This is a genomic window from Geodermatophilus sp. SYSU D00766, from assembly GCF_054049915.1.
The window spans coordinates 284,539-340,904 of the sequence record NZ_JBJGYI010000001.1; the positions used below are offsets into that span (position 1 = coordinate 284,539).

General features: G+C 77.1%; 52 protein-coding genes (2 of these 52 only partly in view). 27 read left to right on the plus strand and 25 right to left on the minus strand.

Features of this window, described 5'->3' with window-relative positions; all coding sequences use genetic code 11:
• The 6 genes from paaA to ACI8AD_RS01280 form a co-directional block, all read left to right on the plus strand.
• Positions 1-320, plus strand: the 3' end of a protein-coding gene (paaA, locus tag ACI8AD_RS01255) for a 1,2-phenylacetyl-CoA epoxidase subunit PaaA (protein WP_456868743.1). 667 nt of this gene lie to the left of the window's left edge; the window shows 320 of its 987 coding nt (coding positions 668-987); the start codon falls outside the window, past its left edge; its stop codon occupies positions 318-320.
• A complete protein-coding gene (gene paaB / locus ACI8AD_RS01260; RefSeq protein ID WP_456868744.1) occupies positions 317-685 on the plus strand; it encodes a 1,2-phenylacetyl-CoA epoxidase subunit PaaB in 369 nt (122 codons plus the stop codon). Before paaA ends, paaB begins: the two co-directional genes overlap by 4 nt.
• Positions 686-786: 101 nt before the next feature.
• A complete protein-coding gene (gene paaC / locus ACI8AD_RS01265) occupies positions 787-1,698 on the plus strand; it encodes a 1,2-phenylacetyl-CoA epoxidase subunit PaaC (protein ID WP_456868745.1) in 912 nt (303 codons plus the stop codon).
• 5 nt (positions 1,699-1,703) lie between these two features.
• Entirely contained in the window at positions 1,704-2,198 is a 495-nt protein-coding gene (gene paaD / locus ACI8AD_RS01270) for a 1,2-phenylacetyl-CoA epoxidase subunit PaaD (RefSeq protein ID WP_456868746.1), read from the plus strand.
• 1 nt (position 2,199) lies between these two features.
• Positions 2,200-3,276 carry a 1,2-phenylacetyl-CoA epoxidase subunit PaaE gene (gene paaE / locus ACI8AD_RS01275; RefSeq protein WP_456868747.1) on the plus strand — a complete coding sequence of 359 codons (1,077 nt, stop codon included), beginning with the start codon at positions 2,200-2,202 and terminating at the stop codon, positions 3,274-3,276.
• A complete protein-coding gene (locus tag ACI8AD_RS01280) occupies positions 3,273-3,677 on the plus strand; it encodes a thioesterase family protein (protein ID WP_456868748.1) in 405 nt (134 codons plus the stop codon). Before paaE ends, ACI8AD_RS01280 begins: the two co-directional genes overlap by 4 nt.
• 18 nt (positions 3,678-3,695) lie before the next feature.
• Here ACI8AD_RS01280 and ACI8AD_RS01285 read toward each other — a convergent pair whose 3' ends face one another.
• Entirely contained in the window at positions 3,696-4,529 is an 834-nt protein-coding gene (locus tag ACI8AD_RS01285) for a DivIVA domain-containing protein (protein ID WP_456868749.1), read from the minus strand.
• Positions 4,526-5,653 carry a globin domain-containing protein gene (locus ACI8AD_RS01290; RefSeq protein ID WP_456868750.1) on the minus strand — a complete coding sequence of 376 codons (1,128 nt, stop codon included), beginning with the start codon at positions 5,651-5,653 and terminating at the stop codon, positions 4,526-4,528. The genes ACI8AD_RS01285 and ACI8AD_RS01290 overlap by 4 nt, the downstream gene beginning before the upstream one ends.
• A gap of 189 nt (positions 5,654-5,842) precedes the next feature.
• Between ACI8AD_RS01290 and ACI8AD_RS01295 the strand changes: the two genes are divergently transcribed.
• Positions 5,843-7,090 carry a globin domain-containing protein gene (locus ACI8AD_RS01295; protein WP_456868751.1) on the plus strand — a complete coding sequence of 416 codons (1,248 nt, stop codon included), beginning with the start codon at positions 5,843-5,845 and terminating at the stop codon, positions 7,088-7,090.
• 6 nt (positions 7,091-7,096) lie between these two features.
• On the opposite strand, the gene ACI8AD_RS01300 is transcribed toward ACI8AD_RS01295, so the two are convergent.
• Positions 7,097-8,392, minus strand: a complete 1,296-nt coding sequence (locus tag ACI8AD_RS01300; RefSeq protein ID WP_456868752.1) for an FAD-binding oxidoreductase — start codon at positions 8,390-8,392, stop codon at positions 7,097-7,099.
• Between the two features lie 197 nt (positions 8,393-8,589).
• Between ACI8AD_RS01300 and ACI8AD_RS01305 the strand changes: the two genes are divergently transcribed.
• On the plus strand, positions 8,590-11,511 hold the full coding sequence (locus ACI8AD_RS01305) for a BTAD domain-containing putative transcriptional regulator (RefSeq protein ID WP_456868753.1): 2,922 nt from the start codon (positions 8,590-8,592) through the stop codon (positions 11,509-11,511).
• Here the strand turns inward: ACI8AD_RS01305 and mug are convergent.
• Together mug and ACI8AD_RS01315 are read right to left on the minus strand one after the other, a co-directional pair.
• Positions 11,490-12,023, minus strand: a complete 534-nt coding sequence (mug, locus tag ACI8AD_RS01310; protein ID WP_456868864.1) for a G/U mismatch-specific DNA glycosylase — start codon at positions 12,021-12,023, stop codon at positions 11,490-11,492. The two genes, ACI8AD_RS01305 and mug, sit on opposite strands and share 22 nt — an antisense overlap.
• Positions 12,020-12,400: a hypothetical protein gene (locus ACI8AD_RS01315; protein ID WP_456868870.1), complete on the minus strand. Its 381-nt coding sequence runs from the start codon at positions 12,398-12,400 to the stop codon at positions 12,020-12,022. Before ACI8AD_RS01315 ends, mug begins: the two co-directional genes overlap by 4 nt.
• Before the next feature lie 207 nt (positions 12,401-12,607).
• Here ACI8AD_RS01315 and ACI8AD_RS01320 point away from each other — a divergent pair, with 207 nt between their 5' ends.
• Positions 12,608-13,297, plus strand: a complete 690-nt coding sequence (locus tag ACI8AD_RS01320) for an alpha/beta fold hydrolase (RefSeq protein WP_456868754.1) — start codon at positions 12,608-12,610, stop codon at positions 13,295-13,297.
• 9 nt (positions 13,298-13,306) lie between these two features.
• Here the strand turns inward: ACI8AD_RS01320 and ACI8AD_RS01325 are convergent, their stop codons facing one another.
• Positions 13,307-14,050, minus strand: coding sequence for an alpha/beta hydrolase (locus ACI8AD_RS01325; RefSeq protein WP_456868755.1), 744 nt, complete (start codon positions 14,048-14,050; stop codon positions 13,307-13,309).
• Between the two features lie 63 nt (positions 14,051-14,113).
• Here ACI8AD_RS01325 and ACI8AD_RS01330 point away from each other — a divergent pair, with 63 nt between their 5' ends.
• Positions 14,114-15,310, plus strand: a complete 1,197-nt coding sequence (locus ACI8AD_RS01330) for an MFS transporter (protein ID WP_456868756.1) — start codon at positions 14,114-14,116, stop codon at positions 15,308-15,310.
• Positions 15,311-15,423: 113 nt separating this feature from the next.
• On the opposite strand, the gene ACI8AD_RS01335 is transcribed toward ACI8AD_RS01330, so the two are convergent.
• Complete coding sequence (locus tag ACI8AD_RS01335) at positions 15,424-16,608, minus strand: FAD-dependent oxidoreductase (RefSeq protein ID WP_456868757.1); 1,185 nt, start codon at positions 16,606-16,608, stop codon at positions 15,424-15,426.
• Between the two features lie 129 nt (positions 16,609-16,737).
• Between ACI8AD_RS01335 and ACI8AD_RS01340 the strand changes: the two genes are divergently transcribed.
• The gene (locus tag ACI8AD_RS01340) at positions 16,738-17,481 is read left to right on the plus strand and encodes a dienelactone hydrolase family protein (RefSeq protein WP_456868758.1); all 744 of its coding nucleotides are present in this window, start codon (positions 16,738-16,740) and stop codon (positions 17,479-17,481) included.
• A 5-nt stretch (positions 17,482-17,486) separates the two neighbouring features.
• On the opposite strand, the gene ACI8AD_RS01345 is transcribed toward ACI8AD_RS01340, so the two are convergent.
• Positions 17,487-17,966 (minus strand): VOC family protein, encoded by a 480-nt coding sequence (locus tag ACI8AD_RS01345; protein ID WP_456868759.1) that lies wholly within the window; start codon positions 17,964-17,966, stop codon positions 17,487-17,489.
• A 172-nt stretch (positions 17,967-18,138) separates the two neighbouring features.
• Between ACI8AD_RS01345 and ACI8AD_RS01350 the strand changes: the two genes are divergently transcribed.
• On the plus strand, positions 18,139-20,901 hold the full coding sequence (locus ACI8AD_RS01350) for an AAA family ATPase (protein ID WP_456868760.1): 2,763 nt from the start codon (positions 18,139-18,141) through the stop codon (positions 20,899-20,901).
• 22 nt (positions 20,902-20,923) lie between these two features.
• Here the strand turns inward: ACI8AD_RS01350 and ACI8AD_RS01355 are convergent, their stop codons facing one another.
• Complete coding sequence (locus ACI8AD_RS01355; RefSeq protein WP_456868761.1) at positions 20,924-21,202, minus strand: PspC domain-containing protein; 279 nt, start codon at positions 21,200-21,202, stop codon at positions 20,924-20,926.
• Between the two features lie 141 nt (positions 21,203-21,343).
• Here ACI8AD_RS01355 and ACI8AD_RS01360 point away from each other — a divergent pair, with 141 nt between their 5' ends.
• Positions 21,344-22,318 (plus strand): YihY/virulence factor BrkB family protein, encoded by a 975-nt coding sequence (locus ACI8AD_RS01360; protein WP_456868762.1) that lies wholly within the window; start codon positions 21,344-21,346, stop codon positions 22,316-22,318.
• Between the two features lie 174 nt (positions 22,319-22,492).
• Here ACI8AD_RS01360 and ACI8AD_RS01365 read toward each other — a convergent pair whose 3' ends face one another.
• Complete coding sequence (locus ACI8AD_RS01365) at positions 22,493-23,521, minus strand: LLM class flavin-dependent oxidoreductase (protein WP_456868763.1); 1,029 nt, start codon at positions 23,519-23,521, stop codon at positions 22,493-22,495.
• Positions 23,522-23,662: 141 nt separating this feature from the next.
• A complete protein-coding gene (locus tag ACI8AD_RS01370; RefSeq protein WP_176449906.1) occupies positions 23,663-23,818 on the minus strand; it encodes a hypothetical protein in 156 nt (51 codons plus the stop codon).
• 213 nt (positions 23,819-24,031) lie between these two features.
• Between ACI8AD_RS01370 and ACI8AD_RS01375 the strand changes: the two genes are divergently transcribed.
• Genes ACI8AD_RS01375 through ACI8AD_RS01385 form a run of 3 tightly spaced genes read left to right on the plus strand, consistent with a single transcriptional unit; the run spans position 24,032 to position 27,232 of the window.
• Complete coding sequence (locus ACI8AD_RS01375; RefSeq protein ID WP_456868764.1) at positions 24,032-25,684, plus strand: glycoside hydrolase family 13 protein; 1,653 nt, start codon at positions 24,032-24,034, stop codon at positions 25,682-25,684.
• 4 nt (positions 25,685-25,688) lie between these two features.
• Positions 25,689-26,072 carry a YchJ family protein gene (locus ACI8AD_RS01380; protein WP_456868765.1) on the plus strand — a complete coding sequence of 128 codons (384 nt, stop codon included), beginning with the start codon at positions 25,689-25,691 and terminating at the stop codon, positions 26,070-26,072.
• Positions 26,069-27,232, plus strand: coding sequence for a lycopene cyclase family protein (locus ACI8AD_RS01385; RefSeq protein WP_456868766.1), 1,164 nt, complete (start codon positions 26,069-26,071; stop codon positions 27,230-27,232). The genes ACI8AD_RS01380 and ACI8AD_RS01385 overlap by 4 nt, the downstream gene beginning before the upstream one ends.
• Here ACI8AD_RS01385 and ACI8AD_RS01390 read toward each other — a convergent pair.
• The gene (locus tag ACI8AD_RS01390; RefSeq protein ID WP_456868767.1) at positions 27,198-28,742 is read right to left on the minus strand and encodes an APC family permease; all 1,545 of its coding nucleotides are present in this window, start codon (positions 28,740-28,742) and stop codon (positions 27,198-27,200) included. The genes ACI8AD_RS01385 and ACI8AD_RS01390 overlap by 35 nt on opposite strands.
• Positions 28,743-28,861: 119 nt before the next feature.
• Here ACI8AD_RS01390 and ACI8AD_RS01395 point away from each other — a divergent pair, with 119 nt between their 5' ends.
• A complete protein-coding gene (locus tag ACI8AD_RS01395) occupies positions 28,862-31,183 on the plus strand; it encodes an ATP-binding protein (RefSeq protein WP_456868768.1) in 2,322 nt (773 codons plus the stop codon).
• Here the strand turns inward: ACI8AD_RS01395 and ACI8AD_RS01400 are convergent.
• On the minus strand, positions 31,158-31,829 hold the full coding sequence (locus tag ACI8AD_RS01400; protein WP_456868769.1) for a hemerythrin domain-containing protein: 672 nt from the start codon (positions 31,827-31,829) through the stop codon (positions 31,158-31,160). The genes ACI8AD_RS01395 and ACI8AD_RS01400 overlap by 26 nt on opposite strands.
• Before the next feature lie 151 nt (positions 31,830-31,980).
• Between ACI8AD_RS01400 and ACI8AD_RS01405 the strand changes: the two genes are divergently transcribed.
• Positions 31,981-33,489: a DUF222 domain-containing protein gene (locus tag ACI8AD_RS01405; RefSeq protein WP_456868770.1), complete on the plus strand. Its 1,509-nt coding sequence runs from the start codon at positions 31,981-31,983 to the stop codon at positions 33,487-33,489.
• Between the two features lie 210 nt (positions 33,490-33,699).
• Here ACI8AD_RS01405 and ACI8AD_RS01410 read toward each other — a convergent pair whose 3' ends face one another.
• The 5 genes from ACI8AD_RS01410 to ACI8AD_RS01430 form a co-directional block, all read right to left on the minus strand.
• Entirely contained in the window at positions 33,700-34,104 is a 405-nt protein-coding gene (locus ACI8AD_RS01410; RefSeq protein ID WP_456868771.1) for a hypothetical protein, read from the minus strand.
• 148 nt (positions 34,105-34,252) lie between these two features.
• Complete coding sequence (locus tag ACI8AD_RS01415; protein WP_456868772.1) at positions 34,253-35,452, minus strand: low temperature requirement protein A; 1,200 nt, start codon at positions 35,450-35,452, stop codon at positions 34,253-34,255.
• Between the two features lie 23 nt (positions 35,453-35,475).
• Positions 35,476-37,263 carry a potassium channel family protein gene (locus tag ACI8AD_RS01420; RefSeq protein ID WP_456868773.1) on the minus strand — a complete coding sequence of 596 codons (1,788 nt, stop codon included), beginning with the start codon at positions 37,261-37,263 and terminating at the stop codon, positions 35,476-35,478.
• A 5-nt stretch (positions 37,264-37,268) separates the two neighbouring features.
• Positions 37,269-37,655 (minus strand): DUF6394 family protein, encoded by a 387-nt coding sequence (locus tag ACI8AD_RS01425; RefSeq protein ID WP_089403525.1) that lies wholly within the window; start codon positions 37,653-37,655, stop codon positions 37,269-37,271.
• A gap of 143 nt (positions 37,656-37,798) precedes the next feature.
• The gene (locus ACI8AD_RS01430; RefSeq protein ID WP_456868774.1) at positions 37,799-39,622 is read right to left on the minus strand and encodes a flavin-containing monooxygenase; all 1,824 of its coding nucleotides are present in this window, start codon (positions 39,620-39,622) and stop codon (positions 37,799-37,801) included.
• Positions 39,623-39,725: 103 nt separating this feature from the next.
• Here ACI8AD_RS01430 and ACI8AD_RS01435 point away from each other — a divergent pair, with 103 nt between their 5' ends.
• The 5 genes from ACI8AD_RS01435 (at position 39,726) to ACI8AD_RS01455 (ending at position 45,189) form a co-directional block, all read left to right on the plus strand.
• Positions 39,726-40,925: a transcriptional regulator gene (locus ACI8AD_RS01435; protein WP_456868775.1), complete on the plus strand. Its 1,200-nt coding sequence runs from the start codon at positions 39,726-39,728 to the stop codon at positions 40,923-40,925.
• Positions 40,926-40,964: 39 nt separating this feature from the next.
• Positions 40,965-41,279: a DUF2795 domain-containing protein gene (locus ACI8AD_RS01440; protein ID WP_456868776.1), complete on the plus strand. Its 315-nt coding sequence runs from the start codon at positions 40,965-40,967 to the stop codon at positions 41,277-41,279.
• A gap of 93 nt (positions 41,280-41,372) precedes the next feature.
• Positions 41,373-42,905 carry an ATP-dependent DNA ligase gene (locus ACI8AD_RS01445; protein ID WP_456868777.1) on the plus strand — a complete coding sequence of 511 codons (1,533 nt, stop codon included), beginning with the start codon at positions 41,373-41,375 and terminating at the stop codon, positions 42,903-42,905.
• A 76-nt stretch (positions 42,906-42,981) separates the two neighbouring features.
• Positions 42,982-44,583 carry a diguanylate cyclase gene (locus ACI8AD_RS01450; RefSeq protein WP_456868778.1) on the plus strand — a complete coding sequence of 534 codons (1,602 nt, stop codon included), beginning with the start codon at positions 42,982-42,984 and terminating at the stop codon, positions 44,581-44,583.
• A gap of 18 nt (positions 44,584-44,601) precedes the next feature.
• The gene (locus tag ACI8AD_RS01455) at positions 44,602-45,189 is read left to right on the plus strand and encodes a peroxidase-related enzyme (RefSeq protein ID WP_456868779.1); all 588 of its coding nucleotides are present in this window, start codon (positions 44,602-44,604) and stop codon (positions 45,187-45,189) included.
• Positions 45,190-45,221: 32 nt separating this feature from the next.
• Here ACI8AD_RS01455 and ACI8AD_RS01460 read toward each other — a convergent pair whose 3' ends face one another.
• The gene (locus tag ACI8AD_RS01460) at positions 45,222-46,343 is read right to left on the minus strand and encodes an alpha/beta hydrolase fold domain-containing protein (protein ID WP_456868780.1); all 1,122 of its coding nucleotides are present in this window, start codon (positions 46,341-46,343) and stop codon (positions 45,222-45,224) included.
• Positions 46,344-46,511: 168 nt separating this feature from the next.
• On the opposite strand from ACI8AD_RS01460, the gene ACI8AD_RS01465 reads away from it, so the two are divergent.
• Together ACI8AD_RS01465 and ACI8AD_RS01470 are read left to right on the plus strand one after the other, a co-directional pair.
• Complete coding sequence (locus ACI8AD_RS01465) at positions 46,512-47,969, plus strand: M1 family metallopeptidase (protein ID WP_456868781.1); 1,458 nt, start codon at positions 46,512-46,514, stop codon at positions 47,967-47,969.
• 32 nt (positions 47,970-48,001) lie between these two features.
• Positions 48,002-49,018: an LLM class flavin-dependent oxidoreductase gene (locus ACI8AD_RS01470; protein WP_456868782.1), complete on the plus strand. Its 1,017-nt coding sequence runs from the start codon at positions 48,002-48,004 to the stop codon at positions 49,016-49,018.
• On the opposite strand, the gene ACI8AD_RS01475 is transcribed toward ACI8AD_RS01470, so the two are convergent.
• Positions 49,004-49,927 carry a diacylglycerol/lipid kinase family protein gene (locus ACI8AD_RS01475; RefSeq protein WP_456868783.1) on the minus strand — a complete coding sequence of 308 codons (924 nt, stop codon included), beginning with the start codon at positions 49,925-49,927 and terminating at the stop codon, positions 49,004-49,006. The two genes, ACI8AD_RS01470 and ACI8AD_RS01475, sit on opposite strands and share 15 nt — an antisense overlap.
• A gap of 58 nt (positions 49,928-49,985) precedes the next feature.
• Here ACI8AD_RS01475 and ACI8AD_RS01480 point away from each other — a divergent pair, with 58 nt between their 5' ends.
• Positions 49,986-51,140: a MalY/PatB family protein gene (locus tag ACI8AD_RS01480; RefSeq protein ID WP_456868784.1), complete on the plus strand. Its 1,155-nt coding sequence runs from the start codon at positions 49,986-49,988 to the stop codon at positions 51,138-51,140.
• Here the strand turns inward: ACI8AD_RS01480 and ACI8AD_RS01485 are convergent.
• From ACI8AD_RS01485 to ACI8AD_RS01495, 3 genes are all read right to left on the minus strand, one after another.
• Positions 51,137-51,610 carry a DUF3237 domain-containing protein gene (locus tag ACI8AD_RS01485; RefSeq protein ID WP_456868785.1) on the minus strand — a complete coding sequence of 158 codons (474 nt, stop codon included), beginning with the start codon at positions 51,608-51,610 and terminating at the stop codon, positions 51,137-51,139. The two genes, ACI8AD_RS01480 and ACI8AD_RS01485, sit on opposite strands and share 4 nt — an antisense overlap.
• 150 nt (positions 51,611-51,760) lie before the next feature.
• Positions 51,761-53,137: an FAD-dependent oxidoreductase gene (locus ACI8AD_RS01490; protein WP_456868786.1), complete on the minus strand. Its 1,377-nt coding sequence runs from the start codon at positions 53,135-53,137 to the stop codon at positions 51,761-51,763.
• Positions 53,138-53,163: 26 nt separating this feature from the next.
• Positions 53,164-53,604, minus strand: a complete 441-nt coding sequence (locus tag ACI8AD_RS01495; RefSeq protein ID WP_456868787.1) for a flavodoxin family protein — start codon at positions 53,602-53,604, stop codon at positions 53,164-53,166.
• 57 nt (positions 53,605-53,661) lie between these two features.
• On the opposite strand from ACI8AD_RS01495, the gene ACI8AD_RS01500 reads away from it, so the two are divergent.
• Positions 53,662-54,231: a hypothetical protein gene (locus ACI8AD_RS01500; protein WP_456868788.1), complete on the plus strand. Its 570-nt coding sequence runs from the start codon at positions 53,662-53,664 to the stop codon at positions 54,229-54,231.
• A 66-nt stretch (positions 54,232-54,297) separates the two neighbouring features.
• On the opposite strand, the gene ACI8AD_RS01505 is transcribed toward ACI8AD_RS01500, so the two are convergent.
• Both ACI8AD_RS01505 and ACI8AD_RS01510 read right to left on the minus strand, forming a co-directional pair.
• On the minus strand, positions 54,298-54,993 hold the full coding sequence (locus ACI8AD_RS01505) for a hypothetical protein (protein WP_456868789.1): 696 nt from the start codon (positions 54,991-54,993) through the stop codon (positions 54,298-54,300).
• A gap of 83 nt (positions 54,994-55,076) precedes the next feature.
• Positions 55,077-56,366, minus strand: the 3' portion of a protein-coding gene (locus ACI8AD_RS01510; protein WP_456868790.1) for a vanadium-dependent haloperoxidase. It continues 84 nt past the right edge of the window; the window shows 1,290 of its 1,374 coding nt (coding positions 85-1,374); the start codon falls outside the window, past its right edge; the stop codon is at positions 55,077-55,079.

The window sequence follows — 56,366 nt, forward strand, 5'->3', positions numbered from 1 at the left end:
AGTCGATGGCCTGGGGCATCAAGCGGCACAGCAACGACGAGCTGCGCCAGCGCTTCGTCGACATGACCGTGCCGCAGGCGCGGTTCCTCGGCGTGACGCTGCCCGACCCGGACCTGGTGTGGGACGAGGCGGCCGGGAGGCACCGCTTCGGCGCCATCGACTGGGCGGAGTTCAAGCGGGTCATCAGCGGCGAGGGCCCGATGAACGCCGTCCGCGTCGCCCGCCGCCGGGCCGCCCGCGACGACAACGCCTGGGTGACCGAGGCCGCGGCCGCGTACGCCGCCAAGCACGCCGGGGAGCACGCCGGGAGCGCCGCGTGAGCACCGACGTCACCGCCGAGGGCGGGCACGGCGCCGTCCCGACCGGGCCGGAGGTGCCCGTCGAGCCGCAGGCGTCGACCGCCCGGCGCGACTGGCCGCTGTACGAGGTGTTCGTGCGCGGCAAGCGGGGCCTCAACCACGTGCACGTGGGCTCGCTGCACGCCCCCGACGACGAGATGGCGGTGCACGCCGCCCGCGACGTCTACACCCGCCGCAACGAGGGCGTGAGCATCTGGGTGGTGCGGGCGGCCGACATCACCGCCTCCAGCCCCGACGAGAAGGACCCGATGTTCGCCCCCAGCGGCGACAAGGTCTACCGGCACCCGACGTTCTACGACATCCCCGAGGACGTCCCCCACATGTGAGAAGGACCCCCTCTCCCCCCGCCGCCCTCGTACCTCGGGCGGCGGGGCCCTGAGAGGGGGCCGACCGGCTGGGCGCGTCCACCACGGAAGGAACGGTTGAGATGGGGCACGAGGAGACCGTCTACGACGCGCTGGACCACGCGCACGGCGGCGAGGGGCACTGGGCGTTCGGCACCGGCTTCGACGAGCCGCTGGCCGGCGTCGACACCACCGTCCCCGACGGCGTCGACCGCACCGACCTCGGCACCTACTGCCTGATGCTCGGCGACGACGCCCTAGTCCTCGCCCAGCGCCTCACCGAGTGGGTGACCGCCGCGCCCGAGCTCGAGGAGGAGGTGGCGATCGCCAACGTCGCGCTCGACCTGCTCGGGCAGGCCCGGCTGCTGCTGGCCCGTGCCGGGTCGGTGGGCGTGCTGGGCCGCTCCCGCGAGCGGGCGTCCGCGTCGATCCCGGACGAGGACGCGCTGGCCTACTTCCGCGACCCCGACGAGTTCCGCTGCACCGCGCTGGCCGCCGCGGACAACGGCGACTTCGGGCAGACGATGGTCCGCCTGCTGGTGGCCGCCACCGTCCGGCTGGCGGTGTTCGCCCGGCTGCGGGACTCCCGCGACCCGGTGCTCGCCGCGATCGCCGCCAAGGGCGTGCACGAGCTCACCTACCACCGCGACCATGCCGCCCGCTGGGTGCTGCGCCTCGGCGACGGGACGGCGGAGTCCTCCCGCCGGGCGCAGGACGGCGTCGACGCGGTGTGGCCGCTGCTGGCCGACGTGTTCACCGCCACCGACGTGGAGCGGCGGCTGGTCGCCGCCGGCGTCGCCGTCGACCCCGCCGACGTCCGCGCCGAGGTGCGCGACGTGCTCACCACCGTGCTGGAGCGCGCGACGCTGCCGGTGCCCCCGTGGCCGGCCGACGCGCCGCCGCGCGGCCGGCTCGGCGAGCACGGCCCCGAGGTGGCCGCGCTGCTGGAGACCCTGCAGGGCCTGGCCCGCCAGCACCCGGCGGCCACCTGGTGACGGCGGTGAGCACCGACCCGCGGGCGGTCGCCGAGACCGTCACCGACCCCGAGCTGCCCACGCTCACGCTCGCCGACCTCGGCGTGCTGCGCGACGTGCGGGTGCACGAGGGCACCGTCGTCGTCGACATCACGCCCACCTACAGCGGCTGCCCGGCGATGGGCGTCATGCGCGCGGACCTGCTGCACGCGCTGCACTCGGCCGGCTTCGACGACGTCGAGGTCCGCACCGTGCTCTCCCCCGCGTGGAGCACCGACTGGATCACCGACGTCGGCCGCCGCAAGCTCGCCGCCGCCGGCATCGCCCCGCCCGGCCCGGCGCCGCACCGCCCCGCCGGCCCCGTGCCGCTGCAGCTGGGCCCTCCCCGGCGGACGGCGTCCTGCCCGCTGTGCGGCTCCCCCGACACCGAGGAGCTCAGCGAGTTCGGGTCGACGGCGTGCAAGGCGCTGCGCCGCTGCCGGAGCTGCCGCGAGCCGTTCGAGCACGTCAAGGAGATCTGAGTTGAGCGCACCCACCCGCCGCCGGCCGCAGTTCCACCCCCTGCGGGTCGCCCGCGTGGAGCAGCTCACCGACGACGCCGTCGCCGTCACCTTCGACGTCCCGCCCGAGCTGGCCGAGGACTACGCCTTCCGGCCCGGGCAGGCGCTCACCCTGCGCCGGGTCGACGGCGACCGCGACGAGCGCCGCTCCTACTCCATCTGCGCGCCGGTGGGCGCCCCGCCGCGGGTCGGCGTGCGCGAGGTCCCCGGCGGCTTCTTCTCCTCCTACCTGGTGCACGAGGTGCGGCCCGGTGACGCGATCGAGGTGCTGCCGCCGTCGGGCACCTTCACCGCCGACCTCTCGCAGCCGGCCGACCACGTCTTCGTCGTCGCGGGCTCCGGCATCACCCCCGCGCTGAGCCTGGCGAGCTCGGTGCTGCGCGACGGCGAGTCGACCGTCACCGTCTTCTACGGCAACCGGCGCACCAACACCGTCATGTTCGCCGACGAGCTGGCCGACCTGAAGGACCGCTACGGCACCCGGCTGCAGCTGGTGCACGTGCTCTCCCGCGAGCCCCGCGACGCCGAGCTGACCACCGGCCGGCTCGACGCCGAGCGGCTGCGCACGCTGGTGGACACGTTCGTCGACGCCGGGCAGGTCGACCACTGGTGGCTGTGCGGCCCGCACGGCATGGTCACCGACGCCCGCGAGCTGCTCACCGGCCTCGGCGTCCCGCCCGAGCGGGTGCACCAGGAGCTGTTCTACGTCGACGACGTCCCGCCGCAGCCGGTGCGCGGCGACGACGAGACCGTCGAGGGCCCCAGCAGCCAGGTCACCGTCGTCCTCGACGGCCGCTCGACCACCCTCGCCCTCCCCCGCGACGTCCCGGTGCTCGACTCCGCGCAGCGGGTCCGCTCCGACCTGCCCTTCGCCTGCAGGGGCGGCGTCTGCGGCACCTGCCGCGCACGGGTCACCGACGGCGAGGTGGAGATGCGGCGCAACTACGCGCTGGAGGCGGCCGAGGTCGAGGCCGGCTACGTGCTGACCTGCCAGACCCTGCCGCTGTCCGACGCGGTCACCGTCGACTTCGACGCGTGACCCCGGTCGACGCCGGCGAGAGCGCCGTCCTCGACGTCGTCGTCACCGCGGCGATGACCGTGGACTTCGACGAGCTCGGCCCGGTGCACCCGGTCTACGCCACCTACGCGATGGCCAAGCACTTCGAGGAGGCCGGCCGCAAGCTGCTGCTGGCCCACCTCGAGCCGGGCGAGGCCGGCGTCGGGACGGCGGTGTCGGTGGAGCACCTGGCGCCGGCGTGGGTGGGCGACCGGGTCCGGGTCACCGCGACCTGCACGCAGGTGCAGGGCAACCGGCTGACCTGCGCGCTGACCGCCGTCGACGCGCACGGCCGGCTGCTCGGGCGCGGGACGACCGGGCAGGCGGTGCTGCCCGAGGACGTGCTCGCCGCCCGGCTGGCCCGCCCGCACCCGGCGGCGTGACGGGGCCGGGCCGCCGGCTCACTGCCGGCGGCCGGCCTCCTGCCCGCGCAGCGACTCGTCGCTGAGCAGCACCGCTGCCGCCTCCACCGTCCGGGGCTCGGCCGTGCCGGACGACGGAGGGCCCGACCCCTCGCCACCGGACGCCGCCGGGTCGGACGCCGCGATCGCCGCGGCCGGTGCCGGGTCGGCCCGCAGCGGCTCGGCCTGCGGGCGCGGCGCCACCGGCACGGCCTGCGGGGAGGCGGCGCCCCACTCGCGCTCGACGTCGGCGAGCAGCGCCTCGAGGTAGGCGCGCAGCTGCGTGCGGCACGCCTGCCCGAAGGCCTGCAGGTACCGCACCTGCTCCTGCAGCTCCTCCTCGGTGCGGGTGTCGACGCCGGCGGGCTGGGCCGCGGCGGCCGCGGTGCCCTGGGCGGCGGCGATCCGGGAGGCGGCCTCGTGGGCGGCCTGGATCATCGCGCCGACCTTCTCCCGCGCCTCCCGCACCTGCTCCTCGTAGTGCTCGCGCGCCTCGGCGGTCATCACCCGGCTGATCGCCTCGGCCTCGGCGACGTACTGGTCGGCGGTCTGCTGCGCGGCCGCGAGGATGCCCACGGCCTGCGCCGAGGGGGCCTCCGCCCGCGGGGCGTCGTCGTCGAGGCGGGCCTGCAGGGCGTGCACCCGGTCGCGCAGCTCCGCCTTCTCCGCGTGCAGCCGGGACAGCTCCTCCCCCACGCGCTCGAGGAAGCGGTCCACCTCGACGTCGTCGTAGCCCGGGCGGAACACCGAGGACCGGCCGAACCGGACGTCGCGGACGTCGGCCGGGCTCAGTCGCCGGCCGACGGGGCCGGCGGGCTCGGGGGTCGTGCTCATGTCGTCACCTCTCCGTGCACATCGGGTCCGGGGCGGCTGGGTGCGAACACCTCGGTGCGGATGCGCTCCTCGGGCAGCCCCTGCTGCCGCAGCCTGTCGACGGTGTCGTCGACCATCGCCGGCGGGCCGGCGACGTAGGCCTCCCTGCTCCCCCACGGCCCCGAGCGGGCGACCACCGCACCGACGTCGCCGTGGGCGAACTGCGTGTGCTCGTCCTCGGAGACGGCGACGGTGACGGTGAGCCACGGGTTGTCCTGCGCCAGCCGGGTGAGGTCCTCGCGGTCGTAGAGGTCCTCCTCGAGGCGGACGCCCACGAACAGGTCCACCCGCCGCTGCGCGCCGCCGTTGCGCGCGACGTGGTCGACGATCGCCTTGAGCGGCGCCAGCCCCGTCCCGCCGGCCACCAGCAGCAGGTCGCGGTCGGAGTCGGGGTCGAAGCGCATGTGGTCCACCGGGGGCCCCAGGCGCAGCACGTCGCCGACGTGGACCTGCCGCACCAGCGCGGTGCTGACCGGGCCGCCCGGCTGGGCCCGCGCGTGGATCTCCAGCTCGCCGTCGGGCCGGCAGGCGTTGGCCGGCGAGTAGTAGCGCCACAGCCGGGGCCGCAGCTCCGTCTCCAGCGAGATCGACTCCCCGGGGCGGTAGGGCAGCGGGACCTTCGACCGCAGGCGCAGGACGGCGGTGTCGACGGTGCGCCGCTCGTGGGCGACCACCTCCGCGTCCCACCACGGCGGCTGGTCGGACATGTCCTCGGCGGCCTGCACCATCACCTGGGCGACCAGCTCGTAGGCCGCCGTCCAGTCCGCGGCCAGCGCCTCGTCCCACTCCTCGTCGAAGTGCTCGAGGGTGGCGAGCAGGCTCGCGCCCACCGCGGGGTAGTGCTCGGCCACCGTGCCGAACTTGCGGTGGTCGCGGCCGAGCTGCTGCAGGATCGGCACGAGGGCGTCGAGGTCGTCGACCCGGGCCACCACCTCGCCGAGCGCGGCGAAGAGCCGGTCGCGCTGGTGGGCCATCGAGACCGGGAACAGCTGCCGGGTCTCGGGGTGGGCGAGGAACAGGTGCGCGTAGAACCACAGCGGCGCCTCGTCCCCCGCGGCCGCGGCCTTCGCGAAGTTGGCGCGCATCGCCGGAATGTCCACGCGGGCCCCCCGTGAGCCTGGCCTCGGCCGGCCGGGTGGCCGGACCGTCGTCCGGGCACTGTAACGACGATCACAACGGACGGCCAGAGTCGTACCGGTACGGCAGCAGTCGCCGTGCGCAGTCCCTCCTGGCAGGGTCGGGAGCCGCGTCCGTCGACCGTCCGAGGAGGACCGATGCTGTCCGACCGTTCCCGACCCGTCATCGAGGCGACGCTGCCGGTGGTCGCCGAGCACGTCGGCGAGATCGCCCAGCGGTTCTACGCGCACCTGTTCGGCGCCCACCCGGAGCTGTTCGACGGCGTCTTCAACCGCGGCAACCAGGCCACCGGCGAGCAGCAGGTGGCCCTCGCCGGGTCGGTCGCCGTCTTCGCGAGCACGCTGGTGCAGACGCCCGAGCAGGTACCCGAGCGCCTGCTTTCGCGCATCGCGCACAAGCACGCCTCGCTCGGCATCACCCCCGCGCAGTACGACGTCGTCCACGAGCACCTGTTCTGGGCCATCGCCGACGTCCTCGGCGACGCGGTGACGCCGGAGGTCGCCGCCGCGTGGGACGAGGTCTACTGGCTGATGGCCTACGCCCTGATCAACCAGGAGCGCGGCCTCTACAGCGCCCGCGGCGTGCGCCCGGAGACGGTCTGGCGCGAGTGGGAGGTGACCGAGAAGGTCCAGGAGACCGCCGACGTCGTCACCTTCCGGGTCCGGCGGGTCGACGACCGGCTGGTCAGGACCTCGCTGCCCGGCCAGTACGTGACGGTGCAGGTGCCGATGCCCGACGGCGTGCGCCAGCCGCGGCAGTACAGCCTCACCCGGGCCGACGACGGCGAGCACCGCCAGTTCTCGGTCAAGCGCGTGCACGGGGACGGCAGGCCCGACGGCGAGGTGTCCACCCACCTCTGCGACCGGGTCGGCGTCGGCGACCGGCTGACGATGTCGCTGCCCTTCGGCGACGTCGTCCTCGACGACTCCGGCCGCCCGGTGGTCTTCGCCAGCGCCGGCATCGGCGTCACCCCGATGGCCGGGATGCTCTCCCACCTGACCGCGGCGGGCTCCCACCCGCCGATCACGCTGCTGCACGCCGACGTCGACGAGGAGTCCTTCGCCCTGCGCGAGCAGGTGCTCGGCGACGTCCGGCGGCTGTCCGGCGCGCGGATCCACGTCTGGTACGAGCGCGGGGCCACCGGCACCCTGCCGGTCGACGGCGTGCACGCCGGCGTCATGGACCTCGACGCGGTGGACCTGCCCGACGACGCTGTCTACTACCTCTGCGGACCGCTGCCGTTCATGCGGGCGGTGCGCAGCGCGCTCATCGACCGGGGCGTCCCCCCGCGCGACGTCCAGTACGAGGTGTTCGGCCCGGACCTGTGGCAGGCCGACTTCCAGTCCGAGCCCTCGCCCGACGCGGCGCACGCCGCCGCGGGCTGACCGGCCTCAGTCCCCGCGGCGGTCGCCGCCGGCGGCGCCCTCGAGGATGCGGTGCGGGTCGGCGGTGGCCGCCAGGGCCGCCAGCCGGTCGCGCGCGGACGGCGTGGGCGTGCGGGCCAGCACGTCGGGCACCGCGGCGAACCCGTGCGCCGGTTCGCGGCCGGCCAGGTCGGTGTCGAACGCGTCGGCCAGCTCCGCCGCGGCCGCCCGGGTGGCCGCGCGGTCCTCGGCGCCGGTGCCGCCGACCAGCCGCACCGCCAGCCGGGCGTCGCGGTGGCAGACGGCGCTGGCCCGCTCGGGGACCCAGCCCAGCGCGCCGCCGAGCAGCCGCACCTCCACCGTGCGGGGCCGGGCACCGCGCACGGCCCGCAGCAGCGCGGCGGCGGCGTCGTCGGGGACCCGGTCGGGCAGCAGCGAGGACCCGATCCCCGCCTCCTGCTCCCGGGTGGCCAGCCCGGCCGGGCCGCGGGGCGCGATCTCGGAGTCCAGCGGGCGCGCGGTGGCCGCCAGCGGGCGCAGCAGCCCGTCGAGCACCTCGACGCCGTCCTCGGTGTCCCCCGCCCACGCGAAGCGCACCGTCACACCGCACTCGCCGGAGCGCGGCCGGGTCAGCAGCAGCGAGGTTCCGGCCTGAGCCGGCAGCGTGGGCGTCCACGCCCGCCAGGCGTCGAGCACCCGCTCCGCGTCGGCCGCCGCCCAGCGCAGCTGCCCGCCGTAGCGGGGGCCGGCGGCCAGCAGGTCCAGCTCGACGGCGGTCACCACCCCCAGTGCCGCGCCGCCGCCGCGCACGCCCCAGAACAGCCCGGGCTCCTCGGCCGGCGTGACCCGCCGCAGCGCGCCGTCGCCGGTGACCAGTTCCACCGCCCGCACCCGGTCGCCGGCCAGGCCGTAGGTGCGCGCCAGCGGGCCGACGCCGCCCCCGGTCACCGTGTCGGCGACCCGCTCGGCCGCCGAGCCGCCGGTCAGCGGGGTCAGGCCGCGCCGGCCCGCCTCCCCGGCCAGGTCGCGCCAGCGCACGCCGGCCCCCACCCGGGCCCAGCCCGAGGAGGACACGGTCACCTCCGTCAGGCGGTCGGGGTCGACCAGCAGCCGCCGCGCCCGTCCGGCCCCGCGCCCGGGCCCGCGGACGGCGAGCCCGACGCCGTGCCGGCCGGCCAGCCGCACCGCCGCGGCGACGTCGGCGGCCTCGGCCACCTGCACGACCGCGTCCTCGCGGACCTCCGCCGCGGGCGAGAGCCGGGACCGCAGCGCGGCCGACAGGTCGGGCGGGAGGACGGCGGGCAGGACGGGTGCGGAGGTCACGGGGGTTCTCCCAGGTGCGCGGCGACGGTGCAGCGCAAGCGTCGGCCGCCGTCCTTGGTGCGCCCTTGCCGGGCGCTTGGGCGCCAGGTCAGCGCACGGTCAGCGCACGGTCGGCCGCCCGGGGGCAGGTCACGGACCGGACTCGATGGAGTGGCTACACCACCACGGAGGCGTTCCGGTTCCTAGGCTGCCGCGCGATGACCGGCACCTCGTTCCGCGTGCTGGGACCCGTGGAGGTGCGGCGCGACGGCACCCTCCTCGCGCCCCAGTCCCCCAAGCACCGCGCCGTCCTGGCCGCCCTGCTGGTCGACCCGGGCCGCACCGTCCCCGTCGACCTGCTCGTCGACCGGGTGTGGAGCGGCCAGCCGCCCGCGGCGGTGTCGGCCACGCTGCAGTCGATCGTGTCCCGGCTGCGCCGCGAGCTCGAGCCCGACGTCACCGGCGGCCGGTGGACCCTGCTGGTCACCCGCGAGCCCGGCTACCGGCTCGAGGTCGCCCCCGAGGACGTCGACGCCGTCCGGTTCGTGCAGCTGCTGCGCACCGCCCGCGACCTGGCCGCGCGCGGCGACGTCGAGCGGGCGCGCGAGGCGGTCACCGAGGGGCTGGCGCTGTGGCGCGGCCCGGCCTACGCCGACGTGTCGGCCACCTTCGCCGTCGAGGAGTCCGAGCGGCTCGAGCAGCTGCGGCTGGCCGCCCGCGAGCTCGCCGCCGAGCTGGACCTGCGGCTGGGCCGGCACGCCGAGATCGTCGACGACGTCCGGGAGCTGCTGCGCGCCGAGCCGCTGCGCGAGGGGCTGCGCGCCTCGCTGATGCTGGCGCTGTACCGGTGCGGCCGGCAGGCGGAGGCGCTGGAGGTCTACGAGGAGGGCCGGCGGCTGCTCGCCGACGGGCTCGGCGTCGACCCCGGCCGGCCGCTGCAGACGCTGTACGGGCAGATCCTGCGCCAGGACCCGGCCCTGGCCGCGGCCGGCGCGCCCCGTCCCGCGCCCGCCGCACCCGCCGCCGCGCCGGCGGCGCCCGCGCCCGAGCGGCCCGCCGTCCGGCTCGGCCGCCCGCTGCCGGTGCCGCTGACCGCGTTCGTCGGCCGGGACCGCGAGCTCGCCCAGGTCGCCGCCGCGCTGGCCGGCCCGCGGCTGGTGACGCTGGTCGGCCCCGGCGGCAGCGGCAAGACCCGGCTGGCGCTGGAGGCCGCCCGGCGGCGCCCGGACGGTGGGCCGCCGGCCGCGCTCGTCGAGCTGGCCGGCGTCACCGACCCCGACCTGGTCGCCGCGCAGGTGGCCACCGTCCTCGGCGTCACCCTCGCCGGCGGGGACCCGCTGGGCGCCGTCGCCACCGCCGTGGCCGACCGGCCGTTGCTGCTGCTGCTGGACAACTGCGAGCACGTGGTGGAGGCGGCCGCGGCCGCCTGCGCCGAGCTGCTGCCGCGCTGCCCGGAGCTGCGGGTGCTGGCCACCTCGCGGGAGCCGCTGGGCCTGCCCGGCGAGGCGGTGCTGCCCTGCGGGCCGATGCCGGCCGGCGCCCCCGGCAGCGACGCCGAGCGGCTCTTCCTCGACCGCGCCCGGCTGGCCGCCCCGCACCTGGCCGACCCGTCGGAGGCGGACCTGGCGCAGGTCCGCGAGCTCGTGGCCGCCCTCGACGGGCTGCCGCTGGCGGTGGAGCTGGCCGCCGCCTGCCTGACCACCCTGCCGCTGGCGGAGGTCGCCGGGCGGGTCGACGACCGCTTCGCCCTGCTGTCGGGCGGCTGGCGCACCGCCGTGCCGCACCAGCGCACCCTGGCGGCCACGGTGCAGTGGAGCGTGGACCTGCTCTCCCCAGCGGAGCTGGCGGTCTACCGCGCCGTGGCGGTGCTGCCGGGCACCTTCGGCCCCGACCTGGTCGAGGCCGTCGCCGGCCCGGAGGTCGACGGCGGGGCGCTGGAGCTGCTGCGGGTGCTGGTGGCCAAGTCCCTGGTCGAGCTCGACCACGGCGCCGGCCGGTACCGGATGCTCGAGACGCTGCGGCAGTACGCCGAGCAGGGCCTCGACGAGGCGCAGGCGCGGCGGCTGCGCGACCGGCTGACCGGCTTCGCCGTGCAGCTCACCGAGCGGCTCGAGCCGACGCTGCGCCGTCCGGAGTGGACCGCCAGCGCCCGGCGGCTCGACGCCGAGCAGCCCGCGCTGCGCGCCGCCCTGGGGCACGCGCTGGCCACCGGCCAGGGCGAGGCGGCGCTGCGCATCGGCTCGGCGCTGTCGTGGTGGTGGTACCGCCGCGGGCACGTCGCCGAGGGCCGCCGCTGGCTGGCCGCCGCGCTGGAGGCGACCCCGGACGCGCCGCCGCAGGTGCGCAGCGGCGCGCTGCTCGGTGACGCGCTGCTGGCCTACCTCTCCGGCGACGTCCCCTCGATCTGGGCGCGGACCAACGAGATCGTCACCTCCGCCCCCGACGAGTCCGACGGCGTGCTGGCGCTGGCGCTGGTCCTGCGCGGGTTCGTGCGGGCGCTGATCGGCCAGCCCGACCCCGACGCGCAGACGCCGCAGGACATCGCCCGCGGCCTGGAGCTGGCGCAGGCGTCGGGCATCGAGTGGGTGCAGGTCGAGATCGCCATGACGCTCGGGCAGTTCTCCCGGGTCGCCGGGGACGTCGACGGCGCGCTGGACCACCTGGCCCGCGCCGAGCGGCTCGCCGTCGAGCTGGGCCACTCGTGGGCGCACTCGTCGGTGCTGTGGATCCGCGCCAAGGTCCTCACCGACGTCGGCCGGCCGGCCGAGGCGCTGGCCGACCTGTGGCAGATGCTCGAGCTCACCCACCGCGAGGGCGACGCCACCGGCACCCTCGCCGGGCTGCTGGCCGCCGTCGGCACGGCCACCGCCGCCGGCGAGCCGCACACCGCCGCGGTGCTGCTGGGGGCGGTGCAGGCCAACGCCCGGCTGGTCGGCTACGACCCGCTGCGGATGGACCCGCTCGACGGGCAGCGCTACGTGGCGGCCACCCGGGAGGCGCTGCCCGACGACGAGCTGGTCGCCGGGCAGTCCGAGGGCGCGGGGCTGGACCTCGGCGGCGCCGTCGCGCTGGTCGGCCGGCTGGCGCAGGAGGCGCAGGCCGGTGCCCGCCGGCTGCCTCAGCGGCGCAGGCCGGCGTAGAGGCGGGCGAGGTCGGGCAGCTGGAAGTGCGCGTTCAGGCCGCTGGGGTTGGGCAGCACCCAGGTCTGCGCGCCGCCGATCGAGGCGTCCTGCCGCCCCCACCCGGCGCGCGGTGACCCGGTGGCCAGCCGCCAGGCCGTGATGCCCAGCACGGCGACGGTGCGCGGGCGGTACCCGGTCACGAGGACGGCCAGTGCCGCGGCGCCGTCGCGCAGCTCCTCCGGCGAGAGCTCGGCCGCCGTCCGGGTGGGCCGGTCCACCAGGTTGGTCACCCCGAGGCCGTGGCGCAGCAGCTCCCGGTCCTCCTCGGGGGCCAGCCGGCGCGGGGTCAGCCCGGCCAGGTGCAGCGCCGGCCAGAACCGGTTGCCCGGCCGCGCGAAGTGGTGCCCGCGGGCGGCGGAGAGCAGCGACGGGTTGATCCCGCAGAAGAGGACGTCGAGGTCGGGCGCGACGACGTCGGGCAGCGGCTTGCCCGGGGGCTGCTCGCCGTTGCGCCGCTCGTCCGCCGTCAGTCCCGCATCGCGCGGACCGCCAGGGCCGCCGCGCCGTAGAGCGCCGAGCTGGCCACCGCCCGCACGGTGGTGGTCCGGCCCGACCCGGCGGCCGCCGCGAGCGCGGTGACCACGTCGAGGAGGTTCGCCGCGGCGACCAGGGCCAGGTTGCGGTCGACCTCCTCGGGGGTGCGGGCGGTCAGCGCGGTGGCCGAGACGGCCAGCGCGCGGCTGCCGAACAGGCGCTGCAGCTGCAGGCCCTGCGGTGTCGGGGGGACGCCGTAGCCGGCCGCGACCGCGCGCGGGGCGAGGACGCTGAGCGCCCCGAACGCCACGCCGGCGGCTCCCAGCGCCCGCGCCGCCGTCTGCTTGGACATCCCTGCGATGGTCGTGGCCACGTCGTCTCCCGTCAGCGGCCCGGGCGGCCGACCTGTTCCGGCCGCGTGCGGCGAGCCAACCAGCCACCCGGACGTCGCGCACCCGGGAGGCCGCGCGGACACACTGGCCCTGGTGCCGCACCGCCCGGCCGCTGGAGGTGCCCGCTGTCCACCGACCTCGTCCCGGCCGACCGGGAGACGCCGTACGGCCGGGTGCACAGCCGCTCGGTGGGCCGGCCCCGCGCCGGCGTCGCCGAGGTCGCCGTCGTGCAGGGCATCGGCGTGTCCGACTACCTCGTCCCGGGGCTGCGGGCGCTGGGGACCTGGACCCGCGCCCACCTCGTCGAGCTGCCCGGCTTCTCCGGCAGCGGGGAGCCGCCGCACGAGCTCGACGTCGTCGAGTTCGGCGACGCCGTGGTCGCCTGGCTCGCGGCCGCGGGGCTGGAGCGGGTGGTGCTGGCCGGGCACTCCGGCGGCACGCAGGTCGCCGCCCGCGCCGCGCTGCGGAACCCGCCCGGCGTGCGGGGGCTGGTGCTGGCCGGCCCGACGGTCGACCCGCGGTACCGCAGCCTCGGCGGCGTGCTGCGCGCCTGGTACCGCAACCACCGGCTGGAGCCCCCGGACCTCGACGAGGCCCACCGGCCCGAGCGGCAGCGCGCCGGCACGCGGCGCATCGTGCACGCCCTGCGGGCCCACCTGGCCGACCGCCTCGAGGACGCCGTCCCGCGCGTGCCGGTCCCGGTGCTGGTGCTGCACGGCCGCGAGGACCGGATCTGCACCGAGGAGTGGGCCCGCGCGCTGGCCGGCCTCGCCCGCGACGGCCGGTTCGCCTCGGTGCCCGGGGCGCACAGCTTCGTGTGGACCGCCCCAGGGGCGTGGTCCGGCCCGATCCGCGCCCTCGCCGCGGAGGTCGGCTGACGCCGCCGCTCAGCCGAGCAGGCCGGCGGCCTCCCGGGCCACCTCGGGCGGGACGACGTGGCCGCCGTCGAACTCCCGGTAGGTGACGTCGTACCCGTCGTCGCGCAGCGCGGGCACGACCCGTCGGCTGGTCCGGTCGACCGGCAGCACGCCGTCGGCGGTGCCGTGGGACACGAACACCGGCGGCCGGCCGCTGCGCGGGCCCGGCGGGAGGAACCCCGGCGAGAACGCCACGACGCGCCGGAACAGCCGCCCGTTGGCCAGGCCGAGGCCCAGCGCGTAGGACCCGCCGTCGGAGAACCCGGCGACGGCGACCCGCGCGGGGTCGACCGGGACGGTGCGGGAGACCGCGGCCAGCGCCCGGTCGAGCACGGCGACGTCGGGGCCGTAGCCCCCGGCGACGGCGTCCCAGGTCGGGCCGCGGGAGGCCGGCGCCAGGAGCAGCAGCCCGTGCTCGCCGGCCGGCACCTCCAGCAGCCCGAGCCCGGCCTCGGCGTCCCCGCCCGCGCCGTGCAGGACGACCACCAGCGGCGCCGGCACCCCGACCCCCGCCGCCGGGACGTGCAGCAGGGTGTCCCGGGTCTCCTCCAGGCCCAGCGCGCGGGTCCCCGGGGCCGGGACCGGCCCGTCGCCGGCGCCCGGGAGGCGCGCGGTCAGGAGGGCCGCGTCCCCGTCCCCCGGCAGCAGCCGGGCGCCGCACCCGGCGAGCAGGCCGGCGCCTGCGGCGAGCAGCACCTGGCGGCGGGTGGGCACTCACGCCCGGTACCCGGGGGTCCGGTCGACGACCTCCCGGCGCGACCTGCGAGCATCCAGCCCGTGCTGCGACGGGGGGCAGCGGGGCTCCCCCGCGAGGTCGGCGTGCTGGCGGTCGTGGCGTTCGTCGTCGCGCTCGGGTTCGGCATCGTCGCCCCGGCCATCCCGCTGTTCGCCCGCTCCTTCGGCGTCGGGACGACGGCCGTGGGCCTGGCGGTGAGCGCCTTCGCCTTCTTCCGCTTCGTCTCCGCGTTCGGCGGGGGCTCGCTGGTCGAGCGCGTCGGCGAGCGCCTGGTGCTCGCCACCGGGCTGGTGCTGGTCGCGGTCACCACCGGCCTGGCCGGGCTGGCGACGTCCTTCCCCGTCTTCCTCGCGCTGCGCTCGGCCGGCGGCATCGGCAGCGCGATGTTCACCGTGGCCGCCCTCGCGCTGCTGCTGCGGGTCTCGCCCCCGACGCACCGGGGGCGCGCCGCGGCCACCTACCAGGGCGGGTTCATCCTCGGCGGCATCGCCGGGCCCGCGGCCGGCGGCCTGCTGGCCACCCTGTCCCCTCGGTTGCCGTTCCTCCTCTACGCGGGGTTCCTGCTCGTCGCCGGCGCGGTGGCGCTGGTCCTGCTGCGGGCACCGGACGTCGTCCGGTCCGGCGCCCGCGAGGACCCCACCGGGCCGCCCGCCGAGCCGCTGCCGCTGCGGGCCGCGCTGCGCTCCCGGGCCTACGTCGCGGCGCTGGTGGTCAACCTCGGCATCGGCTGGGTCCTGTTCGGCGTCCGCAACTCGCTGGTGCCGCTGTACGTGACCGAGGAGCTCGGCCGCAGCGCGGCGTGGGCCGGCGCCGGCCTGCTGGCCGGCTCCGCGGCGCAGGCGCTGGCGCTGCTGCGGTCGGGCCGGCTGGCCGACACCTGGGGACGGCGGCCGAGCCTGCTGCTGGGGACGGCGACCGGCACCGCGGCGCTGGCGCTGCTCGTGCTGCCCCCGCAGACCGGCGTCTTCCTGCTGTCCATGGCGACCTACGGCCTGGCCGCCGCGCTGCTGGCCAGCGTGCCGGCCGCGCTGGTCGGCGACGTGAGCCCGGCGCGGGGCGGCCGGGTCGTGGCGGTGTTCCAGATGGCGGCCGACCTCGGTGCCGTCGCCGGCCCGCTGGTGGCCGGCTGGCTCACCGACGTCGCGTCCTACCAGGTGGCGTTCGCGGCGAGCACCGCGGTCGTGGCCGCCGGGCTGGTCGCGGCGCTGGCCCTCCCCCGCGCGGCGCCGCGGACCTGACCGGACCGCGGGGCCCCACTGCCCGGTGAGCAGTCGGTGCCGTCCGGCCCGGCGTGTCGGCCCGTGTCACCGACCACACGTGCTCACTGGGGCCCTGGCCGCCCGCGCCCGCGTCAGGCGGGCACCGGTACGGCGGGGGCGTCCCAGTCGACGGCGTGCGCGCGCATCCACGCCGTCGGGTCGCGGTGGCGCAGCACCAGCGGCATCACCAGGTCGCGCACGAGGCGGCCCACGGCCGGCGGCGACTTGGCGCTGCTGGTGGCGAAGCCCTGCGCGACGACCCGCTCGGCGCGGGCCCGCCGCAGGTCCTCGAACGCCCGCAGCGCCTCACCGACCGGCAGGTCGCGCAGGCAGCGGGCCAGGACGACGGCGTCCTCCACGGCCAGCGACGAGCCCTGACCGGCGGCCGGGGAGGTGGCGTGCGCGGCGTCCCCGACGAGCACCGTGCGCCCGCGGTGCCAGCGGCCCACGCGGGGGACGTCGTAGGTCGTCCAGCCGCGCAGCGGCCCGGGGGTGGCCTCCACCAGCGCCACCACCGGGGACCGGTCGTGCCGGTGCAGGTCGTAGAGCCGGGCCCGCCACTGCAGGTCGGAGGTGCCGGCCACCTCCTCGGGCGCGGGCTCGCGCGTCAGCGGCGGGTTGGCGAACCACCAGGTGCCACCGGTCGGCGCGGCCAGGTAGCCGGCGAAGCCTCGCCGGCCGAAGACCATGGTCAGCCGGCCCACCTCGGCGTCGTCCGGGGTGTGCGTGGAGTAGCCGGCGGTGTTGAGCACCGGGACGAAGCGGGGCGGCGGGCAACCGGGGTCGACGACGGTCCGCACCGTCGAGCGGACGCCGTCGGCGCCGACGAGCAGGTCGGCGGTCTCGGTGCGGCCGTCGGCGAACTCCGCGGTGACGCCCGCGCCGGTGTCGTGCACACCGGTGAGCCGGGAGCCGTAGCGGACCTCGATCCCGCGGCGCAGCGCCTCGGCGTGCAGGGCCCGGTAGAGGTCCGAGCGCCGCAGCGAGACGCCGGGCGGCTGCCCGGGCCCGCTGGTCGGCACCGAGCCGAGGACGCGGCCCGCGGCGTTGCGGAACTCGATGACGGGGGTCGGGAAGCCGGCGTCGCGGACGACGTCGTCGGCGCCGACCGCCCGCAGCGCGTCGAGCCCGTTGACCTGGACGCCGAGCCACGCGCCGACGTCGCCGGCCGGCGCCGGGTGGGCCTCGTGGACCGTCGCCTCGATCCCCGCCCGCTGCAGCGCCATGGCCGCCACCGGCCCGGCGACCCCGCCGCCGACGACGATCGCCCGTGTCATCCGCGCACCTCCGGTCCGGCGCCCGCCGTCGGGCGCGTACCGGCATCCCCTCACACGGCGCGGCCGGATCCAACCCCTCCGTGCGCGCAGCCGGTGCGCGGCGGCGCGCCGCTCTGCCAGCATCGGCGCATGACCGGTCTGCAGCGTGCCGCGCTCAGCGACGTGGAGATCCCCGCGCAGCCGGGCGGCTCCCCCCGGCTGCGCGGCGTCTTCGGCGTCCCCGGGGGCTCGGGCCCGTGGCCCGGGGTGGTGCTCCTGCACGAGGCCTTCGGCGTGGACGGCGTCATGCGCCGGCAGGTGCAGCGGCTCGCCGACGCCGGCTACCTGGCGCTGATGCCCGACCTGTTCAGCGACGGCGGCGCCCGCCGCAGCCTGGTGCGGACGTTCCAGGCGGTGGCCGCTGGCGAGGGCCGCCCCTTCGCCGACCTCGAGGCCGCCCGCGCGCACCTGGCCGCGCTGCCCGGCTGCACCGGCCGGCTCGGCGTGCTGGGGTCCAGCGTCGGCGGCGGCCTGGCCCTGCACGTGGCCGCCCGCGGCTTCGACGCGGCCGCCGCCTTCTACGCCCGGCTGCCGGAGGACCCGCACACCGCTCTGCTCGGCGCCTGCCCCGTCGTCGCGGCCTACGGCGGCGCCGACCCGGGGCTGCGCGGCACGGCCGCCGAGCTGACGGCGGTGCTGGGCAGGCTCGGCGTCCCGCACGACGTCCGCGAGTACCCCGGCGTCGGCCACGGGTTCCTGCACGACGCCCCGGTCGGCCCCCGGCCGCTGCGCCCGCTGCTGCGCAACGTGCTGCGCATCCGGCCCGACCCGGCCGCGGCCGCCGACACCTGGGCCCGCACGGAGGCCTGGTTCGCCACCCACCTCGGGGGCTGAGCACCTCAGGGGCTGACGCCGGCCTCGGCCAGCACCTCCCGCGCGCGCTCCTCGATCTGCTCCGGGGTCAGGGCGGTGTCGCGCAGCTCGGCGTAGGCCTCGGTGAGCCGCGCGTTGGGGACGGTGAACTCCAGCGCGATGCCGTCGGGGTCGCGGAGGTTGAGGTGCCAGCCGAAGGCCATCTCCCGGACCGGCGTGTACGTCGCCCCCATCGCCGCCAGCTGCGCCTCGCGGGCGGCCAGCTCCTCCCGCGAGGCGGCGACGAGGCCGAGGTGGTCCAGGCCCGGACGGGTCTCGTCGAAGCGCCCGCCCCCGTCGCCGTGCCGGGCCAGCGAGAGCGTGAAGCCGCTCGCCGGGTGCACCAGGACGCGGACGTCGCCGAAGTCGGCGAGCCGGACCAGGTCGAGGACCGCGCAGTAGAACCGCTGGCTGCGGTCGAGGTCGGTGACCGTGAGGGTCAGGTGGTCGACCGCCGGGGCGGTCACCGGAGCCCTCACCGGGGCCCTCACCGGGACCACCGCCGCGGCAGCAGCCGCGGGTCCAGCGGGGCGCCGAGCCAGAAGGCGAACCACCTCAGCTGCACCCCCAGCGGCGTTAGGCTCCGGGCCGGTGTCGTGGTCATGGCGTCCTCCCGAGGGGCTCCTGCCGGACGAGCGTGTGGCCGGCGGGCACCCCGTCGCGTCGGGGGAAACCCCCGACCTGGTCGGCCGCGCGGCCGAGCTCGACCGGATCGGGCGGCTCCTCGACGGCGCCCGCGCCGGCCGCCCCGGGCTGCTGGTCGTCGAGGGCGAGGCCGGCGTCGGCAAGACGGCGCTGCTGCGGGCTGCCGCCGCCCGGGCCGGGAGGTCCACCCGGCTCGTCGCGCGCGGCATCGAGTCCGACGCGGCGCTGCCGCACGCGGTCCTGGGCGAGCTGCTCGCGCCGCTGCGCGCCCTGCTCGGCGAGGTGCCGCCCGGTCAGGCCGCGGCCCTGGCGGCGGCGCTGGGCTGGGGTCCGGCCGACGTCCCGGGCGACCGGCACCTGGTGGCGGCGGGGACGCTGTCGCTGCTGGCCGCCGCGGCGGGGACCGGCCCGCTGCTGGTGGTCGTCGACGACCTGCAGTGGGCCGACCGCGAGTCGGCCGGCGCGGTGCTCTTCGCCGCGCGCCGGCTGCACGGGGAGCGCGTGGCCGTCGTCGTCGCCTGCCGCCCGGGCACGGACCTCGCGGCCGGCGCCGACACCGCGCGCCTCACCGGCCTCGACCCCGGGGCGGCCCGCGCGCTGCTGGCCGGCACGGTCGCGGAGCCCGTGGCCGGCCGGCTGGCCGACCGCCTCGGCGGCAACCCGCTCGCCCTGCTGGAGGTCGCCGCCGCGCTGACCCCGGCCCAGCGGGCGGGCACCGAGCCCCTCCCGGCGCTGCTGCCCGCCGGCCCGGCGCTGGCCGGCGCGCTCGAGCCGGAGGTCGCCGCGCTGTCCCCCGGTGCGCAGCAGGCGGTGCTGCTGCTCGCCGCCGCCTACGACGGCCGGGCCGGTGCCGTGGCCGCCGCCCTCGGCCGGGCCGGCGTCGACGCCGAGGCCGCCCTGGACGACGCCGAGGAGCGCGGCGTCGTCGTCCGCGCCGGCGACGCCCTGGACTTCCGGCACCCGCTGCTGCGCACCCTCGTGTGGCGCCGCGCCTCCCCCGCCGACCGCCGCCGGGCCCACCGGCTGCTGGCCGAGACCGCCCGCAGCGGCGACGACGTCGTCGGCACCTGGCACCGGGCGCTGGCCACCACCGGCCCGGACGAGGCGCTGGCCGGGCAGCTGGCGGAGGTGGCCGGCCGGGCCCGCGCCCGGCGCGGGTACGCCGCCTCCTCGGCCGCGCTGGAGCGGGCCGCCGCCCTGACCGCCGACGCCGGCCGGGCGGCGGAGCTGCTGGCCGCCGCCGTCCGGGACGCCGCCGTGGGCGGGGACACCGCCCGCGCCCGCGCGCTGGCCGGCGAGGTGCTGCGCGCCCCCGCCCCGGCCGCGGCCCGCGCCGGGGTGCTGCACGTGCTCGGCCGCGTCGAGCAGGACTCTGGATCGGTGCCCGCCGCCCGCGACCTGCTGCAGGCCGCGGGCGAGCTCGCGACGGGCCGCACGGCGGCCTGGGTGCTCACCGACCTCGCCGTCGTCCAGCACCGCCTCGGCGACGTGACCGGGATGCAGGCGACGGCGCGGCGGATCGCCGCGGCCGACCCCCGCGACTCCCTGCAGCAGGTGCTCGCGGCGTGGGTCACCGGGGTCGCCGCGCTGCACGCCGGCGACCCCGACCGCGGCCGGCCGCGGCTGCGGGAGGCCCTGGAGGGCATGGAGGCCGATCCGGAGCTGCGCGCCGAGCCCCGGCTGCTGCCGCTGCTCGTCCTCGCGGTGGGCTGGCTGGCCGACCCGCTGGCCGCCGTCCCCGTCGTGGAGCGGCGCATCCGGGAGGCCCGGGCCCTCGGCGCCCTCGGGGTGCTGGTGAGCGTGCTGGCGATGACCGCCCACGGCCGGGCCGAGATGCTGGGCGACCACGCGGGCGCCTACGCCGACGCCGGGGAGGCCGTGGAGCTCGCCGGGCAGCTGGGCTACGTCGCCGACGCCGCCCCGGCCCTGGAGCTGCTGGCGTGGGAGGCCGCCGCCCGCGGCCGGCACGAGGAGGCGGCCGCGCACCTGGAGCGCGCCCGCGAGCTGGTCACCCGGGCCGGGACCGCGGCCGTGGCGGCCCACCTGCCGGTCCAGGAGGCCTTCTGCGCCCTGTGCCGCGGGGACCTGGCGACGGCCGCCCGGCTGCTGGAGGCCCGGCTGGCCGCCGACGGCGGGGCCGGCCCGCTCGGCGAGCCGCTCGGGGTGGCCCCGCTGCTGGTCGAGGCCTGGGCCGGGCTGGGCCGGCGGGCCGAGGCCGCCGCGCTGGCCGCCGAGTACGAGCGGGTGTCGCGGTCCCCGCTGCCGCCGACCGCGGCGCTCGTCGCCCGCTGCCGGGCCCTGGCCTGCCCCGACGACGACGAGGCCGCGGCGCTGTTCGAGCGCGCGCTGGCCGCGCACGCCCTGGCGCCGGACGCCTTCGAGACCCCGCACACCCGGCTGCTGTTCGGCGAGCGGCTGCGCCGGGCGGGGCGGCGCACGCGCGCCCGGGAGGAGCTGGCCGCGGCCGCGGACGCCTTCGCCGCGATGGACCTCGTGCACTGGGCCCGGCGGGCCGAGGACGAGCTCGCGGCCACCGGCCGCACCGCGCGGCCGCGGCGCCCGCTGCCGGAGGAGCCGCTCACCCCGCAGGAGACCCGGATCGCCGTCCTGGCGGCGGAGGGTGCGTCCAACCGGGAGATCGCCGCGGAGCTGTTCCTCAGCCCGAAGACCGTGGAGCACCACCTGACCAGCGTCTACCGCAAGCGCGGGCTGCGGTCCCGGGTCCAGCTGGCCCGGCTGGTGCCGCCGGGCAGCTGAACGGCGCGTCCCGGGCCGCGTCTCAGGCCACGTCGTCCCGGCCGGCGAGCCGGTCGACCCAGCGGTCCACCGGGCGGGGCTGCTCGCCGGGGGCCAGGGGCTCGGCCGGGGCGAGCACCCACAGCACCGCGTAGAGCACCAGGCCGACGCCGCCGGCGAGGGTGAGGGCCACGAAGGCGGCCCGCCAGATCACCGCGTCGACGCCGGTGTAGTCGGCCAGGCCGGTGCTGACGCCGCCGAGCATCGCGCCGGAGCGGGTGCGCCGCAGCTGGGGACGGGGGGTGGTGGGGATCGATGTCATGGCACAGAGCCTCCCGGCCGCCGGGTCCGCGGGGTATCCGGAGACGCCCGGACCCGTCCCTGGTCCTGCGGCTCGGGGGATCCCCGGGCGGTGTGTCGGGGGACGGCGTGCCGGGTGGCGGGAGTGGGCAGACTCCCGGGCATGGCTGACGCGAGCGACGGGGCCCCGGCGCAGCGCGCGGGCGTCGACGCCCGCTCCCCGCACCACATCCCGCTCCGGGAGTGGGGGCACGTCCTCGGCCGGGCCGCCCGGCAGGCGTTCGGCGAGCGGCTGATGGTGCAGGTCTCGGCGGTCGCCTTCTTCGCCCTGCTGTCGATCGCCCCGGTGCTGGTGACGGCGCTGTCGATCTACGGCGCGGTCAACACCCCGGAGCAGGCCCTCGACCAGCTGTCGGACATGGCCGCGGTGCTGCCCGACGACCTCGAACCCCTCGTCGCCGACCAGCTCACCAGCATCACCACCGCGTCGGGTCAGGTGCTCACCTGGCGCGGCATCAGCGGGCTGGTGGCGGCGCTGTGGACGGCGACGACCGCCGCCACCTACCTCGTCGACGCGCTCACCCTGGCCTACGACGAGAGGGAGACCCGCGGCTTCCTCCGGCGCAGCGGGCTCGGCCTGGCCGTCGTGCTCGGCGGGGCGGCGCTGCTGGGCGGGGTGATCGCCGGCGCTGCCCTCCTGTCGTCGGCGGTGGCCGCGGCACCGGGCCCGGTCCGCGCCCTCGAGCCGGTGCTGACCTGGGCCGCCCTGGCCGCGCTCGTGGTCCTCGTGCTCGCCGTCCTCTACCGGGTCGGGCCCGACCGGCGGCAGGCCCGCTGGCGCTGGATCAGCGGCGGCGCGGTGCTCACCACGGTCCTGTGGCTGGCGACGTCGGCCGGCCTGTTCGCCTACGTGCAGAGCCTCGGGGACTACACGGCCACCTACGGCTCCCTGGCCGGCGTCGCGATCAGCATGGTGTGGTTGTGGCTCACCGTGTTCCTGGTCGTCCTGGGCGCGACGGTGAACGCCGAGGCCGAGCGGCAGACCGAGCGCGACTCGACCGTCGGGCCCGAGCGGCCGCGCGGCGAGCGGGGCGCGGTGGTGGCCGACGACGCCCCGCCCTTCCGCGGCGAGCCCTGAGCGGCCCGGTCGGGCCCCGGCGTCCCCCGGGGCTGCCGGGTGGGCAGTCGCGGTCGGCGACACGCGCCGCCACGCCGCGCCGGGCGGCACGGACTGCGCACTCGGCGGCCTGCGCACTCGGCGGCCTGCGCACTCGGCGGCCTGCGCACTCGGCGGCGCGGACGGGCCGACCGGTCAGGCGCCGGCCACCCGCGGCGCCACCTCGGTGCCCAGCAGCTCGATGCCGCGCAGCAGGTCGGCGTGCGCCAGCCGCGGGTTGGTCATCTGGATCGACACCCGGTCGACGCCGCCGAGCTGCCCGGAGATGCGCACCAGCTTCTCGGCCACGGTGTCGGGGTCGCCGGTGAAGAAGGCGCCGTCCGGGCCGCTGGTGGCGTCGAACTGCGCGCGGCTGGGCGGCGGGAAGCCGCGCTCCCGGGAGACCTTGGTGAACATCTCGTGCCAGCCGGGGTAGATCGTGTCGGCCGCGGCCTGCGTGGTCTCGGCGACGAAGCCGAACACGTGCAGGCCCACCCGCAGCCGCTCCGGCGGGTGCCCGGCCTGCTCCCCGGCCTGGCGGTAGAGGTCGACCAGGGGCGCGAACTGCCGGGGCTGGCCGCCGATGATCGCGACCATCAGCGGCAGGCCGAGCAGCCCGGCGCGGACGAAGGACGTCGGGGTGCCGCCCACGCCGATCCAGACCGGCAGCGGGTCCTGCAGCGGCCGCGGGTAGACGCCCTGCCCGGTGAGCGCCGGGCGGTGCCGGCCCGACCAGGTCACCCGCTCCGAGGCCCGGATGCGCAGCAGCAGGTCGAGCTTCTCGTCGAAGAGCTCGTCGTAGTCGGCCAGCGACAGGCCGAACAGCGGGAACGCCTCGGTGAAGGAACCGCGCCCCACGACGAGGTCGATGCGGCCCCGGCTGATCAGGTCCAGGGTGGCGAACTGCTGGAACACCCGGACCGGGTCGGCGGCCGAGAGGACCGTGACCGCGCTGTTCAGCCGGATCCGCGAGGTGCGGGCGGCCGCGGCGGCGAGGATGACCGGCGGAGCGGAGTCGTAGTACTCGGGACGGTGGTGCTCACCGATGCCGAAGGAGTGCAGCCCCACCCGGTCGGCGGTCTCGATCTCCTCCAGCAGGTCGGCCATCCGCTCCTCCGGCCCGATGGCGCGGCCGGTGGCCGGGTCGGTCACCGCCGCCACGAAGCTGTCGATGCCCAGGTGCACGGCGGTCCTCCTGCAGTCGGAACGGGTGGTCGAGCGTTCAACGACCAGTGAACCAGCCGGGCGGTCCGGGCCGCCCGGCGCGGCGGGGACGACGACGCCCCTCCGGCCGCGGGGACCGGAGGGGCGTCGGGGCAGGAGGACTCAGGCGGCGCGCACGGGGCTGCCCGCCGCCGCGTCCTCCCCGCGGCGGGCGCGGAGGCCGGCGAGGTGCCAGGAGGTGCAGTCGGGGCAGCTGGCGATCCAGACGTGCCGGGGGTGACGGTGACAGACGGCGCGGTCGGCCATCGAGCTGCTCATGGCGGTCGTACTCCCTGCCGCCGGCGCTGCGGCGGCTCGTGACTCGTGGGACGGCTGGTGCAACGTCGCCATGCCACTCGCCCATCCGGGTGTGCGCGACGACACCATCGGGTGCTTCGGACCTGCACGTTCGGCAGAACGTGACGAGGACGACACCACTCTTTGGCGTCAGGGGGGCACCTCACCACACCGGAGAGTGCCGATCCTGGGCGCATGTCCGCTCGACTCGTCGCTGCCGGCACCGCCGCCGGCCAGCAGCCGTGGTCCCGGCCGGCTCCCGCGCAGGAGCAGCAGGCCGACTCCCCGTGGTGGCGTTCGGCCGTCGTCTACCAGGTCTACCTGCGCTCGTTCGCCGACGGCAACGGCGACGGCATCGGTGACCTGGCGGGGCTGCGGGCGCGGCTGCCGTACCTGTCGTGGCTCGGCGTGGACGCGCTCTGGATCAACCCGCACTACCCCTCCGGCGGCGCCGACGGCGGCTACGACGTCGTCGACTACCGGGCCGTGGACCCCGAGTACGGCGACGTGTCCGACGTGGAGGCGCTGGTCGAGGACGCCCGCCGGCTCGGCCTGCGCGTGGTGCTCGACGTCGTCCCCAACCACACCTCCGACCGGCACCCCTGGTTCCGGGCGGCGCTGGCCGACCCCGACGCCCCCGAGGCCTCGCGGTACCACTTCGCGCCGCCGTCGGAGGAGCCGCCGAACAACTGGCGGTCGCTGTTCGGCGGCCCGGCGTGGTCGCGCACCCCGGACGGCCGCTGGTACCTGCACCTGTTCGCCCCCGAGCAGCCCGACCTCAACTGGCGCGACCCCGTCGTCGCCGAGGACTTCGAGCGGACGCTGCGCTTCTGGCTCGACCGCGGGGTGAGCGGCTTCCGGGTCGACGTCGCCTACGGCCTCTACAAGGACGCCGGCCTGCGGGACAACCCCGGCGAGTACTCCCCCACCCTGTTCGGCCACGGTCCCGAGCAGGCGATGACCTGGAACCAGCCCGAGGTGCACGACGTGTGGCGCCGCTGGCGGGCGATCTGCGACAAGTACCCGGACACCATGCTGGTGGGCGAGGTCTGCCTGGCCGACCTCGAGCAGGTCGCGCTGTACTCGCGGCCGGACGAGATGCACCAGTCGCTGTCGTTCCGGCTGCTCAAGTCGCGGTGGGAGACCCCCGCCTTCGCCGAGGCCATCGGCAGCGCGCTCGACGCCTTCGGCCGGGTGGGCGCCCCGGTGTCGTGGGTGCTGGGCAACCACGACAAGGACCGCATGGTCACCCGCTTCGGCGGCGGGGAGACCGGCCTGGCCCGCGCCCGCGCCGCCGCGCTGCTGCTGCTGGCCCTGCCCGGCTCGGCCTACGTCTACGCCGGCGACGAGCTCGGCCTGCCGCAGGCCCACGTGCCCGACGAGGCCAAGCGGGACCCGATCTTCCTGCGCAGCAACGGCGCACGGGCCGGCCGCGACGGCTGCCGCGTGCCCATGCCGTGGAACGCCACCGCCGGCGTCGGCTTCTCCCGCGACCGCTCGGCCAAGCCGTGGCTGCCGGTGCCCGCGGAGTGGAAGCGGCACGCCGTCTCCCGGCAGACCCGCGACTCCGACTCGGTGCTGCACCTCTACCGCCAAGCGCTCTCCGTCCGCGCCGAGCACCCCGCGCTGGGCACCGGCGAGGCGACGGTGAGCACCCGCGGCGACGTGCTGACCGTGCGCTGCACCGGCGGCGGCCGCACGGTGCGCTGCGTGGTCAACATGGGCACCGGCACCGCGCTGGTCCGCTCGCGCGGGCAGGTGCTGCTCGAGTCCGGCCCCGGCGTGCACACCTCGGCCCGCTCCGTGGCGCTCCCGCCCGACACCGCCGTCTGGATCGCTGAAGACTGACGGGGTGCCTCCCCGTCGCTGCCCCTGCGGATCCGGACTCACCTACGCGGAGTGCTGCGGCCGCCTCCACGACGGGACGGCGGCCGCGGCGACCGCCGAGCAGCTCATGCGCTCGCGCTACAGCGCCTTCGCCGTCGGCGACCCGGCGTACCTGCTGGCCACGTGGGACCCGGCCACCCGGCCGCACACGCTCGAGCTGGACCCGGACGTGCGCTGGACCGAGCTGGAGGTGCTGGGGACGACCGGCGGCGGGCTGTTCGACGCCGAGGGCACCGTGACCTTCCGCGCGCACGCCCGCGCCGGCGGTGAGCAGCACGTGCAGGCCGAGCGCAGCCGGTTCCGCCGGGTCGACGGCCGCTGGGTGTACGTCGACGGCGACCCGGCGTGAGCCTCGACGTCCTGGTGGCGGGCGCGGGTCCCGCCGGCCTGTCCGCCGCGGCGAGCTGCGCCGCGGCGGGCCTGCGGACGGCGCTGGTCGCGCCGTCGCTGCGCGTCTGGCCGGCCACCTACTGCCTGTGGGCCGACGAGTTCGACGCCGCCGCCGGCCCGCTCGGCCTGGACCCGGCCGCCGCCGCGGCTCGGTACTCCCCCACCGTCGTGCGCACCGCGGCCGGGGGCGAGCGGCGGCTGGCGCGCGGCTACGCGCGGCTGCGCAACGACGTCGTGCACGCCGCGCTGCTGGAGCGGTTCCGCGCGTCCGGCGGGACGGTGGTCCCCGACCGGGTGACGGCGGTCGCCGGGCGGACCGCCGTCCTCGCCGGCGGGGCGGGCCTGACCGCGCGGGTGGTCCTCGACGCCCGCGGCAGCGGCCCGGGGACGGCGCAGCAGCGGGCCTGGGGCGAGGTGGTCGCCGGCCCCGTCCCCGACCTGGTGCCGCCCGGGGGCGCGCTGCTCATGGACTGGACGGCGCTGGCCGCCCCCGGCGCACAGCCGGCCTTCCTCTACGGCCTGCCCCTCGACGACGGCACGGTGCTGCTGGAGGCCACCTCGCTGGCCGCCCGGCCGCCACTGCCGCTGCCCGGCCTGCGCGACCGGCTGGCCGCCCTGCTCGCCGCGCGCGGCCTGCGCCCGGCCGGGGCGGCCGAGCGGGTGGCCATCCCCCTCGACGGCGCGCCGCGCGGCGCCGGGACGGCCACCCGCCTGGGCGCCGCCGCCGGGCTGGTGCACCCGGCCACCGGCTACAGCGTGGCCTCGTCGCTGCGGCTGGGGCCGCAGGTGGCCGCGGCGCTGGCGGCGGGCCGCGACCCGCACGCGGTCGTGCGCGCCGCGCGGCCCCGGACGAGCGCGGCGCTGCTGGCGCTGGGCCGCGAGGTGCTGCTGCCCCTGGACGCCGCCGCCACCGACGCGTTCTTCGCCGCGTTCTTCACGCTGCCCGAGCGGGCGTGGAGTGCCTACCTCGACGTCGGGTCGCCGTCGCCGGCCGTGGCGGCGGCGATGGCGCGGGTGTTCGCCGCGCTGTCCCCCGCCCAGCGCGCGCGACTGCTGGGCGGGGTGGCCCGGGGGGCGCTGCGGCTCACGCGGGCGTGGGCGGCGGGGTCGGGTCGATGACGGCGGCGTGCTCGGGCAGCACGCCGGTCCGCTTGCGCTGGCGCAGCAGGTACCAGGCCAGCCCGACGGCGACGATCGCGCCGATGAACAGCGGCGCGGCCCACTGCAGGTACCAGTGCTGCGGGCCGGTGGCGTTGTAGATCTCGCGCCGCGGCCAGGCCAGGTTCACCGCCATGCCGGTGCCCCACGCGACGGCGAGCACGTTGACCGGCAGCCCCCAGCGGCCGAGGGAGAACCGGCCGGGCTGCGCCGGGCCCGGCCAGCGGCCGCGCAGCCGCGCCACCAGCATCGGGCCGGTCACCAGCAGGTAGGCGAGGTAGATCATCACCACGGCCATGCTGGTCAGGGCGGTGAACACCTGCGGTTGCCGGACGTTGAGCAGCAGCACGCCGACCGCCAGCGCCCCGACCAGGACGGCGGGCACGACCGGCGTGCGGCGCCGCGGGTCGACGTGGGCCAGCCGCATGCCGGCCGGCAGGGCGTTGTCGCGGGCCATGGCGAAGGTCATCCGGATGGCCGCGGTGTGCACCGCCAGGCAGCAGACGGTGACCGCGACGACGATGCAGACGAGGAACACCTTGCCCAGCCCCGTGCCGGCCACCGAGAGCAGGACGTACTGCAGGCCGCCGCTGCTCGAGGACAGCTGAGGGTCGGTGAGCGAGGGGGCGGCCATCAGGCCGAAGAGCAGGATCAGCCCGCCCAGCACGAACGACGCCGTGATCGCCCGCAGGATCGCCCGCGGCGCGGTGCGGGAGGGCTCCTTGGTCTCCTCGCCGAGGGAGCTGGCGGTGTCGAAGCCGTACATGACGTAGCCCGAGGCGAGCGCGGCGACGAGGAAGGAGCCGAGGTAGCCCAGCGGCTGCCCCTCGCCGCGGCCGCCGGTGTCGAGCAGGACGTCCTGCGGCCCGCGGGTGACCGCCAGGGCCAGCACGGCGACGATCAGCACCGCCGCGACCAGCTCGATGAACACCCCGGCGCTGTTGATCCGCGACATCAGCCGCACGCCGAAGGCGTTGACCAGCGTGGTGGACGTGATGAGCAGCCCGCCCAGCAGGACGGCGTTGACGGCGACGTCGTAGGTGCCGGTGCCGTCGCCGACCACCTGGAAGCCCGACCACAGCTGCGGCAGCGTGATCTGGTAGGCCAGCGCCGTCGCCGCCAGCGTCACGATCGAGGCGGTGAGCATCACCCAGCCGGCCAGCCACGACGTCGTCGCGCTGCCCAGCCGCTTGGTCCAGTTGTAGAGCGACCCGGCCACCGGGTAGCGGGCGGCGAGCTCGGCGAAGCACAGCGCCACCATCAGCTGGCCGGCGAAGACCAGCGGCCAGGACCACACGTAGGCCGGCCCGCCGGCGCCGAAGCCGAAGTAGAACAGCTGGAACGTGCCGGTGAGGATCGAGATGTAGCTGACGCCGGCCGCGAAGCTGGAGAACCGCCCGATGCTGCGGTCCAGGTGCTGCCGGTAGCCGAACTCCGCGAGGTGCGGGTCGCCGTCGTCCGAGGGGGGCACGTCGAGGGGCCTTTCCAGGAGTGGGGTGCTGGGGCCGCACCACTGTCGCCGACGGCACGGACCGTGGCGAGCCGGGGACACCGGCCCGGAGGGGTCGCGCCGGGCTACCCTCCCCGCCGATGAGCGCCTCCCCGCCCGGCACCGGCTCCCTGGCCGGGTTGCTGCGGCGGTGGCGGGAGCGGGCGGCGCTCAGCCAGGAGGAACTCGCCGCCCGGGCGGGGCTGACCGCCAAGGCGGTGAGCGCGCTGGAGCGCGGGGAGCGGCGCCGGCCCTACCCGCACACCCTGCGCGCGCTGGCCGACGCCCTGGGCCTCGACGACGCCGACCGCGCGGCGCTGACCGCGGCCGCCCGGCCCGGCGCCACGACCGACGGGCCACCCGCGCCGGTCCCGGTGCTGCCGCTGCCGGCCGCGCCGCTGGTCGGCCGGGACGCCGAGCTCGCCGAGGTCGCCGGGCTGCTGCGGTCGGGCGCGACCCGGCTGCTGACGCTCACCGGCCCCGGCGGCGTCGGCAAGACGACGCTCGCGCTGGCCGCGGCGCGGGCGCTGGCACCGGACTTCCCCGACGGCGTCACGCTGGTCGAGATCGCGCCGGTGCGCGAGGCCCGGCTGGTGCTGCCCGAGCTCGCCCGCGCGCTCGGCGGCCGGCAGCTGGCCGGCGACGTCGCCGACGCCGTCGCCGCGCGGCTGGGCGGGCGCCGGCACCTGGTCGTGCTGGACAACGTCGAGCACGTCCTCGACGCCGCCCCCGACGTCGCCGCGCTGCTGGCCCGCTGCGGCGGGCTGGCCGTCCTGGCCACCAGCCGTGCCGCGCTGCGGGTGCGCGCCGAGCGCGAGCGGCCGCTGGGCCCGCTGCCGGTGCCGGAGCGCCCCGATGCCGCGACGGTGGCCGCCTCGCCCGCCGCGCGGCTGTTCCTCGACCGGGCGGCCGCCGCCGGCCGCACGGTCGCCCTCGACGACGCCGCGGCCGACGTCGCGGCGATCTGCCGCCGCCTCGACGGGCTGCCGCTGGCCCTCGAGCTCGCCGCGGCGCACGCCCGCTACCTGCCGCCGTCGGCGCTGCTCGGCCGGCTCGACGACGCCCTCGGCGCCGGGCGCTCCCGGGACCTGCCCGAGCGGCAGCGCACGATGCGCGCGGCGCTGGACTGGAGCCACGAGCTGCTCACCGCGGGCGAGCAGGCGCTGCTGCGCCGGCTGGCGGTGTTCGCCGGCGGGTTCGACCTCGACGCCGCGCGGGCGGTCGCCGGCGGCGCCGACGTCGTCCCGCAGCTCGGCGGGCTGGTCGAGCAGTCGCTGGTGGTCGTCGAGGACGGACCGGCCGCCCGCTACCGGCTGCTGGAGCCGGTGCGCCAGTACGCCGCGACGCGGCTGGCCGCCTCCGGCGAGGCCGACGCCGTCGCCGAGCGGGCCACCGCGGCGGTGCTCGACCTCGCCGACGGCGCCCGGGGCGGGCTGACCGGTCCCGGGCAGGGGTCCTGGCTCGACCGGCTCGAGCGCGACCACGGCAACCTCGCCGCCGCGCTGGGCCGGCTGGTGGCCGGCGGGCGCGCGGCCGACGTCGCCCGGCTGACCGAGGCGACCTGGCTGTACTGGGCGGTGCGCGGCAACGCCGCCGAGGGGCTGGGCTGGGTGGCGCGGGTGTCCCGGGACGGGCTGGCCCCCGCCGACGACGCCCGGCTGCTGCTGGGCCTGGCCGCGCTGCGCTACGCGTCGGGAGACATCCCGGGGACCCGCGCCGCCGCCGACGACGCCGCCCGGCTGGCCGCCGTCGCCGGCGCCGGTGACCTCCGAGCCCTGGCGCTGGTGCTCACCGGCTCGGCCGCCGTCTTCCTCGGCGACCTGCCGGCCGCCGCCGGTGACCTCGGCGAGGCGCTGCGGCTGGCGGAGGAGACCGGGCAGGCCTGGGCTCGGGCGCACGCGGTGACCGCCCGGGGTCAGCTGCTGCTGCAGTCCGGCGACCACGCCGCAGGAGCCGCCGAGCTCGCCGTCGCCGAGCGGCTGGCGCGGGAGCTGGGCAGCCCGTTCACCCTGGCGACGGTGCTCAACGTGCAGGCCTCGCTCGCGCAGCTGGCCGGCGACGAGGACACCGCGCTGGCCCGGTGGACCGAGGCCGCCGACCTCGCCGCGGAGGTCCGCACCACCTGGACGCTGGCGTACACGCTGCCGGGCCTCGCCGTCGTCGCCGCCCGGCGCGGGTCGCCGGAGCTGGCCGCCCGGCTGTTCGCGGCGGGCTCGGCGACGGCGGAGGCGGCGTCGGTGGCGGTGGCGTTCCCGCCCGACGTCGAGCTGGCCCGGCTGGTGCTGCCGGAGGTGCGCGCCACGCTGGGCGAGGAGGCGTTCGGGCGGGCCTGGGACGCCGGCCGGCTGCTGCGCCCCGGCGACGTCCCGGCCCTGGCCCGGCAGATCGGCCCGGCGGTCAGCGGGTCCCGCGCACCCGGCTGACGTAGCGGCGGTACTGCCGGGCGAAGACCGTGCGCAGCAGCACGCGGACGGGGAACGGGACGACGTGCAGCATCATCTGCCGCTCCTCGGGACTGCACTCCTCGAGCAGCGCGCCGAAGAGGATCGGCAGGTCCTTCGTGGCCATGGTGCCCTCGCCGTGCTGGCCGAGCCGGGCCCACTCCTCCTGCGTCACGTGCCGCTCGGCCAGCGGGAGGATCTCGCGCTCCTCCTCCGCGAGGTGCTCGAGCAGGACGGCGCGCAGCGCGTCGAGGGTGCCGGCGACCTCCTCGGCCACGGCCGGCCGGGCCTCGACCTCCCAGCGGTCCAGGGCCGGGCCGAGCTGCTCGGTGAGGTGCTCGACCTGCTCGTGCTGGGCCTCCATGCGGTGGACGACCGCGGCGTCGGGCGGGCAGCGCTCGAGCAGCGTGGGCCAGAGGAGGTCGTCCTCGCCCGTGTGGTGGAGGTGCAGCCCCTGCAGCACGAGGCGGGCGTGGGCGGCGAGGACGGCGGCGCGGTCGGTGTCGCCCGGCGCGACGGCGCGGATCAGCTCCGGCAGCAGCCGGAACTCGCGCCGGAAGGCGCGGTGGACGACGTACATGTCGCGGACGTCGGCCATCGGGACGGGGGTGGGGAGGGTGTCGGTCATGGCAGCGAGCCTGTCGGCGCCCCGCGGCACGGGACACCCACAGCGCACCCACGCCTCGCCCACACTCCGGGACAGCCCGGTCTCCGCCAGCGGGTGGATCCTGCCCGCCGACCTGCGGAAACTGTCATACCCCGGCCGTAGGTTCGGGGTCGTGCAGCAGGTCGCGGAGTACGTGTCACCCGTCGAGCGGGCGCTCGCCGGGTGGCTCGTCGAGCAGCCGGTGCGCCTTGCCCGCCTGCCGGTGAGCCTGCTCTCCGACGAGCAGGCCGCCGCCGAGCTCCAGCGGCTGCAGGCCCGCAAGGCCATGGAGGCGGCCTACGAAGCCGAGCTGGTGCTGCGGCTGGCCGAGGCCCGCCCCTCCGACGACGACCCCGCACCCGGCACGCCCGGTGCCAGGCGGCGCGGGTCGTGGGCGCCGGACACCGAGCTGCCGGGGGTGTCGGAGTTCTTCACCGCCGAGCTGGCGGTGGTGCTCAACTGCGGGCGGGGTACGGCCAACCACCTGGCCACCCGTGCCTGGACCTACCGCGAGCGGCTGCCCGCCACCTGGGCGGCGCTGGCCGCCGGGGAGCTGGACGAGGCCCGTGCGAAGGCGCTGGTCGACGTGCTGCAGCACACCGCCCCGGCCCTGGCCCGCCGCATCGAGGCCGCCGTGCTGCCCGAGGCCGCCGGCCTGACCGTCGGCAAGCTGAAGAAGCGCGCCCTCGAACTCCTGCTGGAGGCGGACTCGGAGGCCATCGACGAACGGCGGAAGACCGCCGAACGGCGCTCGGACGTGCGGGTGTACCCCTCGGCGTCGGACGGGATGAGCACGCTGGCCGCCGACCTACCGGCCGATGTGGCCGCGGCCTGCCACGCGACCGTCGATGCACTGGCCCGGATGGTGAAGGCCGACGGTGACCCGCGGCCGATCGGGCACCTGCGCACTCTGGTGTTCGCCGATCTGCTGCAGCGCCCGTGGGACGACAGCCGCCCGCCGGTGACCGCGCACCTGCAGATCATCGCGTCGCTGGCGTCGCTGGCCGGCCGCTCGGACCAGGCCGGGGAGGTGAACGGGCTGCCGATCACCGCCGCCCACCTACGGGCACTCCTCGCCCAGCTCGACGCCCTCGGCGTGCAGGCCCCCGACGGCGGCACGGTGACGGTCGCACTCACCGAGGACAACGGCACGCTGCGGGTCACCGCCACCCTCGATCGGCTGCGCCGGCTGGCCGCCCGCGGCTGCCCCGACCACCCCGGCGGTGACGAGGCCGGCGACTGCGGGTGCGCGGTGCTCGACCGGCCCGCGGGCCGGGACGGCTACACCCCCTCAGCCGCTCAGCAGGCGTTCGTGCGCACCCGCGACCGCACCTGCCGGATGCCCACCTGCGGGCAGCGGGTCGGCTGGGCCGACGCCGACCACGTCCTCCCCCACGTCGAGGGCGGGCTCACCGACTGCGCGAACCTGTGCTGCCTGTGCCGCTCGCATCACCGGGTGAAGACCTTCGCCCGCGGCTGGCGCTTCGAGATGGCCGCAGACGGGACGCTGACCGTCACCACCCCGTCGGGCATCACGAGGACCACCCGACCACCTGGCCTCCGGCGACCAGCACCACCGGACCCCGAGCCACCGCCGGCAGACGAGCCGGCCGACGCGGACGACGACCCGCCGCCCTTCTGAGCGGTGCTCGAGGGTCGACCGGTCGACGAGCCGACCATTCACCGGGTCGACGTGCCGACCACTCGACTCGACAACTGATCGACGAGCCGACGACTCGACTCGGCGACTGGTCGACGTGCGGACACCTCGACCAGTCGCCGCGTCGACCAGTCGCCGGGTCGACATGGCGACAGAGCGGTTCCCCAGTGGCGCCGGGGAACCGGCCCGGGGTCAGTGCTCCGAGGCGTGGTGCCGGAACCGCCGCCACGGGTGGCGGCGGGACGGCGCGGGCTCCTCGGCGGGCTCGCCGGCCTTCGCGGCCGCCCACGGCGCGACGCACACGTCGTCCTCCCCCATGCCCTTACCCATGCCCTCACCCGTGCCCGCCGCGTCGTCGGGGGCCGGCCGGGGTGCGGCCGCGGCGCCCCTCGATCCCGCGCCCGACGCCGTGGCACCCCGGCGGGCGCAGTCGGCCAGGCGCTCGCGGGTGAGCGAGCGTTGCAGCCCGAGCGGGTCGCCGCGGTGCCCGCGGGCGGCGACGTCGTGCTGCGCCTCCCACTGGGCGATCAGCTTCTCGTCCGGCGACATCTCCGGCCGCCGGTCGTCGCCGGGTGTGGGGGTGGTGGGTGTGGCCATGGCCGTCCTCCTGCCGGTGCCCGCCCGCCGCCCGGGCGCCGTCCCGCTCGACCGGTCCTCGCGGCCACCGGGGTCCAGTGCACGCCGCACCGCCGGACGGGGGCAGGGTCGGAGGTCCCTGCGGCACGCGGCGCTCGGACCCCGGCGGTCAGACCTCCTCGGTCTCCAGCCGACCCGACGAGCGCTGCACCAGGCCCCCGACGACCACCAGCGACACCAGCAGCGCCAGGGCGCCGATCACCACCCAGGCCGGCAGCTCCAGCAGTGCGTCCAGCGCGGCCACCACCGCGGCCAGCAGCGGCCACCACCACCCGTGCCCGGCCTGCCCCGTCATCGCCGACGCCGTGACGCTCGCCGCCACCAGGTAGACCGCCACCCCGCCGGCCACCAGCAGCCGGGTCCCGGCCGGCACCTCCCCGGCCGCGGCCTCCACCACGGCGAGCTCCAGGCCGGCGCCCACCGACGCCAGCGCCAGCGTCAGCGGCAGGTGCCCGAAGACGTAGACGTCGTGGGAGTGGGCGCCGTTGGACTCCCCGGCCTCCCCCAGCAGCTTCTTCGCCCGCGCGCCGGCGAGGTCGAAGTAGCTCCACCACAGCGCCGCCGCGAGCACGAACCCCAGGACGGCCACCGGCAGCGCGGCCCCCGACCACTTCGCGTCGTAGAGGCCGTGCGCGACGGCGGCCACCGGCTCGCCGAGCACGAGGATGACGAACAGCGCGAACCGCTCGGGCAGGTGCTCGACGTGCAGCGGCACGTCGGCCGAGGACCGCGTGGCCAGCAGCGGCACGAGCGCCTCGGCCAGGACCGCGGCGGCCCACAGCGCGTAGGCGGCCGGCCGCGGCACCGCCAGCGACACCGCCCACAGCGTCGCGCCGGCGCCGGCGCCGAGCAGGTACAGCCGGGTGATCGGACGCGCCTCGGGCACGTGCACGTGCGCCCGGCGGTACTGCAGGAGCAGCAGCACCCGCAGCGCCACGTGGCAGAGCACGAACGCGGTGAACCGCTCCCCCGTCGCCTCCGACGCCGACGCCGCCAGCCCCACGACGGCGGCCATGCTGGCGAGCTTGTACAGCCGGTAGACGACGTCGTCGTGGTCGAAGCGGTTGGCGTAGAGCGTCGAGCTCACCCACGACCACCAGACCGTGGCGAACAACCCCGCGAAGACGAGGAACCCGTGCGGGGTGACGTCCTCGCGCAGCGCGATCGCCAGCTCGGCCACGACGAGGACGAACGCCAGGTCGAAGAACAGCTCCAGCCGCGAGGCGGAGCGGTGGTCGTCGGTGCGCAGCCGCGGCGGCCGGACGGGGTCGCCGCCGCGGCCGCCGAAGAGGGTCCGGACGCCGGCCATGTGGCTCCCCCCGTCGGGGCCGGTCAGGGCGCGGCGGTCGCGTCCGGCACGGGCCTCGACCGGCTCAGCTTCCGCCAGATCCAGCTCGACGGCACCCGCTGGCCGGTGACCAGGTAGTCGGCGACGCCGTCGAGGAACATCGTGGCCTCCACCTCCCGGTGCACCGCGGCCCGGCCGGCGAAGAGGAGCTCGTCGCCGGGCTCGAGCACCAGGCCGCCGTCGGGCGCGAGCAGCGCCTGGTCCCCGCGCAGCGCCATCAGCGGCACGGCCAGCAGCGTCTCGTCGCGGTCGGCGGGGTCGCGCAGCAGGTCGCACAGCCGGAACCGCCCGCCGGCCAGGTGGGGGTGCAGCGCCGGCGCCTCCTCCGGCGTGAGCCGCACCTTCCACAGCGCCTCGAGGTGGGCGCCGCACGCGCCGAGGAGCCGCTCGATGAGGCCGGCCGACCACTCGTCGGTCTGCCCGGGCAGCTCGCGCAGGAACCGCCACAACAGCGGCGTGCTGAGCCGGGCGTAGGCGTCGTGCGCGACCACCTCGGTGGGCACCAGCAGCGCGTCGACGTCCATCGCGGCGAACAGGGCGGCGTCGGCGGGCTGGTTCTGGCGGGCGGCGACGAACAGGTCGGGGTTGAGCCGCCGCGCCTCGGCCACCAGGGAGAGGTTCGTCGTGTCGTTGTCGGTGGCGGCGACCAGGCCGACCGCCGAGGCGGGGTCGGTCCGCCGGATGATCTCGGGGTCCGCGGAGTCCCCGACGATGGTCGGCTCCTCCTCCGGCGAGGGGTCGACCGTGGTCACCTCCAGGCCCTCCGCGCGCAGGTCGGTGGCGAAGTGCCGGCCGAACCGGCCGTAGCCGCAGACCACCCACCGGCCCGGAGCGGGCGCCTTCCCGCGGGGCGGCAGCTCGGCGCCCGGGCCGCTCTCCAGCCAGGTCATGAGCTGGTAGGAGGCCGGGGTGCGCAGCGCCAGCCGCAGGTGGTCGCCGAACCGGTCGAAGGGGTTGATGATCGTCGGGGACCCGAAGCCGGACATCCGCTCGGCCACCGTCGCCGACGTCGTGCGGGCCACCACCGGGAGCTCCGGTCGCAGCAGCGCCGCGGCCATCGTGACCGCGAGGTTGGCCTCGTCGTCGCCGGTGACGGCCAGCACGCCCTCGCAGTAGGGGTGGCCCAGCCCGGCCACCCCGAGCACGTGCGGGTCGCGGGCGTCACCGACCACCCCGGGGACGTCGGCGCGGTGGCCGGCGATCTCGAGGGCGTCGATCCGGTTCTCCGAGCAGTCGACGACGGCGAACCGGCGGCCCAGGGCGTCGAGGGAGCGCGCGAGCGTCTCGCCGGCCTGCCCGAAGCCGCAGATCAGCAGGAACGGCTCGCGCAGGGCGCTGACCTTGCGGGACACGTGCCGCAGGGCCAGCGCCTGGCGGAACGCGCGGTCCTGCAGCAGCGCCAGCAGGGACCCGATCGCGTAGGCCCAGCCGACGACGGTCAGGTAGATGGTCCCGGTCACCCACAGCCGCTGCCCGTAGCTGAACGCGTACGGGATCTCGCCGAAGCCGATCGTCGTCGCCGTGTAGCTCATGACGTAGAAGGCGTCGAACAGGCTGAGGCGGGCCGGCCGGCCCTCCGGGTCGACGCCCGGGATCAGCGAGAGCCCGAGCACGCTGACGAAGAAGATGACGATGAGCGTGATCAGCGGCGCGCGCATCCGCCGGAGGACGACGAACACCGTCGCCGACCCCTCCGCGCGCGGCACCACCGGGGCCCGCCGGCGCCGGCGCCGGCCGCGGGTGGTGACCGGGGGTGGCGGGGCGGACTCCACGGCGGTCAGTGGCGCTGGAAGGACACGGTCTCGACGACGAGCAGCACCACCGAGACCACGTTGGCCAGCAGCGCCCCTCCGGAGAGCGAGACCATGCTCGCCGTCGTCACGTCGGTGAGGCCCTCGGCGGAGACGTGCACCGCCCAGGCCCAGGTGATGGTGGCCGCGACCAGCTGCAGGTCGGCGACGAGGCTGGTGGCCAGGTGGACCGCGCCGATCTGCGTGCGGTCGCCGAACTTCAGCACCGTGGCGATGAGGCTGACCACCAGCGCGGCGAACAGCTCGTAGACGTTGTGCAGTGCGGGGTCGGAGATGTCCCCGAGGAAGAAGCCGAAGTTCAGCGTGGCGGCGAGCAGCACGAAGAACCCGAAGACGACCTTCTCGAGGTTCATGCGGCTCCCGCGGCCTGCCCGGTGGTGACCGCGCCGACCCTAGCGCCGGACACGCACCGGCGCCGGGGAGACCGGACTCCCCGGCGCCGGGCGGCTCGGCGGCTCAGTGGCTCAGTGCGTCACTGGCTCAGCGGTTCGGCGGCTCAGCGCAGGTGGTGCACCTCCGCCAGGCCGTACACCGGCGTCGGGATGCCGGCCTGCCGGGCCTTGAGCTGCAGCGCCAGGTAGAGCGAGTAGTGCCGCGACTGGTGCAGGTTGCCGCCGTGGAACCACAGCCCCTCCTGCCGGGTGGGCTTCCACATGTTGCGCTGCTCGCCCTCCCACGGGCCGGGGTCCTTCGTGGTGTCCGAGCCCAGGCCCCACACCTTCCCCACCTTGTCGGCGACCTCCGGGGAGATGAGGTCGGCGGCCCAGCCGTTCATCGAGCCGTAGCCGGTGGCGTAGACGACGACGTCGGCCGGCAGCTCGGTGCCGTCGTCGAGCACCACGGCGTCCTCGGTCAGGTGGTCGACCTGCCCGTGCACCAGCTTCACGTCGCCGTTGGCCACCAGGTCGGCGGCACCGACGTCGATGTAGTAGCCCGACCCGCGGCGCAGGTACTTCATGAACAGGCCCGACCCGTCGTCGCCCCAGTCCAGCCAGAACCCGGCCTTCTCCAGCCGGTCGTAGAAGTCGGCGTCGCGCTCCTTCATCTGCTCGTAGGCCGGGATCTGGAACTCGTGCAGGATCCGGTAGGGCAGCGAGGCGAAGGTGAGGTCGGCCTTCTCGGTGGTCATGCCGCCGGCCACCGCCTGCTCGCTGTAGAGCGCGCCGAGGCCGATCTCCATGAGGCTGTCGCTCTTCACGATGTGCGTCGACGAGCGCTGCACCATCGTCACGTCGGCGCCGTGCTCCCACAGCGCGCCGCAGATGTCGAAGGCGGAGTTGTTGCTGCCGACGACGACGACCTTCCTGCCGGCGTACTCGTCGGGGCCGGGGTGGGCCGAGGAGTGGTGCTGCTCGCCGCGGAACACGTCCTGCCCGGGCAGCACCGGCACGTTCGGCTTGCCGCTCATCCCGGTGGCCAGCACCAGCTGCTTCGGGCGCAGCGTGAGCTCCTCGCCGTCGCGCACCACCTCGACGGTCCACTCGCCGGCCGCCTCGTCGTACTCGGCGCGGCGCACCTCGGTGCTGCCCCAGTACGGGATCTCCATGACCTTCACGTAGGACTCGAGCCAGTCGGCGATCTTGTCCTTGGGCGAGAACACCGGCCAGTTGTCCGGGAACGGCAGGTAGGGCAGGTGGTCGTACCAGACGGGGTCGTGCAGGCAGAGGGACTTGTAGCGGCTGCGCCACTGGTCACCGGGACGGGCGTGCCGGTCGACGACGAGCGCGGGCACGTCGAGCTGGCGCAGCCGGGCGCCCAGCGCGATGCCGCCCTGCCCGCCGCCGACGACGAGCACGTACGGCTGGGTGGTGCGGCCGAGCTCGGTGGCCTCCCGCTCCCGGCGCTCGGACCACGTCTGCCGCTGCCGGTTCACGCCGTGCTCGGCGCCCATCGGCCGGCCCGGGCCCCGCGGCTCCTCGTGCCCCTTGAGCTCGTACAGGGTGGTGAGGAACGTCCACGCCCGCGGCTGCCCGTCCTCCTCGACGAGACGCACGAGGCCCTTGCCGCGGCCGACCGCCGTCTCGAAGGTGAACCAGGCGGTGGTGACGCCGTCGGCCTCCTCCGGCTCCTCGGTGACGGTGAAGCCCGACGGGTCGGTGCGGTCCAGCGTGGCGGTGAGCAGGTCGGCCACGCCCGCGCGGTGCTCGACGGTGGTGATGTTCCAGCTGAAGGCGACCAGGTCGCGCCAGTAGCTCGTGGAGGCGAACAGGCCGGCGGCGCGCTCGACGTCGCGGGCGCGCAGGGCGTCCTCGAGCGCCGCGAACCAGTCGGCCGCGCGCCGTGCGGGGCTCTCCGGGGGTGCGTCGAGCGTCTGCGTCACGGAGGGACCTCCTCGTGGTCAGGACGTGGTGTGATGTCCAGCACAGCGCCCCGCGGGCCGGAGCGGGAGCGTTGCAGCGGATTGCACGCCCGAGGAGGCGCCGGTGCCCCCGTGGTCGGCGGTCGCGCCCGGTACCGACCTGTCCACGCACGCCCGGGTGCTCTCCCGCGTGCACGACGCCGTCCTCGCCGGCGGGCGCCCGCCGGTGCGGCCGCGCGGGGTGGTCGAGCGGTCCTGGTCGCGCGTGCTGGGCCTGGGCATGGACCCCGACCGCCCGCGCCGCCGCGACCCGCTGCCCGCCGACGCGGTCGAGGCGCGCCGCCACGGCTCGGGCCTGGCGCTGGTCGTCGACGAGCTGCGCCGGGTGCTGGTCGGCGTCGCCGACGCCTCGCAGGGCCTCGTCGTCGTCACCGACGCCGACGGCGTCGTGCTGTGGCGGGAGGGCGCGGTGGCCACCCGGCGGCACGCCGACCGGCTCGGCTTCGCCGAGGGCGCCACCTGGACCGAGTCGGCGGTGGGCACCAACGCGATCGGCACGGCCCTGGCCGAGGCCGCGCCGGTGCAGCTGTTCTCCGCCGAGCACTTCGAGTCCGCCCAGCACCCCTGGTACTGCTCGGCCGCGCCGGTGCACTCGCCGGTCACCGGGGAGCTGCTCGGCGTCGTCGACGTCAGCGGCCCGGCGCTCACCCTCCACCCGGCCATCGGCGCGCTGGTGGAGACCTCGGTGCGGCTGGCCGAGTCCGGGCTGTGGCGGCGGCACGAGCAGCACCTCGACCGGCTGCGGCGCAGCGCCGAGCCGGTGCTGGGGACGGTGCGGGGCCCGCTGCTGGTGGTCGACGACGACGGCTGGGTCGCCGCGCGGTCGGGCATCGCCGCCGGCCCGCGGGTGGCCGTCCCGCGCGCCGGGCGGCCGGTGGCGGTGCCCGGGCTGGGGCTGTGCACCCCCGAGCGACTGGGCGAGGGCTGGCTGCTGCGCCCGCCGGAGTCGCGCGCGCCGGTCACCGCCGAGCTCGACCTGACCGCCGCGCCGGTGCTGCGGGTCTCCGGCGGCGAGGACTCCTGGTCGGCCGCGCTCACCCGGCGGCAGGGGCAGGTGCTCGCGCTCGTCGCCGGCGCCGGGCGGCGGGGGCTCGACGCCGCCGCCCTGGGACGCGGCCTCTACGGCGACGACGGGCACGTCGTCGCCGCGCGCGCCGAGGTGTCGCGGCTGCGCCGCGTCGTCGGCGACCTGGTCGCCACCGGCCCCTACCGGCTGGCCGACGGCGTCGCGCTGACGGTGCGTACCGGTCCCGGCGGCGGGTAGCCCCGCCCCGAGTCCCGTCCCGAGTCCCGAGGAGATCCCGTGGCCGACACCGTTCCCGTGCAGGACGTGCTCGCGCACCTGGGCGAGGTCGACTACCCCGCCGACAAGGACGCGCTGCTCGACGCCGCCCAGCGGCACGGCGCGCCCGACCAGGTGCTGCGCACCCTGCGCACGGTGCCGCCGGGGGTCGACTTCGCCAACGTCGACGAGCTCGTCCGCTCGCTGCGGCCGACCTCCGTCCCCCGCTCCGACACCGAGGGCCACGCCGCCGAGGCGGCCCGGGCCGACGCCCGGGCGGCCTTCACCGGGCACCCGGACGACGCCGGGTCCGGGAGCGGGGGGACCTCCGGCTGACGCCGGCCGCGCCGGGGTCCGGCCTCCCCCGGAGGGGCGGCCGGCACGGCGCGGTGGCTGCCCGGTGTCGTACCCGGCTGTCAGCATGTCCGCGTGCTGCTCGCCGACGTCGTGGCCGCCTCCGCCGAGGTGGCGGCCACCCGCGCCCGCACGGCGAAGGCCGCCGCGATCGCGGCCGCGCTGCGCGCCGCCGGGCCGGGCGAGGTGGGGCCGGTGGCCGCGTGGCTGGCCGGCGAGCTGCCGCAGGGGCGGGTCGGCGTCGGCTGGCGCACGCTGTCCCGGGCGCTGCCCGACCCCGCGCCCGCGCCGTCGCTGACCGTCGCGGCGGTCGACGCCGCGCTCACCGCGCTCGCGGCCACCACCGGTCCCGGCTCCACCGCCCGCCGGGAGGCACTGCTCGGGGAGGTGCTGGCGGCGGCCACCGCCGGGGAGCAGCGCTTCCTCGTCCGGCTGCTGGGCGGCGAGCTGCGCCAGGGCGCGCTCGAGGGCGTCCTGCTCGACGCCGTGGCCGCCGCGGCGCGGGTGCCGCCGGCCGCGGTGCGCCGCGCGGCGATGCTCACCGGCCGGCTCGACGAGACCGCCGCCACCGCGCTGACCGGCGGGGAGCCGGCGCTGGCCGCCGTCGGCCTGCGGGTGGGCCGCCCGGTGCGGCCGATGCTGGCCAGCCCCGGCTCCTCGCTCGAGGCGGCCCTCGGCGACCTGGGCGGGGAGGTCACCGTGGAGCACAAGCTCGACGGCGCCCGCGTCCAGGTGCACCGCGACGGCGACGTCGTGCGGGTGTGGACGCGCACGCTGCGGGAGGTCACCGACGGGGTCCCCGAGCTGGTCGAGACGGTGCGCGCGCTGCCCTGCCGCACCGCCGTCCTCGACGGGGAGACCCTCGCCCTCGACGACGACGGCCGCCCGCGTGCGTTCCAGGACACGATGAGCCGCTTCGGCAGCGACGAGGCCGACGCCGGCGTCCTGCTCTCGCCGTTCTTCTTCGACGTGCTGCACCTCGACGGCCGCGACCTGCTCGACGAGCCACTCGCCACCCGCCTGGAGGTCCTCGACCGGCTGCTGGGCGCGGAGGAGGCCGCGCCGCTGCGGATGCCCGGGGTCCGCCGGCCCAGCGCCGAGCAGGCCGCCGAGGTCCTCGACGGCGCGCTGGCCGCCGGTCACGAGGGCGTGGTGGTCAAGGCCCTCGACGCGCCCTACGCCGCCGGCCGGCGCGGCCGCGCCTGGCAGAAGGTCAAGCCGGTGCACACCCTCGACCTCGTCGTCCTCGGCGTGGAGTGGGGGTACGGCCGCCGCAGCGGGAAGCTGTCGAACATCCACCTCGGCGCCCGCGACCCCGACGGCGGTGCCCCGCTCATGGTCGGCAAGACGTTCAAGGGCATGACCGACGAGCTGCTCGACTGGCAGACCCGCACCTTCCCCGGGCACGCGCGCGCCGAGCACCCGTGGGGGCTGGAGCTGCGGCCGGAGGTGGTGGTCGAGGTCGCCCTCGACGGCGCCCAGCGCAGCACCCGCTACCCCGGCGGTGTCGCGCTGCGCTTCGCGCGGGTGCTGCGCTACCGCCCCGACCGCAGCCCCGCCGACGCCGACACGGTCGACGCGGTGCGCGCGCTGCTGGCGGGGGGCTGAGGCGGTGCTCACCCGGAGGAGTGGCGCCGGCCCGGCTGGGCTCACGGGCACCGAGGGCACGGCCGATGGGACGGCCGTGACCGGTCTCGCCGTCGAGCAGGACGCCGCCCCCGGAGGCGACGCGGAGCCCACCACGGGTGCGCTCACCGCGCTGCGGGCGACCCTCGACGAGCTGGAGACCCTGTCCCGCTTCGCCGCCGGGTCCGCGCCGGAGCGCGCCGAGGCCGCCGCCGAGGCCGCCCGCGCCCTCGGCCGCCCGGATCTCGAGCAGCGCGCCCGGCTGGTCCGCGCCGACCTGCAGCGCCGCCGGGGCGCCGTCGCCGAGGCCGGCCGGACCGCCTCGGAGGTGCACCGCTGGGCCAGCGAGACCCGCGACCGGTACCTGCTGGCCCGCAGCTCCTTCGTGCTCACCGCCGTCCTCCAGGAGGTCGGCGACCTGGCCGGCGCCCTGGAGCACGCCGTCTCCTCGGTCGACCTGCTCGACGAGACCGCCCTGCCGGCGCTGCGCATCGACCACCTGGTGCGGCTGGCCGACGTCCTCGGCCTGGCCCGCGACCCCGCGGCGCCCGAGCGCTACACCGCCGTGCTGCGGCTGGCCGAGGAGCTCGGCGACGTCGACCGGCAGCTGCGCATCCTCAACAACCGCGCCTACACCGACACGCTGGCCGGCCGGTTCGACGACGCGCTCGAGTACAGCGACCGGCTGCAGCAGCTCGCGCGGGCGCACGGCCGCCCGCTCGACGTCGGTGACCTCGACACCGTCGCCCGCGCGCTGATGGGGGCCGACCGGCTGGTCGAGGCGGAGGCGGCGCTGCGGCTCGGCCTCGCGCCCGAGGTGCTCGACACCTCCTCCGACGGCGACGCCGGCGCGGACTTCCTGCTCACGCTGGCCGAGGTGCAGCGCCGCCGCGGCGAGGTCGAGCGCGCGCAGGACACCCTGGCCGAGTGCGTCCGGCGCTGCGACCTGCACGGCCTGACCTCGATCCGGGTGCGGGCCCGCGCCGAGCAGGCCGAGCTGCACGCCGCGCGGGGCGACCACCGGGCGGCGTTCGAGGAGCACAAGCGCTACGTCGCCGAACTGGTGGAGCTGCAGTCGGCGCAGCGCGAGGCCCGCGCCCGCGCGCTGCAGGCGGTGTACGAGACCACCGAGGCGCGCCGGCAGAGCCGCCGCTGGCGCGAGCTGTCGCTGCGCGACCCGCTCACCGGCCTCTACAACCGCCGCTACGTCGACGAGGAGCTCCCCCGGATGCTCGCCGACGGCGCCGGCCGGCTGTGGGTGGCGCTGCTCGACCTCGACCACTTCAAGCGGGTCAACGACACCTGCTCGCACGCCGTCGGCGACGAGGTGCTGCGCGCGGTGGCCACGCTGCTGCAGGAGACCGGCGCCCCCGGCGGCCCGGGCTCGTTCGCGGCGCGGCTGGGCGGCGAGGAGTTCCTCCTCGTCCTCCCCGACGTCGACGCCGGCGCCGCGGCCGCCCACCTCGAGACGGTGCGCCGCGCCGTCTCCGCGCACCCGTGGGACGGGCTGACCCGCGGGCTGCCGGTGACGGTCAGCGTCGGCGCGGCCGGCACCGCCGAGGTGACCGACCGGACGCCGGCGCAGCTGCTCGGCCTCGCCGACGCCCGCCTCTACCGCGCCAAGCGGGCCGGCCGGGACCGGGTCGTCGTCGACGGCTGAACGCGGCAGGCTGGCCGGGTGACCGCCGAGCAGACCCCGATCAGCCGCTTCCCCCTCGCCGACCCCGCCGGCCTGCCGGCCGACCTCGCCGAGCGCTACGCCGACGTGCAGGAGCGCTCGGGCTTCCTGCCGCACGTCTTCGCCGCGCTGGCCTGGCGTCCGGAGGAGGCGCGCGCCTTCTTCACCATGCACGACGCGCTCATGGACAAGGACACGCCCGGCCTGTCCACCGGCGAGCGGGAGCTGATCGTGGTGGCCACCAGCGCGGCCAACGACTGCGCCTACTGCGTCGTCGCGCACGGGGCGATCGCGCGCATCCGCACCCGCGACCCGCTGCTGGCCGACCTCGTCGCCGTCGACTGGCGCAAGGCACCCCTCGACGAGCGCATGCACACCGTGCTCGACGTCGCCGTCCGGCTGGCGACCGACCCGGCCGCGGTCACCGCCACCGACCTCGACCGGCTGCGCGCCGCCGGCCTGTCCGAGGACGACGTGTGGGACGTCGGCGCGATCACGTCCTTCTTCGCGCTGTCCAACCGGCTGGCCCACTTCGCCGCGATCCCGCCCAACCCGGAGTTCCACCTGCTGGGCCGCCTCCCCCGCTGACGGCCGGGCGGCTCACCCGGCCGGGGCCGGGCTCACCCGGCCGGGGCCAGGCTCCGGGCGAACCGGGAGATGTCGGCGATCGTGGCGTCGTAGACGTCCCCGACGGCGGTCTTGAAGATCAGCTCGCCGCCGTGCGTGAGCCCCAGGTTCACCCGCCCGGTCGCGCGCACGCCGGCCGCCTGCAGCCGGCGGTAGTAGGCGATGCCCTCGTCCCGCAGCGGGTCGAGCTCGTTCACCGTGACCACGTGCGGCGGCATCCCGGTCAGGTCCTCGACGGTGGCGAAGTACGGCCAGGCCAGCGGGTCGCGGCGGTGCTCGTCGGCGGGGTCGTAGGCCGACACGAGGAGGTCCATCATCAGCGTGTTGAGGAACCAGCCCTCGTTCTCGACCAGCGAGGGCAGCTCGGCGCGCTTGGCGTCGTCGTCCCAGCCGTAGCCGCCGGAGATGTAGGGGACCATCGCGTAGACCCCGGCGACGGTGTCCAGCCGGCCCTCCCGCTTCGCCAGCAGGGCCGAGGCCAGGCACAGGTTCGCCCCGCCGGACTCCCCCTGCAGCACCAGCGAGGTGGCGCCGATCTCGTCGCGGTGGGCGTGCAGCCAGGTGAGCGCGTCGGCGCAGTCGTGCAGGCCGGCCGGGAAGGGGGCGTGGCCGTCGGTGGTCACGGCGTTGCGGAAGTCGACGGCGACGACGGCCAGCCCGGTGGCGGCGAGGTCCTCGCACCAGCGGGTGTGCAGGCGGTTGGCGCAGTCGAGGATGGTCATGCCGCCGCCGTGCAGGTAGACCAGCCCGGGCAGCCGCCGCCCCTCGCTGCCGGCCGGCCGGAAGACGTACAGCGGGATCGCGGTGCCCTCGCGGCCCGGGGCGGTGACGGTGGTGCGGGTGACGTCGTCGCGGTGGGTCTCCTCCGCCGCGACCGCGGCGTAGAGCTGCTCGAAGGCGTCGTGGGCGCCGCGGACGAAGGCCAGCCGGTCCTCCAGCGGGGCGTTCCGCGGGAGCGGAGGCGGCGCGGCGGGGGCGTCGAGGCCGTACCGGGCGAGGGCCTCCCGCAGCCCGCGGTCGGCGCGGTCGTCGGTGCGGTACTCGGCGGCCGGGTCCCCCAGCCGGCCGGGCTGGGGGGTGGTGGTGCCGGTCGTCGGGTCGGACGTCGTCGTCACGGTTCCTCCTCGGGCGGGGGTCGGGGACCGGACGACGGTAGTGGCGGGGGTCACACCGGGGCCATGTCCCGGCCGGCGGTGGTGCGCGGAACCGGCCCGTGACGGATCCGTGACCTGGCCCTACGGTGACCGGGCCGGCCCACGGTGGGCCGGCGGAGGAGGAGATCCGTGCGCACACCCCGGACAGCCCGCACCACCGCCGTGCTCGTCGCGGCAGCCGCCCTCGTCGCCGCAGCAGGCCCGGCCGCCGCCGCCCCCGGCGCGCCGGGCACACCCCGCTACACCGACGGCAGCACCTCCGGGGGCGACCCGTACTTCCCGGCCGCGGGCAACGGCGGCTACGACGTGCAGCACTACCACCTCGGCCTGTCCTGGTACCCCGGGGCGACGCCCGCCGAGAGCCGGCTCGACGGCACCGCCGTGATCACACTGACCGCCACCGCCGACCTCGCGAGCTTCTCCCTCGACCTGCGCCGGCTGACGGTGTCCTCGGTGCTGGTCGACGGCAAGCCCGCCCGCTACTCGCAGCTGCCCCCGGGCGAGGACGGCCTCGGCGGCGAGCTGGTCGTGCAGGCCGCGCCCAAGCTCAAGGCCGGCACCACGCACGAGGTCACCGTCGTCTACTCCGGCTTCCCGGGGCGGCCCACCGACCTCGAGGGCTCGCTCTACGGCTGGGTGACCTTCGCCGACGGCGTCCTGGTCGCCAACCAGCCCGACGGCGCACCGACCTGGTTCCCGGTCAACGACGTCCCGTCGGACAAGGCCACCTACGACTTCCGGATCACCGTGCCCCAGGGCAAGACGGCGATCGCCAACGGCGAGCCGGTGGGTCAGCCGGTGACCGTGGACGGCCGCACCACGTTCACCTGGCGCGCCACCGACCCGATGGCCAGCTACCTGGCGACGGCGTCGATCGGCGACTACACCGTCAGCACCCAGGTGGGCCCGGACGGGCTGCCGATCCTGAACTACGTCGAGACCGGGCTGACCCCGACCCGGCGGGCGACCACCGAGGCGAGCCTCGCGCTGCAGCCGGCGATGATCGACTACTTCGACGACCTGTTCGGGCCCTACCCGTTCACGTCCTTCGGGGCCATCGTCGACGACGACACCGTCGGCTACGCGCTGGAGACCCAGACGCGGCCGGTGTACTCGCGGCAGGCCTCCGAGGGCACCGTGGCGCACGAGCTGGCCCACCAGTGGCTCGGCGACAGCGTCAGCCCCGAGCGGTGGGCCGACATCTGGCTCAACGAGGGCTTCGCCACCTACGCCGAGTGGCTGTGGTCGGAGGAGCGGGGACGGGAGACGGCGCAGGAGCTGTACGAGGCCGTGTACGCCACCCCGGCCGACGACGAGTTCTGGTCGCTCGTCGTCAGCGACCCCGGGCCCACCGGCCTGTTCGCCGCTGCGGTGTACGACCGCGGCGCGGCCACGCTGCACGCCCTGCGGAACGAGATCGGCGACGAGGCGTTCTTCGTGCTGCTGGAGCGGTGGGCGACCGAGAACGCCGACAGCACGGTGACCACGGCCGACTTCGTCGCCCTGGCCGAGGAGGTCAGCGGGCAGCAGCTCGACGGCTTCTTCACCGACTGGGTGGGCACTCCCGCCAAGCCCGTCGGGTACTGAACCGGACGCCGGGGGCGGGCAGGATCGTCGTCATGCCCGCCCCCGGCACCCCCCTCGAGCACCTCGGCTTCCTCACCATCGGCTCCTTCGACCCCGCCGACCCCCGCGCCGGCCACGAGGCCACGCTGCGGGTGGTCGAGCTCGGCGAGCGGCTCGGCCTCGACAGCGCCTGGCTGCGCCACCGGCACCTGCAGTACGGCATCTCCTCCCCGGTCGCCGTCCTGGCGGCGCTGACCCAGCGGACGTCGCGGATCGCCCTCGGGACGGCCGTCACCCCGCTGGCGTGGGAGAACCCGCTGCGCCTGGCCGAGGACCTCGCCACCGTCGACGTGCTCTCCGGCGGGCGGCTCAACCCCGGCGTGAGCGTCGGGCCGCCCATGCACTGGGACGACGTCAAGGGCGCGCTCTACCCCGACACCGCCGACGCCGAGGACTTCACCCACACCCGCGTCGAGCGGCTGCTGCGCTTCGTCGCGGGCGAGCCGGCCGCCACCTTCTCCGGGCGCGAGGGCGTCGTCGAGGAGTGGTCGGACCGGGTGCAGCCGCACTCCCCCGGCCTGCGCGGCCGGATGTGGTACGGCGGGGGCAGCACCCGCTCGGCGCGGTGGGCCGGCCAGGCGGGCACGAACCTGCTGACCAGCAGCGTGGTGCGCGCCGAGGACGACCGCACCGACTTCGCCGCGATCCAGGCCGGGCAGATCCGCGCCTACCGGGACGCCGGCGGCACCGGCCGGGTGTCCCAGGGCCTCGTCGTCATCCCCACCGACGGCGCCACACCCGGGCAGCGCGAGCGCTACGCCGCCTACGTCGAGGCCCGCACGCCCCGCACCGCCGTCCCGCAGGGCCCGGCGCGGCTGCTGTTCGCCCCCGACCTGCTGGGCACCAGCGAGCAGATCGCCGAGGCGCTGTACGCCCACGAGGGGTTCCGCGAGGTCACCGAGGTGGTCTTCGCGCTGCCGTTCAGCTTCGCCGAGGCCGACTACGAGCAGATCCTCACCGACGTCGCCACCCGCCTGGGCCCGCTGCTGGGCTGGTCACCGGCGGCCTGACCCCGCCCGCGGCAGCACCACCGACCAGGCGCCGGCGGCCAGCCGCCAGGTGCGCGCCGGCACCGGCGGCAGCAGGTCGCCGTCGGCGTCGAGGGCCACCGGCTCCCCCGACACGGCCACCTCCCGGCCGCGGGCGCGGACGACGTCGTCGCGGTCGACGTGCCGCCCGGTGGTGAGGGCCAGCGCGTAGGCGGCGCGGGCTGCCGGACCGGTGGCCGCGCTGACCACGACGTCGGCCAGGCCGTCGCCGGGGTCGGCCCCGGGCGCCAGCGCCGTCCCGCCGCCGATGGTGGGGCCGTTGCAGACGCCGACCATGAGCAGCGGCGTGCCGCCGTCGGCCGCCCAGCCGGCGGGGGCGGTGACGACGGCGCCGTCGACGGTGACCCGCAGCCGCTGCTCGGCCCCGGCGAGCCCGGCGACCGCGGCGCCGATCGGGTAGGCCAGCGCGCCGAAGCGCTCCTTGAGCCCGGCGGCCTCGTCCGCGGCCCGCACCCCGATGCCGGCGTGCACGGCGTTGACCACCACGCCGCCGGCGTCGTCGCGCAGCAGGTCCAGGCGGCGCGGGTCGCCGTCGAGGACGCACCGCGCGGCGTCGGCCGGGTCGTCGGGCAGCCCGAGGGCGCCGGCGAGGTCGTTGCCGGTGCCCAGCGGCACGACCCCCAGCGGCTCGGCGGGGTCGAGCGCCCCGGCGCGGTCGAGGGCCGCCACGACCGCGTGCACCGACCCGTCGCCGCCGGCCACCACCAGCCGGCGGCCCGCGCGGGCGGCGACGACCCGGTCGAGGTCGGCCGCGTCGGCGGTCGCCGCGACCTCGACGGCGGCACCGGCGCGCAGCACCTCCAGCACGCTCGTGAGGCGCTCCTCGTCGGCGCTCCCGGCGTTGCGGTTGGCCACCACCAGCAGGTCCACGGGGTGCACCCTCCCAGCCCGCGCGCCGCCCGGGCGTCCCCCGGGCAGGATCGCCACCGTGACGAGCGACGCCGACGACCGGCTGGGGGCCGTGGTGGCGGGCCTGCGGCGGCGCGGGAGCCTCAAGTGGACCCGGCACCCCGAGGCGCTCGGCGCGTGGGTGGCCGAGTCCGACCTCGGCACCGCGCCCGCGGTCACCGCCGCGCTGCAGGACGCGGTCGCCCGGGGGCTGTTCGGCTACCTGCCCGACTGGCTCGCCGACGACGTCGCCGCCGCCTTCGCCGGGTTCGCCCGCGACCGCTACGGCTGGGACGTGCCGCCGGAGCGGGTGCGGCCGCTGCCCGACGTGCTGGCCGGGCTGGCCGCGGCCATCACCCACCTGTCCCGGCCGGGCTCGCCGGTGGTGCTGCCCACGCCGGCGTACATGCCCTTCCTCGAGGTGCCGCCGGCGCTGGGCCGGGAGGTGCTCGAGGTGCCGATGGCCCGCGACGGCGACCGCTACGTCTACGACCTCGACGCGCTCGACGCCGCCTTCCGCGCCGGCGGGCACCTGCTGGTGCTGTGCAACCCGCACAACCCGATCGGCCGGGTGCTCGAGCCCGCCGAGATGCTCGCCGTCGCCGAGGTCGTCGACCGGCACGGCGGTCGAGTGTTCGCCGACGAGGTGCACGCCCCGCTGGTCTTCCCCGGCCACCGGCACGTGCCCTACGCCTCGCTCGGCGAGGTGCCGGCCGGGCACGCGATCACGGCCACCAGCGCGTCGAAGGCGTGGGACCTCGCCGGCCTCAAGTGCGCGCAGCTGGTGGTGAGCAACGACGCCGACGCGCGGCTGTGGGCGGAGGTCGGCCACCCGGTCGAGCACGGCGCCTCGACCCTCGGCGCGGTGGCCAACGCCGCCGCCTACCGCGACGGCGTCGCCTGGCTCGACGAGTTCCTCGCCGTCCTCGACCGGCACCGCCGGCTGCTCGCCGACCTCGTCGCGGCCTCGCTGCCCGGGATCCGGTACCGCCCGCCCGAGGGCACCTACCTCGCCTGGCTGGAGGGCTTCCCCGTCGACGCGCCCGGCGACCTGCTGCTCGAGCGGGCCGGCGTGGCCGTCGTCGACGGCGCCCGGTGCGGGGCCGCCGGCCGGGGCGCGGTGCGGATGGACCTGGCCACGCCCGAGCCGGTGCTCGCCGCGATCGTCGAGCGGATGGCCACCGTCCTCGCCTAGGGCGCCGCGTCCCCCGGGGCGACCCGGTAGACCCGGTACTCCACCCGGGGCCCGGGCACCAGGCGGCCCTCCGCCACGAACACCGTCTGGTTCACCCACGCGTAGCGCTCGTCGCCGGTCTCCAGCCGCGGGGTGGTGATGAAGTAGCCCTCGCCGAACTCGGTGGGGGTGTCCCCACCCTGCATGAGCGCGAGCACGGCCGGGGTCAACTCCCAGATCCCCCCGTACTGGACGTAGACGTGCGCGCCGTCCACCGTCCGCACGGTGGTGCGCACGTCGAGCCGGGCGAACCCGTCGGGACCGACCAGCATCCAGTCCGCGCCCCCGCCGACGACCGAGGCCTCCAGGCGCTCCCCGGAGATCTCCCCGGCGGTGATGGTGCCCTCCATGCGGTTCCCGTAGGGCCCGGGCCCGACCGGGTGGGGCTCGACGTCGGCGTGGTAGTCGAACTCCGGCACGAGATGGGCCATGGCGTCCCTCCCCGGGACGGGGGCGGGCCGGGAGCCCGCCCGGGACGGGGACGGTCCGCCGCGGGGCACCGGCCGTCAAGGGACCCGAACCCGCCCGGGCGTTCCCGACACGGCGCGTACCCGCGGCCCGCCGGCCGGTGACGCCCCCGGTCAGCAGGCGCGCAGGTCGGCCTCCACCGCCTCGGACGCCTTGCGGGCGGCGATGAGCACCGGGTCCCAGACCGGGGCGAACGGCGGCGCGTAGGACAGGTCCAGGGAGAGGACCTCGTCGACGGTCATCTCGTTCCAGATGCAGATGGCGAGGGCGTCGATCCGCTTGCCGGCGGCCTCCTTGCCGACGATCTGGGCGCCGAGCAGCCGCCCGGTGCGCCGCTCGGCGGTCATCTTGACCCGGATGGGCTTGGCACCCGGGAAGTAGCCGGCCTTGGTGGTGGAGTCGACGGCGGCGGTCACGAACTCGTAGCCGGCCGCCTCCGCCTCGTGCTCGGCCAGCCCGGTGCGCGCGGCCTCGATGGAGCAGGTGCGGGTGATCGCCGTCCCGATGACGCCGGGGAAGGTGGCGTACCCGCCGCCGATGTTGATGCCGGCCACCCGGCCCTGCTTGTTGGCGTGGGTGCCCAGCGCGACGACGATCCGCTGCCCGGAGAGCCGGTGCACCGACTCCACGCAGTCGCCGGCAGCCCACACGCCGGGCACCTCGGTGCGCATCCGCGCGTCGACGGCGATGCCGCCGGAGGTGCCCAGCGGGATGCCCGCCTCCCGGGCCAGCCGCACGTTGGGCCGCACGCCCAGGCCGAGGACGACGAGGTCGGCGGGCAGCTCCCGGCCGCTGGCGGTCACCACCGCGCGGGCCCGCCCGTCGGGCCCGACGTCGATCGCCGCGACGCCGTCGGAGAGCACCAGGTCGACGCCCTCCTCCCGGACGGCGTCGGCGATGAACCGCCCGACGTCGGGGTCGAAGGTGCCCACCGGGGTGGCCGAGCGGTCGACGACGGTGACGTCGAGGCCGCGCTCCTTGCACGCCTCGGCGATCTCCAGGCCGATGTAGCCACCGCCGACGACGACCACCCGGCGCACCCGGCCGCTGTCGAGCTCCGCCCGCAGCGCGACGCCGTCGTCGAGCACCTGGACGCCGTAGACGCCCTGCGCGTCGATGCCCTCGACCGGCGGGCGCATCGGCACGCTGCCGGTGGCGTACACCAGCTCGTCGTAGGGCTCGGTGCCCTCGGTGCCGGCGTCGAGGTCGTGCCAGTGCACGACCCCCTTGTCGGTGTCGATGCCGACGACCTCGGTGCGCATCCGGACGTCGAGGCCGTTGGCGCGGTGCTGCTCGGGGGTGCGCGCGACCAGGTCGGCCTCGCGCTCGACGGCGCCGGAGATCCAGTACGGGATGCCGCAGGCGGAGTAGGAGGTGGCGCGGCCGCGCTCGAACAGGACGACGTCGAGGTCGGGACGCCGCTTCTTGGCCTGGGACGCCGCGCTGCCTCCGGCGGCGTCGCCGCCGATGACGACCAGTCGGGTGCTCACCCCCCGCAGGCTAGGACCGCCGGCGGCTACAGGCTCACCGCGACGGTGGCGGCGAGTTCCCGGGCGGCCTCCAGGTCGTCCTTGGTGGGCGGTCCGGTGAGCGACAGCGGCGCGGCGACCTGCTTCCACCGCAGCGCCCCGGTGATCGTGCCGATGGCCCGCAGCGCCCCGGCGGTGTCGTCGCCGCCGTGCACGTAGACGCCGTAGGGCAGGCCGACCGTGGCGTCGAGGCAGGGGTAGTAGACGGTGTCGAAGAAGTGCTTGAGCGCCCCGCTCATGTAGCCGATGTTGGCCGGGGTGCCGAGCAGCACGCCGTCGGCGGCGAGCACGTCGGCCGGCCCGGCCGACAGCGCCGGGCGCACCTCGAGCTCCACCTCCTCGACCATCGCCGCGCCCTCGCGCACCGCCTCCAGCACCGCCTGCAGGTTGGGCGAGGGCGTGTGGTGGACGACGAGCAGCCGGGGCATGCCCGCCATCGTGCCCGCGGACGGCCCGGCGGCGGCTCCCCTCGCTACGGTCCGGGCATGGCGACGAACCCCCGCATCGGACCGGTCGAGCGGGCCACGAAGCGGTCCTGGGACGAGTGGCTCCGCTTCATGGACGCCATCGGCGCGCCGGACCTCGACCACCGGCAGATCGCGCTGCGGGTCTACGACGAGCTGGGCGACACCGTCGAGCAGCGCGGCTGGTGGACCCAGTCGGTGACCGTCGCCTACGAGCAGCACATCGGCCGGCGGATCCCGGGCCAGCGGTCCGACGGCACGTTCCAGACCAGCGTGAGCCGGTCGACGCCGCTCGGGATGACCGAGCTGATGGAGCGGTGGCGGACCTTCGCCGACGGCGACGCGGCCGTGCAGCAGGTCGTCGCCGGCGGCGAGGTGCGGGTGAGCGGCACCGACCGGCGCACCACCTGGCGGATCCGGGCCGCCGACGGCTCGTCGGTGGTGGTCACCAGCGAGCCGAAGAAGGACGGGACGGCGTCGCTGGTGGCGACCCAGGTCGGGCTGCCCACCCTGGAGGCGAACGACGCCGCCCGCGCGTGGTGGACGACCGTCGTCGAGCGCTTCCTGGCCGGGGTCCGGCCGGGACGCTGAGCCGGCCGTGCCGCGAGGCTGCCCTGGCCGCCGGGCCGCCCGGAGGCGGCCCGGCGGGACCGCGGGTCAGGAGCGCTGGCGGCTCGACGAGCGGTACTTGCCGAGCAGCGACTCGGAGGACTCGCCGGGCTCGTCGTCGAAGACCATCGGCCCGATCCGGCTGCCCGCCGTCACGGCGGCCTCCCGGCCGGTGAAGTCGTACCGGTAGGTCGAGGTCCCGTACTCGTCGACGAACGTGCCGCTCTGCCGCTCGCTGAACACGTCGCCCACACCCGTCCAGGTGATCGACACCGGCGGTGCGCTGGTCGGGGTGTCCCCGTGCCCGCTGCCCACCGCGAGCGTGCCGGTGAGGGTCGCGGTCGTGAACTTCTTGTCGACGGTGAAGGTGACCTGACCGCCCTCCACGAAGCGGACGCCGAGGAGCCGGCAGGGACCGTCCTCGGGCGCCGGCTCGCCGTGCCCCCCACCGGGCAGGTAGGGCGTCGCACCTGCGTCGCACTCGACGTCGGACACGCTGCCGAACACCGAGGCCCGGCCGTTGCCGAGGTCCTCGACGTAGAGGTCGCCGAAGTGGGCGTTGCCCGGAGCCCCGGCGGCCGGCGGGAGCTCCCCGACCTCGAGCCACGTGACGGAGGCCATGGTGCCCGAGCTCTTGGAGAAGAAGAGGTCACCGGCCAGCGCGGGCGACGGGGCGACGACGACGGCGAGGGCCGCCGTGGAGACGGCGACCGTCCCCAGACGGCGCAGGGTGGAGGCGGACACGCAGACCTTCTCTCGGTAGCGCACGGGTGGGCCGTGCGGAGGGCGGGACGCCCGGCGGGCGCCCCGGATCGGGACGACGGGCCTCAGCGGCGGGTTCGGATCCGCTGCAGGACCAGGGCGCCGACCTGCGCACCCTGGACGAGGCCGGCCTCGATGGCGTGCGGGAAGTGGATGCCGCCGTAGAGCCGCGAGTCCGCGGCCTCGCGGGCGGCGTCGGCGAAGGACGCGAAGGTGCGCGGCGCGTGACCACGGGCGTCGTGCGACCGGTCCGTGAAGGGGAAGACACCCAGCCGGTCGGTGAGCACGGCGGCAGCGGCCGGGGACGCGACGCTGTGCCCCGACGTGTGCTCGGGGAACTGCGGGCTGTTGACGTACGTCGTCCAGCCCGGGTCGATGTGACGGTTCACGTAGCTGACCGGTCGCAGCAGCCGGTACCGGTACTTCCACGTCCAGCAGTTGAGGAACGCCTCGTGCAGGGCGATGCCGGTCGTCGCGAGCGTGTCGAGGGCGAGGTCGAGCCGTGCGCCGCGGAGGGCCAGCGCCTGGGCGGCGATGAGCATCCAGTGGCCGGACGGCAGACCGGTCGGCGTGCCGGCAGGCGGGGTGAACGAGCCGGGGTTGTCGGTCCAGAACCGGGCGATCGCCCGGTGCTCGTCGGTGTTGGCGGCCGACTGACGGTGGACCGCCGTCGCCTGGGCGTGGAACGCCGATCCCGGCTCGGTGGAGAAGGGCAGGGGCGGCTCGGGCTCCACCTCGTCGGCGCTCGCGAGGACCATGGGGCGCACCTCGGACCAGTACGGCTCGACGGCCGGCCGGAAGTTGGGCGGCGTCGAGACCCAGTGCCACGGCTCGGTGGCGGGAGGTGTGTAGAGCCGGCCGAGGGTCCCGGCGTGCCCGTCGGCCGCGATCCACGACGCCAGGTGCCCCGCGACCGCCCTCCCGTGCGCGGTGGAGGCCTCGAGCGCCCGCTCGGACACCCCTGCGGCGCGGCGCCGCAGCAGCGCGCCGGCCTCGGCCGCGTCCAGCCGCTCCCGGGTGCCGGCGCCGGCGAAGGGCAGCACCTGACGGAGCACGGCCGCGGCCGACGTCACCACGGCGACCGGCCAGTCGACGAGCGCGGCCAGGGGGCGCGGCGCGGGGACCGGCAGGTCCCGGAGCTGACCACCCAGGGACCGGTGAGCCGGCATCCCCCGGACGGCGGCCTCGTACATGGCGATCGCCGTGTGGGCGTAGACGCGGGCCGCGGCCGGAGGGCTGAGGTTCTCGGCGAGCACCAGGTCGTAGGTGGTCTGCACCCAGCTCAACGCCTCGTCGGCGAGGTGTCCCGCCACGGTCACCCCTCCGGGGCCGGGGACGCTGGGCGGCGCGGCGGC

Excerpts from the sequence above, each read along its gene's own strand:
- paaC (WP_456868745.1), top strand. The coding sequence starts at position 787 with ATGGGGCACGAGGAGACCGTCTACGACGCGCTGGACCACGCGCACGGC.
- ACI8AD_RS01285 (WP_456868749.1), bottom strand. The coding sequence starts at position 4,529 with ATGAGCACGACCCCCGAGCCCGCCGGCCCCGTCGGCCGGCGACTGAGC.
- ACI8AD_RS01290 (WP_456868750.1), bottom strand. The coding sequence starts at position 5,653 with ATGCGCGCCAACTTCGCGAAGGCCGCGGCCGCGGGGGACGAGGCGCCG.
- ACI8AD_RS01295 (WP_456868751.1), top strand. The coding sequence starts at position 5,843 with ATGCTGTCCGACCGTTCCCGACCCGTCATCGAGGCGACGCTGCCGGTG.
- ACI8AD_RS01305 (WP_456868753.1), top strand. The coding sequence starts at position 8,590 with ATGACCGGCACCTCGTTCCGCGTGCTGGGACCCGTGGAGGTGCGGCGC.
- ACI8AD_RS01335 (WP_456868757.1), bottom strand. The coding sequence starts at position 16,608 with ATGACACGGGCGATCGTCGTCGGCGGCGGGGTCGCCGGGCCGGTGGCG.
- ACI8AD_RS01340 (WP_456868758.1), top strand. The coding sequence starts at position 16,738 with ATGACCGGTCTGCAGCGTGCCGCGCTCAGCGACGTGGAGATCCCCGCG.
- ACI8AD_RS01355 (WP_456868761.1), bottom strand. The coding sequence starts at position 21,202 with ATGACATCGATCCCCACCACCCCCCGTCCCCAGCTGCGGCGCACCCGC.
- ACI8AD_RS01360 (WP_456868762.1), top strand. The coding sequence starts at position 21,344 with ATGGCTGACGCGAGCGACGGGGCCCCGGCGCAGCGCGCGGGCGTCGAC.
- ACI8AD_RS01370 (WP_176449906.1), bottom strand. The coding sequence starts at position 23,818 with ATGAGCAGCTCGATGGCCGACCGCGCCGTCTGTCACCGTCACCCCCGG.
- ACI8AD_RS01375 (WP_456868764.1), top strand. The coding sequence starts at position 24,032 with ATGTCCGCTCGACTCGTCGCTGCCGGCACCGCCGCCGGCCAGCAGCCG.
- ACI8AD_RS01395 (WP_456868768.1), top strand. The coding sequence starts at position 28,862 with ATGAGCGCCTCCCCGCCCGGCACCGGCTCCCTGGCCGGGTTGCTGCGG.
- ACI8AD_RS01400 (WP_456868769.1), bottom strand. The coding sequence starts at position 31,829 with ATGACCGACACCCTCCCCACCCCCGTCCCGATGGCCGACGTCCGCGAC.
- ACI8AD_RS01410 (WP_456868771.1), bottom strand. The coding sequence starts at position 34,104 with ATGGCCACACCCACCACCCCCACACCCGGCGACGACCGGCGGCCGGAG.
- ACI8AD_RS01415 (WP_456868772.1), bottom strand. The coding sequence starts at position 35,452 with ATGGCCGGCGTCCGGACCCTCTTCGGCGGCCGCGGCGGCGACCCCGTC.
- ACI8AD_RS01425 (WP_089403525.1), bottom strand. The coding sequence starts at position 37,655 with ATGAACCTCGAGAAGGTCGTCTTCGGGTTCTTCGTGCTGCTCGCCGCC.
- ACI8AD_RS01470 (WP_456868782.1), top strand. The coding sequence starts at position 48,002 with ATGCCCGCCCCCGGCACCCCCCTCGAGCACCTCGGCTTCCTCACCATC.
- ACI8AD_RS01485 (WP_456868785.1), bottom strand. The coding sequence starts at position 51,610 with ATGGCCCATCTCGTGCCGGAGTTCGACTACCACGCCGACGTCGAGCCC.
- ACI8AD_RS01495 (WP_456868787.1), bottom strand. The coding sequence starts at position 53,604 with ATGCCCCGGCTGCTCGTCGTCCACCACACGCCCTCGCCCAACCTGCAG.
- ACI8AD_RS01500 (WP_456868788.1), top strand. The coding sequence starts at position 53,662 with ATGGCGACGAACCCCCGCATCGGACCGGTCGAGCGGGCCACGAAGCGG.